The sequence below is a fragment of the Bacillus ndiopicus genome (genome assembly GCF_000612805.1).
GTDB lineage: Bacteria > Bacillota > Bacilli > Bacillales_A > Planococcaceae > Metasolibacillus > Metasolibacillus ndiopicus.
Genome location: NZ_HG964409.1, coordinates 57,672 through 115,342 on the forward strand (window position 1 = coordinate 57,672; position 57,671 = coordinate 115,342).

54 protein-coding genes and 1 pseudogene (1 of these 55 only partly in view) are annotated in these 57,671 nt (G+C 35.8%); 41 read left to right on the forward strand and 14 right to left on the reverse strand.

Annotated elements, in window-relative coordinates; translation table 11 throughout:
- The 5 genes and pseudogenes from TY13_RS16735 to TY13_RS21365 form a co-directional block, all read left to right on the forward strand.
- Positions 1–438 carry the 3' portion of an RNA polymerase sigma factor gene (locus TY13_RS16735; protein WP_042478444.1) on the forward strand. It extends 54 nt beyond the left edge of the window, so 438 of the gene's 492 nt are visible here — the last part of the coding sequence; the start codon falls outside the window, past its left edge; its stop codon occupies positions 436–438.
- Positions 425–1,081, forward strand: coding sequence for a zf-HC2 domain-containing protein (locus TY13_RS16740; protein ID WP_042478445.1), 657 nt, complete (start codon positions 425–427; stop codon positions 1,079–1,081). Before TY13_RS16735 ends, TY13_RS16740 begins: the two co-directional genes overlap by 14 nt.
- A gap of 220 nt (positions 1,082–1,301) precedes the next feature.
- The gene (locus tag TY13_RS16745) at positions 1,302–1,697 is read left to right on the forward strand and encodes a GNAT family N-acetyltransferase (RefSeq protein WP_042478447.1); all 396 of its coding nucleotides are present in this window, start codon (positions 1,302–1,304) and stop codon (positions 1,695–1,697) included.
- A 640-nt stretch (positions 1,698–2,337) separates the two neighbouring features.
- Positions 2,338–3,288: pseudogene (locus TY13_RS21360) on the forward strand (cache domain-containing protein); the annotation flags it as partial.
- A gap of 78 nt (positions 3,289–3,366) precedes the next feature.
- The gene (locus TY13_RS21365) at positions 3,367–4,230 is read left to right on the forward strand and encodes a methyl-accepting chemotaxis protein (protein WP_407637744.1); all 864 of its coding nucleotides are present in this window, start codon (positions 3,367–3,369) and stop codon (positions 4,228–4,230) included.
- A gap of 305 nt (positions 4,231–4,535) precedes the next feature.
- Here the strand turns inward: TY13_RS21365 and TY13_RS16755 are convergent, their stop codons facing one another.
- Positions 4,536–5,243 (reverse strand): class I SAM-dependent methyltransferase, encoded by a 708-nt coding sequence (locus TY13_RS16755; RefSeq protein ID WP_154661629.1) that lies wholly within the window; start codon positions 5,241–5,243, stop codon positions 4,536–4,538.
- Between the two features lie 290 nt (positions 5,244–5,533).
- Here TY13_RS16755 and TY13_RS16760 point away from each other — a divergent pair, with 290 nt between their 5' ends.
- The gene (locus tag TY13_RS16760) at positions 5,534–6,571 is read left to right on the forward strand and encodes a TcaA NTF2-like domain-containing protein (RefSeq protein ID WP_042478450.1); all 1,038 of its coding nucleotides are present in this window, start codon (positions 5,534–5,536) and stop codon (positions 6,569–6,571) included.
- 131 nt (positions 6,572–6,702) lie between these two features.
- On the opposite strand, the gene TY13_RS16765 is transcribed toward TY13_RS16760, so the two are convergent.
- The 3 genes from TY13_RS16765 to TY13_RS16775 are packed head-to-tail and all read right to left on the reverse strand — an operon-like array spanning position 6,703 to position 8,524.
- Positions 6,703–7,287: a TetR/AcrR family transcriptional regulator gene (locus TY13_RS16765; RefSeq protein ID WP_042478452.1), complete on the reverse strand. Its 585-nt coding sequence runs from the start codon at positions 7,285–7,287 to the stop codon at positions 6,703–6,705.
- 19 nt (positions 7,288–7,306) lie between these two features.
- Positions 7,307–8,083, reverse strand: a complete 777-nt coding sequence (locus TY13_RS16770; protein WP_042478454.1) for a DNA alkylation repair protein — start codon at positions 8,081–8,083, stop codon at positions 7,307–7,309.
- Entirely contained in the window at positions 8,084–8,524 is a 441-nt protein-coding gene (locus TY13_RS16775) for a VOC family protein (protein WP_042478456.1), read from the reverse strand. It lies immediately after the preceding gene.
- Between the two features lie 226 nt (positions 8,525–8,750).
- Between TY13_RS16775 and TY13_RS16780 the strand changes: the two genes are divergently transcribed.
- Both TY13_RS16780 and TY13_RS16785 read left to right on the forward strand, forming a co-directional pair.
- Entirely contained in the window at positions 8,751–9,437 is a 687-nt protein-coding gene (locus TY13_RS16780) for a response regulator transcription factor (RefSeq protein WP_042478458.1), read from the forward strand.
- Complete coding sequence (locus TY13_RS16785) at positions 9,424–11,475, forward strand: HAMP domain-containing sensor histidine kinase (protein ID WP_230199468.1); 2,052 nt, start codon at positions 9,424–9,426, stop codon at positions 11,473–11,475. Before TY13_RS16780 ends, TY13_RS16785 begins: the two co-directional genes overlap by 14 nt.
- A gap of 211 nt (positions 11,476–11,686) precedes the next feature.
- Here the strand turns inward: TY13_RS16785 and TY13_RS16790 are convergent, their stop codons facing one another.
- Positions 11,687–12,868 (reverse strand): NupC/NupG family nucleoside CNT transporter, encoded by a 1,182-nt coding sequence (locus tag TY13_RS16790; protein ID WP_042478462.1) that lies wholly within the window; start codon positions 12,866–12,868, stop codon positions 11,687–11,689.
- A gap of 761 nt (positions 12,869–13,629) precedes the next feature.
- Between TY13_RS16790 and TY13_RS16795 the strand changes: the two genes are divergently transcribed.
- The 3 genes from TY13_RS16795 (at position 13,630) to TY13_RS16805 (ending at position 17,290) form a co-directional block, all read left to right on the forward strand.
- The gene (locus TY13_RS16795; protein ID WP_081797038.1) at positions 13,630–14,586 is read left to right on the forward strand and encodes a phosphotransferase family protein; all 957 of its coding nucleotides are present in this window, start codon (positions 13,630–13,632) and stop codon (positions 14,584–14,586) included.
- A gap of 347 nt (positions 14,587–14,933) precedes the next feature.
- Positions 14,934–15,509: a hypothetical protein gene (locus tag TY13_RS16800; protein WP_042478463.1), complete on the forward strand. Its 576-nt coding sequence runs from the start codon at positions 14,934–14,936 to the stop codon at positions 15,507–15,509.
- A 539-nt stretch (positions 15,510–16,048) separates the two neighbouring features.
- A complete protein-coding gene (locus TY13_RS16805; protein ID WP_042478465.1) occupies positions 16,049–17,290 on the forward strand; it encodes a vWA domain-containing protein in 1,242 nt (413 codons plus the stop codon).
- 191 nt (positions 17,291–17,481) lie between these two features.
- Here the strand turns inward: TY13_RS16805 and TY13_RS16810 are convergent, their stop codons facing one another.
- Positions 17,482–17,961 carry a GyrI-like domain-containing protein gene (locus TY13_RS16810; protein WP_042478467.1) on the reverse strand — a complete coding sequence of 160 codons (480 nt, stop codon included), beginning with the start codon at positions 17,959–17,961 and terminating at the stop codon, positions 17,482–17,484.
- 109 nt (positions 17,962–18,070) lie between these two features.
- On the opposite strand from TY13_RS16810, the gene TY13_RS16815 reads away from it, so the two are divergent.
- The 7 genes from TY13_RS16815 to TY13_RS21370 all read left to right on the forward strand — a co-directional run bounded on the left by TY13_RS16815 (position 18,071) and on the right by TY13_RS21370 (position 22,804).
- Positions 18,071–19,024, forward strand: a complete 954-nt coding sequence (locus TY13_RS16815) for a helix-turn-helix transcriptional regulator (protein WP_042478469.1) — start codon at positions 18,071–18,073, stop codon at positions 19,022–19,024.
- 203 nt (positions 19,025–19,227) lie between these two features.
- Entirely contained in the window at positions 19,228–19,947 is a 720-nt protein-coding gene (locus TY13_RS16820; RefSeq protein WP_042478471.1) for a glycerophosphodiester phosphodiesterase, read from the forward strand.
- A gap of 184 nt (positions 19,948–20,131) precedes the next feature.
- On the forward strand, positions 20,132–20,704 hold the full coding sequence (locus TY13_RS16825; protein WP_042478474.1) for a bifunctional transcriptional activator/DNA repair enzyme AdaA: 573 nt from the start codon (positions 20,132–20,134) through the stop codon (positions 20,702–20,704).
- Positions 20,691–21,587, forward strand: coding sequence for a DNA-3-methyladenine glycosylase family protein (locus TY13_RS16830; protein ID WP_042478475.1), 897 nt, complete (start codon positions 20,691–20,693; stop codon positions 21,585–21,587). Before TY13_RS16825 ends, TY13_RS16830 begins: the two co-directional genes overlap by 14 nt.
- A complete protein-coding gene (locus tag TY13_RS16835) occupies positions 21,571–22,050 on the forward strand; it encodes a methylated-DNA--[protein]-cysteine S-methyltransferase (protein ID WP_042478477.1) in 480 nt (159 codons plus the stop codon). Before TY13_RS16830 ends, TY13_RS16835 begins: the two co-directional genes overlap by 17 nt.
- A gap of 85 nt (positions 22,051–22,135) precedes the next feature.
- Entirely contained in the window at positions 22,136–22,666 is a 531-nt protein-coding gene (locus TY13_RS16840; RefSeq protein WP_042478479.1) for an S-layer homology domain-containing protein, read from the forward strand.
- 12 nt (positions 22,667–22,678) lie between these two features.
- Positions 22,679–22,804 carry an S-layer homology domain-containing protein gene (locus TY13_RS21370; RefSeq protein ID WP_081797040.1) on the forward strand — a complete coding sequence of 42 codons (126 nt, stop codon included), beginning with the start codon at positions 22,679–22,681 and terminating at the stop codon, positions 22,802–22,804.
- A gap of 69 nt (positions 22,805–22,873) precedes the next feature.
- Here TY13_RS21370 and TY13_RS16845 read toward each other — a convergent pair whose 3' ends face one another.
- Together TY13_RS16845 and TY13_RS16850 are read right to left on the reverse strand one after the other, a co-directional pair.
- A complete protein-coding gene (locus tag TY13_RS16845) occupies positions 22,874–23,851 on the reverse strand; it encodes a tRNA dihydrouridine synthase (RefSeq protein WP_042478480.1) in 978 nt (325 codons plus the stop codon).
- Between the two features lie 168 nt (positions 23,852–24,019).
- Complete coding sequence (locus TY13_RS16850; protein WP_042478482.1) at positions 24,020–24,754, reverse strand: glucose 1-dehydrogenase; 735 nt, start codon at positions 24,752–24,754, stop codon at positions 24,020–24,022.
- Positions 24,755–24,928: 174 nt separating this feature from the next.
- On the opposite strand from TY13_RS16850, the gene TY13_RS16855 reads away from it, so the two are divergent.
- On the forward strand, positions 24,929–25,525 hold the full coding sequence (locus TY13_RS16855; RefSeq protein ID WP_230199469.1) for a TetR/AcrR family transcriptional regulator: 597 nt from the start codon (positions 24,929–24,931) through the stop codon (positions 25,523–25,525).
- Between the two features lie 64 nt (positions 25,526–25,589).
- On the opposite strand, the gene TY13_RS16860 is transcribed toward TY13_RS16855, so the two are convergent.
- The 3 genes from TY13_RS16860 to TY13_RS16870 form a co-directional block, all read right to left on the reverse strand.
- The gene (locus TY13_RS16860) at positions 25,590–25,790 is read right to left on the reverse strand and encodes a hypothetical protein (RefSeq protein ID WP_230199470.1); all 201 of its coding nucleotides are present in this window, start codon (positions 25,788–25,790) and stop codon (positions 25,590–25,592) included.
- A 101-nt stretch (positions 25,791–25,891) separates the two neighbouring features.
- Entirely contained in the window at positions 25,892–26,368 is a 477-nt protein-coding gene (locus tag TY13_RS16865) for a DUF4188 domain-containing protein (RefSeq protein WP_042478486.1), read from the reverse strand.
- 15 nt (positions 26,369–26,383) lie between these two features.
- Entirely contained in the window at positions 26,384–26,920 is a 537-nt protein-coding gene (locus tag TY13_RS16870; protein ID WP_042478488.1) for a PadR family transcriptional regulator, read from the reverse strand.
- Positions 26,921–27,130: 210 nt separating this feature from the next.
- Between TY13_RS16870 and TY13_RS16875 the strand changes: the two genes are divergently transcribed.
- The 6 genes from TY13_RS16875 (at position 27,131) to TY13_RS16900 (ending at position 35,121) form a co-directional block, all read left to right on the forward strand.
- Positions 27,131–29,002, forward strand: coding sequence for a leucine-rich repeat domain-containing protein (locus tag TY13_RS16875; RefSeq protein ID WP_042478491.1), 1,872 nt, complete (start codon positions 27,131–27,133; stop codon positions 29,000–29,002).
- Between the two features lie 190 nt (positions 29,003–29,192).
- The gene (locus TY13_RS16880) at positions 29,193–29,930 is read left to right on the forward strand and encodes a class I SAM-dependent methyltransferase (RefSeq protein WP_042478493.1); all 738 of its coding nucleotides are present in this window, start codon (positions 29,193–29,195) and stop codon (positions 29,928–29,930) included.
- Positions 29,931–30,223: 293 nt separating this feature from the next.
- Positions 30,224–32,548, forward strand: coding sequence for an RNA polymerase recycling motor HelD (gene helD, locus TY13_RS16885; protein ID WP_042478495.1), 2,325 nt, complete (start codon positions 30,224–30,226; stop codon positions 32,546–32,548).
- Between the two features lie 56 nt (positions 32,549–32,604).
- Entirely contained in the window at positions 32,605–33,261 is a 657-nt protein-coding gene (locus tag TY13_RS16890) for a peptidylprolyl isomerase (protein WP_042478497.1), read from the forward strand.
- Between the two features lie 211 nt (positions 33,262–33,472).
- Entirely contained in the window at positions 33,473–34,027 is a 555-nt protein-coding gene (locus tag TY13_RS16895) for a sigma-70 family RNA polymerase sigma factor (RefSeq protein WP_042478499.1), read from the forward strand.
- Complete coding sequence (locus tag TY13_RS16900) at positions 34,024–35,121, forward strand: DUF4179 domain-containing protein (protein ID WP_042478501.1); 1,098 nt, start codon at positions 34,024–34,026, stop codon at positions 35,119–35,121. The genes TY13_RS16895 and TY13_RS16900 overlap by 4 nt, the downstream gene beginning before the upstream one ends.
- Positions 35,122–35,615: 494 nt before the next feature.
- Here the strand turns inward: TY13_RS16900 and TY13_RS16905 are convergent, their stop codons facing one another.
- The gene (locus TY13_RS16905) at positions 35,616–35,987 is read right to left on the reverse strand and encodes a VOC family protein (RefSeq protein WP_042478502.1); all 372 of its coding nucleotides are present in this window, start codon (positions 35,985–35,987) and stop codon (positions 35,616–35,618) included.
- Positions 35,988–36,095: 108 nt separating this feature from the next.
- Between TY13_RS16905 and TY13_RS16910 the strand changes: the two genes are divergently transcribed.
- Positions 36,096–36,941 carry a hypothetical protein gene (locus TY13_RS16910; protein WP_042478504.1) on the forward strand — a complete coding sequence of 282 codons (846 nt, stop codon included), beginning with the start codon at positions 36,096–36,098 and terminating at the stop codon, positions 36,939–36,941.
- Between the two features lie 287 nt (positions 36,942–37,228).
- On the opposite strand, the gene TY13_RS16915 is transcribed toward TY13_RS16910, so the two are convergent.
- On the reverse strand, positions 37,229–37,531 hold the full coding sequence (locus TY13_RS16915; RefSeq protein ID WP_042478506.1) for a hypothetical protein: 303 nt from the start codon (positions 37,529–37,531) through the stop codon (positions 37,229–37,231).
- Positions 37,532–37,905: 374 nt separating this feature from the next.
- Between TY13_RS16915 and hutP the strand changes: the two genes are divergently transcribed.
- The 15 genes from hutP (at position 37,906) to TY13_RS20770 (ending at position 56,534) form a co-directional block, all read left to right on the forward strand.
- On the forward strand, positions 37,906–38,349 hold the full coding sequence (gene hutP, locus TY13_RS16920; RefSeq protein ID WP_042478507.1) for a hut operon transcriptional regulator HutP: 444 nt from the start codon (positions 37,906–37,908) through the stop codon (positions 38,347–38,349).
- 737 nt (positions 38,350–39,086) lie between these two features.
- Positions 39,087–40,421, forward strand: a complete 1,335-nt coding sequence (locus TY13_RS16925; RefSeq protein ID WP_042478509.1) for a Na+/H+ antiporter family protein — start codon at positions 39,087–39,089, stop codon at positions 40,419–40,421.
- 54 nt (positions 40,422–40,475) lie between these two features.
- Positions 40,476–41,267, forward strand: a complete 792-nt coding sequence (locus TY13_RS16930; protein WP_042478510.1) for a diaminopimelate epimerase — start codon at positions 40,476–40,478, stop codon at positions 41,265–41,267.
- Positions 41,268–41,722: 455 nt separating this feature from the next.
- A complete protein-coding gene (locus TY13_RS16935) occupies positions 41,723–42,199 on the forward strand; it encodes a hypothetical protein (RefSeq protein ID WP_042478512.1) in 477 nt (158 codons plus the stop codon).
- A 30-nt stretch (positions 42,200–42,229) separates the two neighbouring features.
- Positions 42,230–45,469, forward strand: coding sequence for an S-layer homology domain-containing protein (locus tag TY13_RS19940; protein WP_052344373.1), 3,240 nt, complete (start codon positions 42,230–42,232; stop codon positions 45,467–45,469).
- Between the two features lie 151 nt (positions 45,470–45,620).
- Positions 45,621–46,577, forward strand: a complete 957-nt coding sequence (locus TY13_RS16945) for a DUF4822 domain-containing protein (RefSeq protein WP_042478513.1) — start codon at positions 45,621–45,623, stop codon at positions 46,575–46,577.
- A 264-nt stretch (positions 46,578–46,841) separates the two neighbouring features.
- A complete protein-coding gene (locus TY13_RS16950; protein WP_042478514.1) occupies positions 46,842–48,302 on the forward strand; it encodes a sensor histidine kinase in 1,461 nt (486 codons plus the stop codon).
- A 12-nt stretch (positions 48,303–48,314) separates the two neighbouring features.
- Positions 48,315–49,010, forward strand: coding sequence for a response regulator transcription factor (locus tag TY13_RS16955; RefSeq protein ID WP_042478516.1), 696 nt, complete (start codon positions 48,315–48,317; stop codon positions 49,008–49,010).
- Positions 49,011–49,234: 224 nt separating this feature from the next.
- Positions 49,235–50,224, forward strand: a complete 990-nt coding sequence (locus TY13_RS16960; protein WP_052344374.1) for an MBL fold metallo-hydrolase — start codon at positions 49,235–49,237, stop codon at positions 50,222–50,224.
- Between the two features lie 18 nt (positions 50,225–50,242).
- On the forward strand, positions 50,243–51,022 hold the full coding sequence (locus TY13_RS16965) for an ABC transporter substrate-binding protein (protein ID WP_042478518.1): 780 nt from the start codon (positions 50,243–50,245) through the stop codon (positions 51,020–51,022).
- 48 nt (positions 51,023–51,070) lie between these two features.
- A complete protein-coding gene (locus TY13_RS16970; protein WP_042478520.1) occupies positions 51,071–52,633 on the forward strand; it encodes a histidine kinase N-terminal 7TM domain-containing diguanylate cyclase in 1,563 nt (520 codons plus the stop codon).
- A gap of 184 nt (positions 52,634–52,817) precedes the next feature.
- Positions 52,818–54,302 (forward strand): malate:quinone oxidoreductase, encoded by a 1,485-nt coding sequence (locus TY13_RS16975; protein WP_042478522.1) that lies wholly within the window; start codon positions 52,818–52,820, stop codon positions 54,300–54,302.
- A 354-nt stretch (positions 54,303–54,656) separates the two neighbouring features.
- Positions 54,657–55,976, forward strand: coding sequence for a Spo0B domain-containing protein (locus TY13_RS16980; RefSeq protein WP_042478524.1), 1,320 nt, complete (start codon positions 54,657–54,659; stop codon positions 55,974–55,976).
- Between the two features lie 166 nt (positions 55,977–56,142).
- A complete protein-coding gene (locus tag TY13_RS16985; RefSeq protein WP_042478526.1) occupies positions 56,143–56,364 on the forward strand; it encodes a DUF1540 domain-containing protein in 222 nt (73 codons plus the stop codon).
- A 56-nt stretch (positions 56,365–56,420) separates the two neighbouring features.
- Positions 56,421–56,534, forward strand: a complete 114-nt coding sequence (locus TY13_RS20770) for a DUF3977 family protein (RefSeq protein ID WP_154661632.1) — start codon at positions 56,421–56,423, stop codon at positions 56,532–56,534.
- A gap of 110 nt (positions 56,535–56,644) precedes the next feature.
- Here the strand turns inward: TY13_RS20770 and guaC are convergent, their stop codons facing one another.
- The gene (guaC, locus tag TY13_RS16990; RefSeq protein WP_042478711.1) at positions 56,645–57,628 is read right to left on the reverse strand and encodes a GMP reductase; all 984 of its coding nucleotides are present in this window, start codon (positions 57,626–57,628) and stop codon (positions 56,645–56,647) included.
- Positions 57,629–57,671 lie beyond the last annotated feature (43 nt).

The window sequence follows — 57,671 nt, forward strand, 5'->3', positions numbered from 1 at the left end:
AGATCACTGACGATAGATGAAAAAATAGCAGAAGAAATCACACAAGAAACATTTTTTAAGGCACTAAAATCCATTCACCAATTTGATGGCAAAAAAGATGTGCGAGCATGGCTTTTTACAATCGCTAAAAATACATACTTTACACATTACAAAAAGCAGCAGTACCAAGCCAATCAAGTGGAAGCCTCTGTATTAGATGATGTTCGAGTCGTAGAATATTTAATGAATGAAGAACAAGCTTTTGCTATTCATCATTATTTGCACAAAATGGAAGAGCCTTATAAAGAAGTATTCTCCCTTCGTATATTTGGTGAACTGTCATTTGGGAAAATTGGTCAACTGTTTGGAAAAAGTGATGGCTGGGCTAGAGTAACGTTTTACCGTGCAAAAAAGAAAATATTAGCGTATATGGAGGCGAAACAAGATGAAGGAAGTTAAATGTACAATTATTCAAGATTTGTTACCACTTTATGTGGATGACGTCGTAAGTGAAGATACAAAAGAGATGGTAGGGCGACATTTAAAAACTTGTCAAGCTTGCCAAAAGGATTATGAGCAAATGAAGGAAACATTGTATGTACCTATTGAAAATAATGTGACATTGTTCGAGAAGCTTAATAAAAAATGGAATCACAAAAAAATGAAACTTATTGGTGGATCAGTTGTAATGACTATTTTATTGTGTCTGGCTGTATTTTCATATGTGTTTCACTATCAAAATCCTATTCCTTATTCAAAGGATTTATTTGAGATTGAAGAGAAAGAAGATGGGTCACTTGTTTCTAATTATTTTGGGGAAAGCCATGCGGGCTCTTATATAACGCACCCAATGAAAGTTGAAATAGATGGGAAAATAAAATTTGTTAGCCTTGTCTATTATGTTGAAACAATAGCTAATTCTCCTACAAGTAATTTTTTCCGAGAGGATAAAAGGATAGGTCCTGAGCAATTTACGCTACCAGATAGCAATATTGTTGATGCTGTATACTATGGGGAATTTGATTTGGAAAAAGTAATTGCTACAAAAGAGCAAACATGGAACGAGCTTTTGCAAGATATGACGTTAATTTGGGAGAGATAGAGGGAGCTAAATATTTAGTTTTATTATTCAATAAATAAAACCCCATTTATATTAGTTGAGGAGAACCTTATTAATAAGTAAACGAGGTAAAAAAAGCTCAGAAATACTAAATTAGTAGTGTTTCTGAGTTTCTTTTAAGCTAAGGAATATCTCGCTTAAATCAAGAAGGAGTATGGCTTCACCATATAGAATTAGGATATGGTAAATAAGGAGGAAGAAAATGAACTATAAAGTGGAGATTAACATTCCAATATGTAATAATGAAGTACCCGAATTAAGAGAACTTGTCGGCTGGGGGAGACGAGACAAAGATTATCCGACATTATTTGAACGTTGTAATTTTTGGGCTGGTGTTAGAAATGAAGATAGTAAGCTAATTGCCTTTGGTTATGTTTGTGGAATGGGCTTAGAACATGGATATCTGGAAGATATTATCGTTCATCCAGAATATCAGGGAAATGGAATTGGCGTTAAATTGGTAAAAGAATTATTGCGAGAATCTGAACGTTTTGGATTAGGAATTGTAACGGTAACATACGAGGAAAAGAATACTAACTTCTATAAAACTTGCGGCTTTATACCGGGTACGGGAGGGGTCTGGCAATCAGATAAGTAATAAACCTAACACCCTAAAAATGCAAATTTGGGTTAAACTGTGTATTTTGGATTTTTACAATAGTTAATTCAACCCTTGAAGAATTGGGTGTTTATTGGATTTATTTAATTGTCGTAGTACAAACATATTAATTTTTGAGAAAGAGGGCGTCCGAAAAGCCATTTTGGACGCCCTCTTTGTGACTACTGGTAGGAGCATAGTTTAATAGATGCGATTGATATAGCGATTAGTAATTCAGAAAAGGCATATAAACTTAATTATCGAGAGATTTACCATAAATAAGGGCTACTATAACTGTTATATTATAAGATTTATTTTCATCCAAACTGCCAAAAAATAAATAATAAAAATTTTTTGGTGGAAATTGCCGTTTTGTGTAGTATTATGATTTTATAATATAAGTGCAGATACTATAAAAGCTTCCGATAATATATATAGGTAAGGGAATATTATCAGGTTTTGGGGAGCCGTTGGATAGAGCCTTTAACAATTAAAATACAAAATCTATGTTCAAAAAAGGATGACGAATATGAGTAAAAATCTTTTTTCAACCATTAATAAATCATTCAAGCTCAAATTAATGTTTATTTTGCTATGTATATCACTAATTCCACTTATTGCTGCTTCAACGATTTTACTCATGCAATCCAACGCTGCCATAAGTACTGCATCTAAAGGTTCCTTTGAAGAGGCAACAAATCTTAATACAAAATATATTAACGACTGGATTTCACAAAAAATTGAATCGATGCAAGCTGTAGTGAAGGCGCATCCAGAATTTTTGAATGATGACCCTGAACAAGTTATCCCAGTTCTGAAAATAATGGCACAAAGCGATTCTGACGTACAAGTATACTCTTATGTAGACACGAAGGGACATGTCTATGACACAAGCGACCAAAATTATGATGGAAGTGATTTTCAGAATGTTAAAAATGCGATGAGTACCAAAGAAATTGCTATTTCCGATATTCTGAAAGCTGTTAATGAAGATATTGACATCATTATTATCGATGTTCCCCTTGTAAATGATAAGGGGGAGTTTAGGGGGATTGTCCAATCGATGCTAGATGTGTCTAAAATCTCGAAAGTTGTTAAAGATATTAAAGTTGCAACAACGGGAAAAGGATACTTAGTATCAAGTAGCGGTGTAATTTTAGTTCATCCTGATGCCGCAAAAATTGGCACGAATATAAATGAAATAGAAAATAAAGATACCGTTGAACTGTTAAACAAGAATGTTCTGTCTAATACAAACGGCATCTTACAGTATCAAGAAGATGGTGGTCAAAGTATTTTGGCCTCTTATAAGGAAATCGAGAGGACAGGGTGGCGACTAGTTTTAGACGCGCCTTTGCAAGAAATGAATGAGCAAGTTACGAAATCTAGGAACATTGCAATTACTATTATTGTTATTTCTTTGATTAGTGTAGCTATCATTGCAATTTTGCTGTCAAGAGTAGTAGTTCGCCCGATTTTAAAGCTTATAGAAAACTCTAAGAACATGGCTAATGGTGATTTTACAACAAAAATTGATGTTAAAGGTAAGGATGAAATTGCTGAACTTTCTATTGCATATAATTCAATGATTGATAATTTAAGAAATCTAATACAGCAAGTAGTAGTTGCTACAAATACTGTAGATTCTAAAGCACATGAAATGAATAATATGGCTGTTCAATCAGGGAAAATATCATCTGAAATACTTGTAACAGTAGATAGTTTTGCAAATGGTGCAAATGACCAAGCTGAGTCAGTCCAAAATGGATCATCTATGGTAGCTGGTATAACAAAGGATATACAGGAAATCACGACTAATGTTGAAAACTCTGTAGATATGATCAAAGCTGTTAATGCGGCTGTTGATGAAGGATTTACAGCCATTGTAGGCCAGTTAAAACTTATGGAAGAAAGTAAGAAAACTACTGAAAATGTAGGAATGGCAATTGATATGCTGGCTGAAAAATCGGGCAAAATCAGTGATATAGTCGATGTTATTAGCGGTATAGCAAACCAAACAAACCTTCTTGCACTTAATGCAGCAATAGAAGCAGCACGTGCAGGAGAGCATGGGAAGGGCTTTGCTGTTGTTGCAGATGAGGTAAGGAAGCTGGCAGAGCAATCTGCGAATTCAAGCGATGAGATTATTGCACTGATTAAGGAAATACAGGCGAGGACATCTCAAAGTGTTGATGAGGTGAATCAAGTTAAAAATGTTGTATCTAAGCAAGAAATTGCAGTAAATGATACAAAGAAATATTTTGACGAAATAAGAGAGTCTGTAAAAAATATTGTGACACAAATAAACAATGCAGCATCTTCAGCAAATGAAGTAAATAAAAAGTCACATGAAATTTCTGAGGTTATGGAGAACATTGCATCTGTAGCTGAGGAAAATGCAGCAGCCACAGAAGAGTTTTTAGCAGTTACGCAAGAGCAGGCTCATGGGATACAACAAGTAAGAGCAGATTCTGATGATGTTGTAGAGGAAGCAAAAAATCTTCTTGAAGCGATTAAGTATTTTAAAATTTAATGGAAATAATTTATGCCGGAGTATACGAGCTCTGATTTTCCTTTGAATTATCTTTGAAGTACATCCATTCGATTTGTGGTTATAATTATTTTAGTCTGTACATGGGTTATTTTAATCGCTTTGTGTTTTGTTAGTACGATAATAAAGAATAGATGTTTTTAGAGGAGAATGGCTAATCGAGGCCATTCTCTTTTATGATATTAACTTTAAAAGTAGCTATTTCCTAATTTTTTGGACAAATACGGCGAATTATTTACAATGTTAAGTACAAAGCAAAAATGGTAAAACAACTAAAAAACCTCAATTTATTTTGTACATGAATAAATTCTGTAGCCTAATTTCCCTTTATACCTAAATATGATATCAAAATGTTTTTCCATAATTTCATAAAGTTCAGGTTCAATAGTATCTGAGTAAGGAATACCAGGTGCTGAATCGATGGATGTATTTTTTTGTATACGAATCTGTTCAAAACCTGCCTGTTCCAATAATGCCACCCAATCTTTTTTCATTGTAAGTGAATCAAATCCATAAAATTGTTTGATTTCATTTTCCTCTTTTTCCTTTAGTCGCTTGTTAATCGTTTGCTCAATTGCAATGAAACGACCGCCATTTTTTAATAACCGAAAGATTTCTTTAAGGGCTCTCGGTTTATTTACGAAAGAAAGAACAGATTCAGAAATAATAAAATCAAAATGATAATCAGGTAACGGAACTTTTTCTACTGAGCCTTGAATGATTTTTACTGGTAAGCTGTTTTTTTTCATTCTCCTCTCAGCCTTTGTAACCATTGTTGGATTAATATCTATGCCAGTGACTTTTGCGCCATATTTGTAAGCTAAATAGGCAGCAGTTTGGCCAGTACCACACCCTACATCTAGAATATGAGAATTTCTGTTAATGTTCTCCCTCTTAAGTATTTCCTTCGTTAAATTAATACCGCCAGGATGCGCCCCTTCAATACCGAGTTTCGATAAAAAATCTAGGTACTTGGAATTCTGAATTATAGCCACCTTCTTTATTTGTTTTTGAAAGGTAAGGAGTATAAAATTCCCTGCCTAAGAGCAGTTAAACGGGTATGGATATGCTTTTTTATATAATATGAATTTAAAAAAATATGGTTCTTGCAAGAGAGTTTGATGAAAATCAGTGAAGCAAAAGAATTAACAGGAAAGTTTGATTATTTCTATAGTTAGATTAGGGAAATAATAAAAAAGAAATTACTTTAAAGGAGGATGTTTATCGACAGACATTGAGTTAAAATGGTTGTTATGCAAGTTATAATGGTATGAGGAGGAACTATATGAAAATATTGAGAAACGGTATTGTGTTATTTTGTTTATTTCTATTAACGGGGTGTAGTGAAAAGCAATCTGAGTATAATTTGGATCAACTAGAGGGGCCAGCCGCTATACTAGTAGAAACATGGAGAGCAGAGGGTATTTCAGATGACGATATACTAAAGCAAATTGCTGATTTTATGAATGTGGATGGGACTGAGTTATATTATGATAAAGAATCAAAAAAACTAATCGAGCGAGTACAAAATTATAAACTAAATGGTACGGAACACACATTAAAGGAATTCATGGCTTTATTAAATAAAACAACAGTTTGGTCAGATATAGGTTTAGCAACAGATTTAGTTCACACACAAGCAGAATACCCAATTAATTACTCAGAAAATGCGCGTATTTTGGCTATATCTGAAAATAGTAAAAATCCTGAATTCAAATTATTAATGTATGTAGATGATGAAAATACTGCTGTTTATAAAGTAAAATCAGGTGAAAATGAGGCATTTAACCTTGATGCAGAAACAGCATTAAAATTGATATATGACAACAAAGTAAATCCGAAAGCAACAGTAACAAAAAAAGAGGAGTCAACGATAAATAAACAAGTATCTGAATCACAGGAGGAGAGTAGTCCATCAGAGGAGGTTCAAAGTGATATAGACAGTGTTCCTGTCCCAGAAGCGAATAATACCATGGAATCAGCACGAGAACAGATAGGGTATTTAATAACATACTATTTGCAAACATATGCAGACGGAGATACAGCATCCCTTGGGCATTATGTTTATCCGGAATCTCTTTTTTATTCAGAGCAAGAGCGCTATATGAAATCATTACATACGAAAGGCATCGTTCTTGATTTAATTGATTATAATGTAACGGTAATAGAGCAATTATCAGAAAAAATGTACGAAGTAGATGTAAATGAATATTACACAATTGATAACCCAGAGCAAGGTTTTAGCGACACAGAACAAACTAGCAAGTATACAGTTGAATTAATAGATGGAGAGTTTTATATTACAGGGTTGGAGATATTGTAATTAATGAACGCCTTCACTTAATCACAACATGGAAATCCGTAGTACAAGTAAATAAGGTATTTGAAAATTTTGGTAGACTTGTGATTTCAGAAAGCATGCGCTGGTAGCAATGCTCCAGCGCAGCAATCAAATTAAGATTTAAATCTATCCAACAATAAAGAAATGATTTTGAAAGTTTCTTCCACCGATTCCTCTACATTTGGCATTTGTGCAATCCATAAAGCAGATTCATTCAGCGCACCTGATAAAATATGTGTTAATGCTTCAATGGATACTGATTCAAAGTATCCTTGTTGCTGCATTAATTGAAGTTGTTCATGTAATAGTCGCATAGAGCCTTGTTCATCCATGCTTCGCCAAGTTTCCCATCCTAGTACAGCCGGTCCATCTATAAGCATGATACGTTTGTTTTTTTCTTCGACAGCTGCGTTAACAAAGGCAAGGCATCCTAGAATTAGCTGGTCCCATAAATTTTCGCTCTGGGCTGCCTCAGATTCTACCTTGTCAGCAACTTCCCTCTGAACAGATTCTAGTACAGCGAGAAAGAGCCCTTTCTTACTACCGAAATGGTGATAGACTGCCCCTCTCGTTAAGCTAGCCTCCTTAACTATTTCATCCAATACAGTAGCTGCGTAGCCATGCTCGGTAAAATGCTTTCTTGCAACTTCTTTGAGTTTAATAATAGTTTCGTAAGTTTCTTCCTTACTTCTTTTCATGAAAGATGATTCTCCTTACTTATAGTTTTGCCAATAGCTCTAGAGCCTCTGAATCCTCCGAACTGGCTAGAGAACGTAATCCACGACGAATAATCCATTTAATATCAGCGTCCTCTAAATTCAAACAGCGAAGCCAATCAAGTGTGACATCCCTATAATCCTTTGTTAAATCATTCAAATGGTTAGCTACTGACTTTCTTACATAATCAGAGGGGTCCTTCAATAATGGGGCTAATAAATTTAGATTATTAGCTGGATCCCCTTTAATTGCATGCATTCGCTTGGCCCACGGAAGACGGGGGCGCGTACCTTCACTAACTAGTCGCCGAACATGAGGGTTAGGGTCATACAACCAGTTATTTAAATAAATCAAACATTCATTAGGAGAGTTCGCCAAATAAGGGCGTACTGCGTATTCTGATGTATGTCGCTTCGTAATTTCATATAAAGCATTCATAGAAATTTCAAAATGCTGTAAACCATATTTTTCTACAAAATAAGCTACGGGCATTAGAAAATAACCATTCGTAAACATGCCTTGTTCTGTTTCATTTTCTCGTCCTAGAATTTTTAAGAGAATGCTTAGCGACTCTGAATAGTCGCTTGGAAGAGCGATTCTTAATTCATCAGATATGACAGTAACTCTCCCTTTTAATGCTAAAGGTTCAACTTGATTAGCAACGGATTCAATAAATGAATCTGAAGGGAAATTTGGAAAATGGGGTTCAATAAGACTAGAGAGACGACGAGCCAACTCTACACCAAAATAATGCTTTAGTGCTGTATTTTCGCTCATCTATTTTTCCTCTTCTGACCAGATATTTTCAACGTATTGAGCACTTTCTTCTTGTGAAGGAGGAATAACTTTTATAACGTCAATAAGGACTCCGTTTGGGTCACTTGTTATGAAATGGCGTTGTCCGAAGTCTTCATCGCGAATATCAAGCTCCAATGGCAGTTTGTCAGAAATTATGAGCTTCTGATACTCCTTATCCACATCCTCCACTTCAAAATTCAAAATCAAGCCTTGCACTGACCTTTGATAGGCGCTTGGGATAGTCGGATGTGACGCATCAAGAAGAGCCAATTCGAAAGGAAAGTCACTCTTAGCCTTTCTTAAACTAACGTACCAATCGGCCTTATATACGGTATCAAACCCAAAGAAATCAGTGTAAAATTTTGCACTTTCTTCAATTTTATCTGTCAAAATAACGGGATAAAAACTATTTGTTTTCATTTGAAAAATTACACCTCCTATTTTTATAAATTCAACTTAACATACATACAGTATGTTTGTAAAGTTATTGAGCGTTTTAGCTGAATCATTTATGTATACAATAAAACACTAAGAAAATATTAAGAATTGATGTGTGAGTTTGTTAAGATTTAATTAGTATTATATCCTTATACGAATCCTATAGGGGTAATCACGTGAACCTAAAGAGATGGAGGAGTGAATGTAGTTGAACATTTTGATTTGTGATGATGATAAAGAAATTGTAAGGGCTATTAGCATTTATTTAGAAAATGAGGGATATCAAGTATTCAAGGCTTACAATGGTATAGAGGCAATCGATCTAATTCGAGATCAAGTAATCCACCTAATTATTATGGATATTATGATGCCAAAAATGGATGGCATTACAGCGACGATGAAGATTCGGCAAGATAATATGATTCCGTTAATTATGCTTTCTGCTAAGTCGGAGGATTATGATAAAATACTCGGATTAAATATTGGAGCAGATGATTATATGGCTAAGCCGTTTAATCCTTTAGAGCTTGTAGCTAGAGTGAAATCACAGCTAAGAAGGTATACGACATTTGGGAGTCTTGAGGTGAGTAGTTATATATTTCAAACGGGTGGGCTTACGATTGATGATGAACGAAAAATTATTACAGTTGATAATAAAGAGGTTCATTTGACACCAGTGCAGTATAAAATTTTAAAGCTTCTTACAGCAAATGCGGGGAAAGTATTCACAATTGAAGATATTTATGAAAAGGTATGGAATGAGAATGCCATTAATCCAGAAAATACGATTGCAGTTCATATTCGAAAGATTCGAGAAAAAATTGAAATTAATCCGAAAGAGCCGAAGTATCTAAAAGTAGTATGGGGAGTTGGATATAAAGTTGAGAAATATTAGTCATGCACTTATTACAAAAGTGGTTGTGTTTCTGATTGCCATTGCATGTTTAACTGGTATAACGAAGGCAATTATCAACATGGAACTTAAAGAGGTTCATCTTAGTAGTATAAATCAAGATAATTATTTTGAAAGCCGATCATTCGTTGATGAAAGTTCTAGGCTTATATTCTCTTTAACGCAATTAATCGTGAAATACAAAAGTGAGGAACATATTTTAAGTGGTCAGACACTAACAGAACACGATATTAGAGAAATCGAAGAAAATTCATATAATAATTTCCGTTATTCATACAGATATAATGCAAATTTGAGTGAAGCAGAAAATAATCGCGTATATCAAGAGCAATATGCGGATGACATAATTAGTAAAAAAGACGAAAGCATGAAAGAGCAGGTAAGGGAATTTTATCGGTTGCTCAGTTCGCTAGAAACATATGAAGGAATTGTGTTTTATGCGAGCGACGGTGAACATGTATTTTCCAATAGTGAGCTAAATAAGAAAGAGCAATTTGAATCATTTGGTGCATATATGCTATTTGAGGATTATCAGCAAAAACTTTATCCAAACGAAGTGAAGAAAAGTGAATATTTAGATTATTTTACACCTGAAGTTGAGCAATTAAATCCACAAACAGATGTTATTTATGTAGCATTTAAAGAATCTTTCTTACAACAAAAAGTGGCGGACTGGGAACAAGATAAAGGAGTTGCTAAAAGACTTTTTAATGAATTCATTGTATTTTTAGCAGGATTTATTTTATCTTTTGTTTATTTAATCATCGTTATTGGACGAACGTCATTTAAAGATAAAGAAATTCGTTTTCATGTCATTGATAAGCTATATAATGATGTCAATATTGTGGTAGTCGTTTGTTTAATATCGTTGTGGGTAGCAATGATTGTTGAGGTATTGCATGATATGTACTTACTTCTCACAGTACCTATTGTAATTATTACCTTATTGATGATTTTATCGCTCATAAAGCATATTAAAAATAGATCATTGCTTCAGCATACACTTATATATCAAATTCTTAAGAAGGTTTTCCTCTGGGTAAAGCATGTATTTGATAGTGGCAGTGTAGGTGTGAAAATCGTGTTACTTGTCATCGGGTATCCAATAGTAGTTGCAGCAACGTTTTTCATGTTCCCCATTACTATAGGTCTAGCTGCCTGGTTCGCGATGAAGAAGGTAAAGTCGTTTAACCGCATAAAAGAGGGTATAGAGCAAATTAAAAATGGAAATCTCCATCATCGAATTGAAGTAGACGGAAAAGGGGAGTTTAGCGCACTTGCAGCGAATATTAATAGTATTACTGATGGGTTAAAAAAGTCGGTGGATAATGAAATCAAGAGCGAGCGTTTAAAAACAGAGCTTATTACGAATGTTTCACATGATATCAGAACGCCTTTAACATCAATTATTACGTATGTCGATTTATTAAAAATAGAAAGCGACCCTGAGAGAATTGCTGAATATGTAGATGTGTTAGATCAAAAATCGAAAAGGCTCAAACATTTAACAGATGATTTGTTTGAGGCAGCTAAAGCTTCAAGTGGAAGTATGCCTGTTCAGTTAGAACGAATTGACGTCGTATCCTTACTAACGCAAGGAATAGGTGAAATGAGCGAAAAAATTGAAGCAATGTCATTAGATTTTAAGTTAGCCCACCCAACAGAAAAAGTGTATGTGAAGGCTGATGGTAAGCTTCTATGGCGCTCTATCGAAAACTTATTCTCGAATATTTTTAAATACGCACAGCCTACATCTAGGGTATATGTTGATGTAGAAGATTTAGGGAATGAAATACGCGTAACATTTAAAAATATTTCTGCGTATGAATTAAATATTTCGGCAGACGAGCTCATGGAACGCTTTACAAGAGGGGATGAATCTAGATCAAGCCAAGGTAGCGGATTAGGGTTATCGATTGCTGAAAGCCTTATTCACATCCAACGTGGGAGGTTCTTAATTCAAGTCGATGGCGATTTATTTAAGGCGATGATATATCTACCGAAATTTCCAAATGAATAATGTAGAAAAAGAATAGGATATATGAGTTTCCTATTCTTTTTCTTTGTATGGGTGCAGAGGATAAAATGCTATTAAAAAATTCCATTTTTCTTCAGATTTTATATAGGGTTATTAAAACAAAAGGCAGTAGTTTCTACCACTGCCTTTTTTAAATTATTATAAAAACTCCATGTCAATCACCAAATACATCATGATTAAATAGTACGTTTATTTATAAAATGAGACTAACAATAATACTTGAAAGTATACTTACAAGTGTGGCACCATATAACAGCCTTAATCCGAAACGCGCAACGGCATTCCCCTTTTGTTCATTCAAACTTTTGACCGCCCCAACAATAATACCAATGGAAGAAAAGTTGGCAAAGGAAACAAGGAATACAGAAAGAATGCCCGTTGTTCGTTCACTGAAATGATAATTTCCTCCAGACAAATCCAACATCGCAACAAATTCATTGGTCACCAGCTTAGTTGCCATAATCGCTCCAGCGCTAACCGCTTCTGAGAAGGGAATTCCCATAATGAAGGCAATTGGAGCGAAGAGAAAGCCCAATATCGTTTGGAAGGAAACATGAAACAATAACTCAAATACATTATTGAATCCCGCCATTAATGCAATAAACCCAATCAGCATAGCCCCGACGATAATGGCGACCTTAAAACCATCAAGGATATACTCACCGAGCATTTCAAAAAAGGATTGCTTGTCATGCTCTTCTATTTCTAATATATCCTCGTTTGGGTCAACCTCATATGGATTAATAATAGTAGCTATAATAAAACCACCAAATAAATTTAAAACCAAAGCCGTGACGATGTATTTGGGTTCTAGCATTGTCATATAAGCCCCGACTATGGACATTGATACAGTTGACATCGCTGATGCACATAGAGTATATAAACGCTGATTGGAAAGCAAATCAAGTTGTTTTTTTAATGTGATGAAAACCTCCGATTGACCAACCATTAATGAAGCAACGGCGTTATAGGATTCAAGTTTCCCCATTCCGTTCACCTTGCTTAATAAAAGTCCAATTCCTTTCATAAGGAATGGAAGGATTTTTAAATACTGAAGAATCCCAATTAATGCCGAAATAAATACAATTGGCAATAATACAGTTAGAAAGAATGGAGTTTCACCTTCGTTTGCTATGCCACCAAATACGAAGGACACCCCTTCGTTTGCATATTTGAGTAGGTTGTTAAAAACGGTAGCTATGCCCTTGATAATAGTTAATCCAAATTCTGTGTTTAACAGTAATAAAGATAAAAGAATTTGAATGATAATCATTATGACAATTGGCTTGAATCTTATCTCTTTCTTATTGGAGCTTGCCAACCAAGCCAAAAATAATACAAACAAAATACCCAAAATAGAAATAACATATTGCATATGTAACCTCCCGGTGAATTAAATATAATATGTGAACTTCCAATGTAGTTCTCTTTCATATAGTAGCCACCTTTATTTGTGACTATCCATATTTAATAAAAAAGAATCATCCATAGTTTTTAATAAACTGTGCTGAGTAGTAGTGTCAAAGAGGTTTTAATGGAAATTTTTTAAAAAACGATGAGGTGCCTTTAGAGTGAGTCTGGTGGTGGTAAGGAAGCTGCATCTACATTGTTTAAGCAATAATTTGTGACTCTATGCAAAATTTTGGAATTAAATAAAATGCCTCTCCGTATTACGACTATTGGATTGAAGAATACAAGGAAAAACCTCTCAACTAAATTTTGTTTATAACCAATTCTTCTAAATTGGGAAATTAAACTTGTTATTAAGGTCAAGTAGAGTGCTAGTTAATGGCACTCTTTTTTTGTATGTAACTTTTAAAAAGTTGCCCCATCTAACTTACTTGGAAATCTTACCTGTCTTTAGTATCTATATAGAAATATAGATATTTTAGAGGGTTGCAGTTGATGGTTCATAGTTGTTTATTAACATATTTCAATATAGACTGTATATAAAAGGATATTATAGTGATTTGTGAAAAAATTGTGAGACTATAAATATATAGGAATATAGATGTATTACAGAAAATCATATAAAAGTAAGTACGGTTTAAAGTGGAACGACCTAAAATATTTTTGTGATAGCATTTTAGGTCGTTTATTAGGTATTTAAATAATATAAGGGAGGTAGTTGTTATTATGTCGCATCAAAATCGAACATTTTCTTCTAAGTTTAAATCGGAATTAGTTAATCTTTATAAAAGCGATAAATCAACAAGTAATAAGCAAAATTTAATAGAATACATAAAATTTCTCTATCCCCAACTTCAGATAGAATCTTATACACCAAATGATATAGGACAGAATAATGATGTATTCATTATAAATGATTCATTAGTATTTAGATTTCCTAAATATAAAAAAGGAATTGAACAATTAATAAAAGAAACAGAAATACTAAAATACATTAGGGATTTTATTTCAGTTCAAATTCCTAACCCGATATATAGCTCTTTAGAAAATTTAGAAATAGGAAAAGTCTTTACTGGATATGAGTTAATAAAAGGTGTTCCTTTTTGGAAAGAGCATATTACAGGAATTGAAAGTAAAGAATTATTAAAATCATTATCAACACAGCTAGTTCAATTTCTTATAGAGCTTCATACAATTCCAAAAGATCGAATAAGCGATTCTTTGAAATTGGCGTATAAACATCCTTTTGAAGAAATGTCCAAATTATATCAAGAAATCGAGGGTAATCTGTTTCCATTCATTAGAAAAGAAGCTCAAATGGAAATAACGCAATCCTTTAAAGCTTTTTTAGAGTCGGATTCAGTTAGAAATTTAGATGTGACACTTATACACGGTGATTTTGGTGCTGCAAACATCATCTGGCTACCTGAATCAAGAGAGATTTCAGGAGTAATTGACTTTGGAAACGCTCGTTTAGGGGATCCAGCATATGATTTTGCAGGAATACTTTCTAGTTATGGTGAGGATTTTTTTAACATGTGCATTCAGCTTTATCCGAATGGTGAGGCAATAGCTGAACGTGTTAGATTTTATAAAAGTACATTCGCCTTGCAGGAAGCTCTTCATGGTTTTTTACACAATGATAAGCAAGCTTTTGATGAGGGGATTAAAGAATATAAGTAATTCATAATTGCTTCAAATTTATGCAGATTGAAATATGTGGAGGTATTATGGGGGTTGGAAAAACGTTAAAGAAAATTAGATTAAGCCGTAATATGACACAAGGAGAAATTGCTGCAGAAATCACAAATCAAGGAACTTATTCAAGAATTTAACGAGATCAGCTGCAATTGGATGTTGAGTTATTTACAAAGTTACTTGAACGCTTGAATATATCTAGTAATGAATTTTTCTATATTCACAATTACTATCAATTGTCAGAATATGAATCCATCATGAAAGATTTTAGATAGTTAGAAATCATATTACCTGAAATTATAAAAGATCATATGAATAGATTGAGAATTTACTTGAAAGAATTTCCGGAATCTAATTTAAATAAAGTTTTTATGGCTTATCAAGTTTTATATTTACATGTTGGAGAAGGTAATCTTGAACTAGCAAAACAAAAGGCAAGTTTAGTTTGGGATGATTTACAAATGTTAGATTGTTGGTATATTGATGATTTAATTTTGTTGAATAGCCTATTAGTTTTATTTCCACTAGAAACAGCCTTAGAAATTACAACAATGGTTTTAAAACGGATTGATTCTTATGGGAATTTTGAGAGAGATTTAACTTATCTAAAAATTTACTTCCAAATGGATTTATGTTTAATGTTATTACAACATCAAATATATGAATTAGCACTCGATAAACTTAATGTTATCTATGAAAATTACAAACAGAAAATGTCTTATCAAATGTTAGCAGGGCTATTTACAAATAAGGCGATTTGTTTGCTCTATTTAAATCGTTCTGTAGAGGAAGAACTGACAAATTTGAATTTATTATTAAATCTATATGGAGATTTTAAATTATTAGACTCTCTACTTAAAGTTTATGAAAATCAAAAATCTCATTTCCGAGAACTATATCAAAAGTGATGGTAAAGAGGAAGTTTGAATAAAAATAATAAAAGTCGCCCTTTATACTCCTTGGGTGGCTGTATTTTCTATTATTCTCGACTTCTTCTAAACGGCTAATGAGGAATAGGATTTTATGTTTTGATATCAAAAATAAACGCTCTAAGTAGTCTGGAGAGAATTATTATTTTAATAGGCCGTATGAGTGAATGCAGTTTTAAAGTATTATAACTTTTTTAATGTTCGTATAATCTCTTGTAAAATTCATATATTTTGAAGGGGTAAGAATACATCAGTTGCAGTAGGCAAATAACTATAAGAGAGTTCAATTTGGATTGTATTTGCTATTCTAACTAAGAATTGCAAAAATGGGTAACCCGTTTATATAATATGATAAATAGTTTTAATATTTCCAATGCGTAGATTGTTAGTTTATCTTGATATAGCCTAGAGGAATGTCACAGGCCATGATGGTTTTAGGTTAGCTGCTACTAGTCAATTAGAAAAAATCTGAACTAAAGTTAACCGAGTTATAATTAATAGTACAAAGGGGTTTTGATATGTCTAACATAGTTTCTTTACAAAAAGGTGGCAATACAGTTCTTGCAGAGAGTGGCACAATTATAGTGGAAGTACGATGGAACTCTACTTCGGTTTTAGATGTTAGCTCTTTTTTAGTAGCCGCTAATGGCAAAGTACCGTCAGATGATTACATGGTATTTTATAATCAAGAAACAGAGCCAGAACAAAGCGTTAACTTGACAACGAATGACAAGAATAGAGTGGTTTTCACTATTCAATTAGAGAAGCTTTCATCAATTATCCAACAGTGTTTTTTTACAGCAACATTAGAAGGGAATTCAACTTTTGCTGCGGTTCAAGGGTTAAGTATCACAGTAAAGAGTACACAAGGGGAAGTTTGCTATCAAATTGATGATGCGACTGAAGAAAGAGCATTGGTTCTTGCTGAAGTGTATCGACATCAATCAAAGTTTAAATTCCGAGCGATTGGTAGAGGATTTAATGGTGGATTAAAGCCATTGGCAGAATCCTATGGTGTGGAGGTTGAAGAACCAGAAGTGCCTTCTATTCCTAAGATCGAACCAATTCAAGAGATTAATTTAACGAAAATTGATTTACTGAAAAAGAAAGTTGCAATTTCATTGGAAAAGAAGAAAATTGCATCTGAAAAGGCACGTGTAGCTGTTGTTTTTGATGCTTCTGGCTCAATGACAAATCTCTATCATCGTGGCACAATTCAGCGTGCATTCGAAAGAGTGCTAGCTGTTGCTGCATGTATGGATGATAATGGTGAATTAGATGTATGGTTCTTTGGCTCTAAATTTATGAAGGCAAAAAGTGTAACAGAGCATGATTTTGAGGGCTATATTCAACGAACATATCCTGCACCAAAAATGTTTGGTGGTTTAGGGGCGGGTAATAATGAGCCACCTGTAATGAAGGATATTATTCAGCATTATGTCAAAAAGGAGCCTAGAAAGGATATGCCTTCCTACGTTATATTTTTCAGTGATGGCGGAATTTATCAGGATAAAGAGATTGCCAAAATTTTAGTTGATGCCGCTAAGCAAAATATTTTCTGGCAATTTATTGGTCTAGGGAATGCAAATTATGGCGTGCTTCGAAAATTAGATGATTTACCTGGACGATTGATTGATAACGCTGATTTTTTTGCTTTAGATGATTTGGATAAAGTATCAGATGAAGAGCTATATAATCGACTTTTTGATGAGTTCCCAAAATGGCTGAAGGAGGCAAGGGAAAAAGGGATTTTACATTGAGAGCTGAGTTTTTAAATATTTCCTCATCCGATGGAAAGTTATCACCGAAAGCTTTATTAAGTCCATTTATTTCAATAACTAAACCAGTGTACTATAATTCATCTTCTTAACCAATTTCCTTGGATTATAAAATTGAATATAAGCTATAAAAAATGTGAGGTAGGCAATTAATCTGCCTTCCTCACACTTTTTTACTTTCTAACAACGGGAATCCACATTTCACCAAATACTAAGCCGTCCTTTTCTCCCATTTCAACCGTTGTATTTGGTCCACCAACATAAGCAACATCTGTTGCTGCTGGTAAAGCTTGACCAAAGGCAATGCCAGTAAGCTGATTGCTTAGCTCTTCAGCTGTAGCTGCTTCCCCTTTAACAACTAAGTATTCCCCTTTAGGGAATTGGATGATTCTTGTTGCTTCAGGTAAGGTTTCTTTCGTCATAACACCAGCATAGTGCATCATTTTGTTATTTACCGCTTCGTTTACAGCGAAAATATAATCATTTGCTGCAAGGTTTTTTAAAGTATCCAGTCTGCCATCTTCTTTGATAGCTTGCCAAAAGTCTGATTTTTCTTTAGTAATGCCAGCATAATCTGTGTAATCGCTTTTAAGTTCTACTCCTAAGCCTAAAACTGTGAAGCCTTCTTTTTCTTCAAGAATGAAATTTTCCATGTTTATTACCTTCCTTTTTGGATTTTTTTCAAATGACTTGTGTTTTCATTTGATATGTTTATAATAGCGTTTAATCATATCAAAAAGTGATACTGTTTAGGGGGCTGCCATGAAAAAATTTGAACGAATTAATACTATTATGCGCTATATCAATAATCGCTCCCATTTTACAATTTCTGAAATTATGCGGGAATTTAATATTTCTCGTGCGACAGCTATACGAGATATTCGGGAAATCGAGGCAATGGGGATGCCACTGGTCGCTGAAGTTGGGAGAGCTGGTGGTTATTTTGTTATGAATAATTCTATTTTACCCAATGTTCGCTTTACTGATAACGAAATTAAAGCACTTTTTATTGCTTTTATGGCGACGAGAAATCAACAGCTTCCCTATTTAAAAAGCCGACAATCTTTAGCTGAAAAATTATTAGGCCTTATATCAGAAACACAGCAGGATGACCTTGTGCTTTTGAATCGAATCCTGCTTTTCGAAGGAACGAACCCAAATAACCCTGACCTACTTGAATTATCTGATCTTCCACATCCAATGTTAGAAAAGCTTATTCAAACGATTCTTTTAGATAGCTATTTACTACTTACTATAAAAGAGCAGCAATATTCAATTTATCTTTTGCGTCTTTATCATGAAAAAGGCTTATGGTTTATTGAAGGCTTTGATTTAAAGGAAGAAAGAAGACGGATTTTTGCTGTCGATAATCTTATCGATATAGAGCCTTCTTCTTCAAAGAAACGAATAAGTAAGAAAAAGATTTTGGAAAAACTAAATAAGCAGGAGGAAGCAATCAATTTTATCCTCGAGCTAGGTCCAAGAGCAATTGCTCAGTTTAAGAAATATCATCCTTTAAAGTTTTCCCTTTCCTATACAAATCCCTTCCAGACGACGGCCGTTCTCAAGACCTTTATTGATACAAATAATGTAGAAGAATTAGCTGAAATAACAAATTGGCTACTTTTCCTAGGGAAAGATATTAAGGTAAAAGAAATGCCAAGCAAAGTTTTAGAAAACTTGCAGGAGGTACTTTGTTTATACAAAGAATCCTAATTGACCTTTATTAATAAAATTCTTGTAATCTCTTTACATGACCTTTATATACGTCCTCTATGATAGAGCAGGAGTGTAATAAAGGAGGATTTGAATGAATGCCCTAGAAGTACAGAGTTTGAAGAAGCGCTTAATCGAGCAGTTCAAGAAACAAATCAAGTACTTGATATGGCGAACCGAAAAAAGTAAAAGGAGTGTTCAATATGAGCAAACCAGCAATTTTTGCCCATCGAGGCGCTAGTGGTCAATATCCAGAAAATACGATGATAGCTTTTGAAGAGGCACTTCGCACAGATGTTGCGGGTATTGAGCTTGATGTACAAATGACAAAGGATGGGCAGCTCGTTATTATACACGACGAGCGAATCGATCGTACGACGAATGGTCAAGGCTTTGTAAAAGATTTTACTTTAGCGGAGCTAGAAGCGTTAGATGCGGGCGGCTGGTTTTCTTCAAGTTTTGCAGGGGAGCGCTTGCCGACGCTTGATGCAGTACTTGCTTGGATGAAAGAGGAAGGCAACAATCTGCGCTTAAATATCGAGCTGAAGAATGACCAAATTCAGTATGCTAGACTTGAGGAAAAAGCATTGTCCCTTATTAAAGCGTACGATTTGCAGGAGCGTATTATCATTTCTTCTTTCAATCCATTTAGCCTACAGCGTGTGCGTATGCAAAATCCAGACATCGAGATTGGTTACTTAGTTTTGGGTGTGCCAGATAATGCCTTATGGATTGCGCGGGAAATTGGAGCGAATGCCATCCATTGTCAAGCGACATACGCATTATCAGAGTTTGGCGAGAAGGCAAAAAAAGCAGGCTTCCCGTTGCGTATTTATACGGTAAATGATGAAGAGGAATACCAGCAATTAGTAGAGGTAGGCGTAGAAGTCATCATGACAGACTTCCCAAGTCGCTTCAAATAGGTAGATAAACCGCAGGAAATCAAATTGCAAAACTTTGATTTTCTGCGGTTTTGTTTTGATGATTATCAATGTAAGGAAGTTTCCTTCGGTCAGACCATAACAGCAAGAATAAGGATGAAATGCAGAACAACTTCTTGATAAAATAAATGTAATAAATTTTGATGCAGAAGGGGCGGTAGATTATATGGTGTCCAAGGTTAACCTTACATTTGAAGAAATGTGGGAGAAAATTATGGCTTGTGACCGGAAATATGATGGTCTATTTTTTACTGCAGTAAAAACGACGAAAATATACTGCCGTCCTTCCTGCAGATCAAGAAAGCCTAAGAAGATTAATGTGGAGTTTTACGATGAGATGAAGGCTGTGGAAGAGGCAGGCTATCGCCCATGCAAACGATGCCAGCCTGAAGTTGAGCATTCGCCGCATATTGAGATTGTAAGAAAAATTACTACATTTTTAGTGAATCATTATAAGCAAAATCTAAGTTTGCGGGATATAGCGGAGCAAATAGGCTTAAGCCCTTATTATTTAGAGCGTTTATTTAAGCAGGAAACCACTGAGACGCCACGCACTTATTTGGAGAAAATACGTATTGATAAAGCTACACATCTTCTGAAAAGCACAAAATTAACGAATCTTGAAATTTGTTATGAGGTGGGCTTTCAAAGCCCCTCCAATTTTTACAAAGTGTTCCGCAGCTTAAAAAAATGTTCACCTAGCGAATATAGAAGGGGGTTTCAAAATGAAGTGGACTGATTTTGAGTCTTATATAGAAATTTCCCCGCCTAAGGAATTTGATTTTGATGAGTGCTTAATTTACTTAGATAGGTCTAATTTAGAGGTGCTGCATCAAATAAAAGATGGCGCAATATACAAGGTGATAAATAAGATTTTGTGCAAAATAGAGTGGATGAATGATTGCATAAAGGTAGAGTTTCCTTTAGAAATTCCATCTGCTGCTGAGCGTAAAAAAGCAGCAGAGTATATTTGGGAATGGTTTGACTTGGAGCAGAATTTAGAGGATTTTTATCAAATGGCTATCCAAGATGAGATACTAAAAACACTTGTCGATAAATACTATGGCTTAAGAATTATAGGTGTTCCAGATTTATTTGAAGCGCTTGTTTGGGCAATTGTAGGACAGCAAATTAATTTAACATTTGCTTATACATTAAAGAAACGGTATATTGAGCAATTTGGTGAGTGTGTAATTTTTGAGGGAGGGCAGTTTTGGCTATTTCCCTCACCTGAAAAAATAGCAGCTCTAAATGTAGTAGATTTAAAGCAGCTTCAATTCACTACTCGAAAGGCGGAATATGTGATTGGCATTGCCCAGGAAATGGTGAGTGGGAGGCTCTCGAAAAAACTATTGCTTGAAGAGCGAGATGTACAAAAATCTTTAATGTCAATTAGAGGTATCGGTGCATGGACGGCAAATTATGTGATGATGCGATGCTTACACCAAAGCTCGGCCTTTCCAATTGCAGATGTGGGTCTCCATAATGCTTTAAAAGCCTTATTAAATCTTGATGAAAAGCCAACAATCAAAGAAATAGAAGTATATGCAGCCAATTGGCAGGGCTGGCAGGCATACGCAACCTTTTACCTTTGGAGGTCATTATATGGAGAAAAAATATAAATTAGAATATGAATCACCAGTTGGTGTAATTGAAATTACTGGGACAGATAAAGCAATTACTTCTATATTTTTTTCTGAAAAAGAGCAGGCATTACAGGCTGAAGTACCGCCGATTTTGATAGAGTGTCGCAACCAGCTTGATGAATATTTTAAGGGGCTCCGCCAAGAGTTCACATTCCAATACCAACTTGAAGGAACAGACTTTCAAAAAACTGTGTGGAACGCTTTAACAGAAATATCTTATGCCCAAACGGTATCTTATAAGGATATAGCGATTGCCATTGAAAATGAAAAGGCCATCAGAGCAGTAGGGAGTGCAAATGGAAAAAACAAACTAAGTATTGTTGTTCCATGTCACCGAATTATTGGATCAAATGGAAAGTTAACTGGTTATGCAGGTGGTCTATGGCGAAAAGAATGGTTGCTTCAGCATGAACAATCAATGAAAAGGAACGAGTCTTAACTGGCTTGTTTTTTTTTTTTTGAAAAATAAATATATTTTTCAAATTTTAACCTTGGTGTATTACATTTAGATTAGAGAAGTTCCTGTGGAAACATTAAGTTCTGGTACTTATCGCATAGTGTTCAAATTTAATGCTGGGGATGATGCGGTATTTGAGCTAACGATTACTCATAACATCGAGGAACCATCACTATCTACGCCAGATATGGAGAAACCACAAGAAAAGACAATCGATTTTGGTGATGTCGACGCCGAATTTTGGGCGAATGGGGTTATTCAATCGCTCGTTTTGAAAGGCATTATATTAGGCTATTCAAACAATGAATTCAGACCAAACGAGTTGATTCGTCGCGAGCATATGGTTGTGATGTTTTCAAGATTAGGTTTATTAACAGAGCAAAGAAAGGCAGCCAAATTTACTGATGTACCAGTAGAATATGTATACTATAATGAAATCCGTTTGGCACAACTAGCTGGGATTATAGATGGTAGTGATGGTAAGTTTTATCCGAAGCAGCCTTTAACAAGAGCACAGGCAGCTAAAATTATCGTACTGCTTTTTGGTTTTGAAACAGAGGGTGCTAAATCCTTTAAGGATGTGCCTGAAAATGCATGATATGCACCGTATATTAGCACATTAGCAAGCCAAGGCATTGTTTTAGGGGATGATGATCATTTCAATCCAAACGACAATGTGACAAGAGCGCAGTTTGCGGCAATGCTATATAGAGCTTTGCAAAAAAAAGTAGAATAGCAGATTCATACAGTAAACAGAGGGCTTTTCAGAAAGTAGTATGTTCACTTTCTGAAAAGCCCTCTTTGTTTATTCTCCTACTTCCTTAATTGAAAATGCCTTCAATAACTCACGTGCTTCGGCAGTTGAATTTACATTCATTAGCTCATTTCTTAGATGACCTGCCCCTTTAAAGCCACGCACATAGATTTTAAAGAATCGCTGCAGTGCTCTAAATGAACGCGTTTCGAATTCCTTTGAATAGTGATCATACAAATCAAGATGTAAGCTGAGTAAATTAAGGTATTCTGTGGCGCTATGTTCTTGCGGCTCCTTCTCAAAGGCATATGGGTTTGTAAAGACGCCTCGACCAATCATAACACCATCAATGCCGTATTGTTCGACTAGCGTTAGCCCTGTTGCACGATCAGGGATGTCGCCATTAATTGTCAATAATGTTTCGGGAGCTATTTCATCGCGTAATTTTTTGATGTCCGCAATAAGCTCCCAATGCGCAGGGACCTTGCTCATTTCTTTGCGTGTGCGAAGATGAATAGAAAGGTTAGCAATACCTTGCTTCAAGATATGTGTTAGCCATTCGCGCCATTCTTCTACATGTGTAAAGCCAAGCCTTGTTTTGACACTCACAGGTAAGCCACCAGCTTTTGCAGCTTGAATAATTTCAGCAGCTCGTTCAGGGTGAAGGATTAAGCCTGCTCCTTTGCCTCTTTCCGCCACATTGTCGACAGGACAGCCCATATTGATATCGACACCTTTAAAGCCTAGCTCCTTCATGCCAATACTCATTTGTCGGAAATGCTCAGGATTGTCTCCCCAAATATGTGCAACAATAGGATGCTCGTCTTCTGTAAAAGCTAGACGACCACGTAAGCTATCTACGCCTTCTGGATGACAGTAGCTTGCTGTATTGGTAAATTCCGTGAAGAATACATCAGGACGCCCCGCTTCTTTAATCACATGGCGAAATACAACATCTGTTACTTCTTCCATTGGTGCTAATATAAAAAATGGCCGTGGTAAATCAAGCCAAAAATTACTTTGATTCATTGATAAATATCCTCTCTTTCAAAACTGTATCTTGAAAAAAGATACCATATTTATTTTCCCTTTACATAGTTAATTGACTTATTGGTTTTCCAAAAGGGCAGATTTATGAGGAATAGTTGCAATAATTAAAGGGCTGTTGGATTATCCAACAGCCCTAATTTGTAGAACTTATTGTGCAGAAATACCGCCATCAATGACGAACTCAGAGCCTGTAGAGTAGCTTGATTCATCAGAGGCTAAAAATAGTACCATTTTTGAAACTTCTTCAGGTTGGGCAATACGTTTTAATGGAATATGCTTTGCAAATTCTTCAACGGCTGCCTTCGTATCTTCTTGGACTACCATCGGTGTAGCGATGACACCTGGATGTACAGAATTTACGCGAATATTATAGTGAGCGCCTTCAACTGCGGCTGCTTTTGTCATGCCACGTACAGCAAACTTCGTATCTGTGTAGCCGATTGCACCAGCAACTAAGCCATTTAGTGAGGAAATATTAACGATTGAGCCTCCACCTGCCTTCTGCATTGAAGGAATAACAGCCTTCATACCTAAAAATACAGATACTTGATTAATTTCTACAAGGCGACGATATTCTTCAAGTGTTGTTTGGAGTATTGATTTAGCCATTGTGATACCAGCATTATTTACTAAAACGTTTACTGGACCGAAAGCTTCCTCTGCTTTTGCAATGACTGTAGCCCAATCCTCCTCACTAGTTACGTTTTGTTTAACAAAAATAGCGTTTTCCCCTAATTCATTAGCTAACGCCAGTCCTTTTTCCTCACTTAAATCAGTAATAACAACTTTAGCGCCTTCTTCAACGAATAATTTTGCGTGTGCAGCTCCCATACCTTGAGCAGCACCTGTAATAATTGCAATTTTACCTTCTAAACGAGCCATCATAAATTCCTCCTAGCATTAATAATTTCATTAAAATAAACTACAAATGTAAATTAACAGAATTATGTAGGTGATGTCAATTCACAGTTCCTATAATTTAGCCTTAAAAAGCTGCTTTTGCGACGTCGTGTTATAATTTGTACAAAAGATTGTATGAAATTAGGTGATTTAGTAGTGGTAACGGAAGATCGACGCATTGTCAGAACACGTACAAAGCTAAAAGGGGCAATGCTCACTTTATTAAAGGAAAAGCAATTTAAAGATATTTCGATAACAGAAATTGCTAAGGTGGCAGGTTGTAATCGTGTGACGTTTTATTCGCATTATGAAGATAGCACACAGTTATTAGCAAATATTTTTAAGGACTATTTAGAGGAGCTTGCGCAATACTATCGAGAGAGTTATAAAGGAAAGGAGTCCTTTTCATTATCTGACCCTACGCCGAACATCCCCATCTTTGAATTCGTTTATAAGAATCAATTTGTGTTTTCACTCATGTTAATGGGGGAGGTAATTCCAGGCTCTCAAAACACATTTTGTGAAACAATGGGCGGCATTAGTCGTAAAGATTTAAGCTTGAAAGAGGAAGTGTGGGTCGATATAGAGGCAATAAACTCCTATGAAACATATGCATTTTTAGGCTTATTTATATATTGGATTAAACAGGGTTTTCAAAGTACGCCTAAGGAAATGGCGGAAAGACTGGCATTTTTACATACGACTTCGCTTGGGGAAGTGAAGGTTGTTACTGAAAGTGATAGGGATTCATAATGAAAATTATTATGCCACAGTAAAGTAAAAGGCGGTTTAGGAAAGATAGATAAAATCTACCTTCCTAAACCTTGGGATTGTCCTCTAATGCAATTACAGGAAACCCCGCACGGCTCCACAGCCATAACGGTGTATGAACATCAATTGGAGCGAGCCCGCTACCATGTAATGCTTGCTCCCACGCCTCTGCAACTACTTTTCTATCTTCTGATGTACCATTCAGTACATCTGCTGAGCATAATCCTAATTGGACAGTCGCTTTCAAAATATGGGTATCTGGAGCAATGGTTATCAGCTCCCGTGATTTCCATTTTACGTTTGTATAGTTTTCTAAAACATAGAGCCAGTAATTAAAAATTTTTGGCCCTATTGTTTTTTAAGTCGTTGTCGAGCAGAGTTTTGTTCAGTAGTGACAGGGTCATGTTGTAATGCTTTTCCTAAACCATATTGAGGCATATTGACATAAATAGCTTCATATTCCTTCTTACTTATTTGATAGGTTTCATGATAAATGCCAACCGCTTCATTATTGCCTATCTTTTGATTGAAATGTTTCCAGGCAGTCAAATGGTTTTCATTTTTAGCATAGGCAAGTAGGTCATCAAGAGATCGCCAATATTGAATCATCGTAGTCGTCCTAAACCCAAAATAACTTTCCGTCGATAAAAAACCTAGATCTTCTTTGTTTGTATAAAGCTCTTTAATCATACCAGGCATAGCTTTAAAGACAGGCAACCATTTATGGACAGCGAGGTATTTATTTACTCTCATGCCAATGATAAAAACGACAATATCCTCTGAATTATCAATCGTATAGCGTCCAGTATAGATTTGCTTTGCCATCGTGCATTCCTCCTGTTATTTAAGTTTTTCAAGCGTAGCATTACACCAATCTATTGCAGCTTGTGCCGTTCTTTTTCCGTAGTCCAATGTGAACAGCCAATACATTGCATCTTCGTTCTTATCTTGCTGAATTGCTAGTTCAATCGCGATGTATGTTTGATAGCGTTTCTCAAGGTTTTCCTTGTAATTTTGTAGTAATAATATTTGTTTCTCTTGAGATTGATAGTGACCAAAAAATAATTTTAGTAGAACTTCATTTCGTTCTGCTGGGAAATTTACGATTGGCTGCTCTAACCAACTTTTTAATACTTCTAGGCCTTTGGCAGTTAAATAATATTCATTTTTATCGGGTCTCCCACTATTTGATGATGTTCGAATTTCTGCTAATCCCTCCTGTGAAATTAATTTAAGCGTCGGGTAGATTTGCCCATAACTGATTTTCCAAAAATGATTTAAGCTTCGATCAATAAGCTGTTTAATAGCATAGCCTGATTTACATTCAGTTGTTAGTATTCCTAATATTGCATATGTTGTGTCGCTGTAGTTTTTCATAGCATCTCACCTATCTAAAAGATATATATCATTTAGATATATAGTAATGGATAACATTTAAAAACACAAGTTGAAATGAAACTTCACTTCGTTTCCCAACGTAAATAATGCAAAAGGGTATCTTATCCTATTTTTATATGTGTAAAAATTTGCTTTAATAAAGTAAAACTTCAAACATTTGATAGAGATAAATGAAAGCGAGGGAAGTTGATGGGATTTATTAAATTAAATTGCCCGAATTGTAATGGCAAGCTGAAATATAAAGAGGGACAAACGATTAAATGCCCTTACTGTGAAACGGAATTAATGTTGAAAGAAAATAAGGTTTATTACGTTAACCAAACAATAAACAATTATTATGGAGATGCTACTCCTAAAAAGACTCAACAGGCTAATCCAAATTTCAAAATCGCGCTATTAATACCTATTGCGATATTGCTGGCATTTATGACGTACTTTTTCTTGATTGATACGAAAACAATTAGTACTGAAAAAACGACGGTTGCAGTTCGTACAATGCCAGAAAGTGAAGCACTTCTATTCTTCTTGAAGGATATTTTCAATAAAGGGGACACGCTGCCTACTGAGGAGGAAATTGCGACAATTCGTTATTTCTTTGCTCACAAAGTTGATAATCAGTGGCAATTTGAATATAGCTTTGATGATCCATTTTCTAATGGGCAAGCTGAAATATTTAGTTATACGTTAATGGATAAGTTATTGAATAAAGAGAGAATCGACCAGAAGGACTTTGAAGCTTTTACGGGATTAACTAAGCTGAAGCTAGATGATGAATATGATATTCAGCAAAGCGACCAATTAAGCTTGAAGCATTTAAAAGACTTAAAAAGCTATTCAGGTGCTTTCAATGAATCGTTTGATAGAATTGGTGAGTTTATAGGGGATAAATCGAAAATTGTGGAGCTCTCTGTACAAATTCGCAATAACAATGAGCTTGCATTATTACTAGATTTTCCGAATTTACAGTCACTTTATATTACTTATGTCGATGAATCGGTGACAGATTTTCATATACTGAATCAGCTAAAATTAAAATCATTCGGAATAAATTATATTGATGATTTTAATTGGTTATCTTCACTAACTGATTTACAATCCTTAAAAATTACTTTTACGGATGCGACAGACTTTAGTGCATTATATGCATTAAGCCAATTACGTGAGCTAACAGTAGAAAGTGCTAAGAATTTAAAAACGTTAGACTTCATACAAAGCATGCCGAATTTACAGTCTCTTCAATTGAGTTCTACGTACGTTACAAATTTGGAGCCTGTTAGAAATAAGCAGTCTTTGACGAAGCTAATTTTACAAAGTAACTCTGAATTAGATTCACTTGAAGCTGTAGGTAGCCTGCCTTCTTTAACGGAGTTGGAGGTAAGAGGTTATTATCCGGGTGATTTGCCGGTAATTGTTGCACCAAACCTAAAGAAAGCGCAATTAAGAGATGATTTTATAGCAAAACTAAAGGCACCTGCTTTAAAAGATTTAACGGTTTATCTTGATTCAGATTTCGATGCAGCTCAGTTATTGAAATTCTCACAGTTGGAACAGCTTTCGACATTTGAGAATGAGGAATTTATAAATGTTCGCTCATTAAATAAAATCCCTAGCCTACAAACATTAAACTTAAATGAACCGTACCTTCTTTCGGGTGAGACGAACGAACTATTTAATTTGCAGTATGTGAAAACATTAACTTGTACTGGCTGCTCCTTTGGTATCTTAGGTGAAAAGCCGTTTGTGAATAATACGTTAGAGCATTTAACATTGAGTAAACCTTCCTTTCAAATTAACCGAGGTGAGTGGGTCAATGATCTCAATAAACTGATGCCATATTTTAAGGATATGACTACATTGCGTTCATTTACATTGCAGGAAAGCGCGTTGCAATCCTTAAGCTTTATAGAAAAATGGCAGGAGGTTGAGACGTTGCATTTAGAAAACGGCGCTATTACGAATATTGAGCCATTAGTCAAGCTCCCTAATTTGCAAAAGCTGTATATTACGGGGAATCCAGTGCAAAATAAATCAGTTTTGGATAAAGATATATTAGTTTATTAAAAAATTCTGATTCAAAAATTAAGGCAGAAATCACTGGTGATTTCTGCCTGTTCATGTTTACCTAAAGAAGACATGCCTCTATCTACATCCTATCAAAAACTAAATTATAAGTCTATTAATAAGTGGACTGCCATGTGATAATAAGCTTGCGCAAATACTTCATAACGTTATGATGAATTGAGAGGCAAGGATGAAGCAAAATATATATGATAACAATGAATTTTTCCAGCAATATAAAGCATTAAGGGCGCGTGAAAATAATTATAATAATTTGCTAGAGCAACCCAATTTCCTCACACTTGTGCCTGCTTTAAAAGACAAAGTGGTGCTTGATATCGGCTGTGGCATGGGAGGCTTTGCGGCAGCCTGTGTAAATCAAGGGGCAAGGCATGTCACAGGCATTGATATTTCAGCAAATATGATTGCTACAGCTAAAAGTCTGCACACTTATGAAAACTTAACCTTTGAGCAAGCCGCCTTTGAGGACTTAATAGTACCAACAGCATCTATTGATTTTATTAGTAGCTCATTAGCTTTTCACTATATAGCAGATTTTTCACAGCTTATAAAAAAAATTAGTGTAGCATTGCGGAGTGACGGAATTTTGCTATTCTCTATAGAACACCCAATTGCGACCTCAAATAAGGCTAACGAGTATTCGATTACAGATGAAACAGGGAACATATTGCATTTTGCGTTAGATAATTATCAGAATGAGGGCCTACGCACACAGCATTGGCTAGTCGATAATGTCATGACTTACCATCGTACAATGTCTACGGTCTTAAATACATTAATTGATAATGGTTTAAAAATTGAAAAAATAATAGAGCCTATGCCAACTGATGAAGCAATTGCTAAATTACCTAGCATTCAAAAGGAGCTACGCCGACCATCATTTTTAATTGTAAGGGCGAGAAAGGTATAGTTGTTTAAATTGAGGATGATTTTAAAAATGTGGGGATATGCCAGCTATTTATAACATGCCTTAGACATGTGTTTGATGTACATCAGACGCAAGTTTTTTTACATAAAAATAGTACAAACCATAAGAAAGGTTTGTACTAAAAGTATATAAAATGCATTGCAAAAAACGCCAGTCTATGATAAGTTTATATAGATATACGCTATTTTCAAATTAACATAAAATATCCCTATCATAATTATAGCGTATAATTTATTGCTAGTCAACCCCTATATTGATTTGAAGGAGTGAGCGCTTTGAATTTACAGTTTCAACAAGAGCAAAAACGCGTGAATGATGTAATGGACACAATTGTATCGCAAATAAATCGATTGGAAGAGGAGACTTCACAGCGCAAAAATGATGTGATGAATATTCGCAAGCATTTTTGGGAAGAGGTAAAGGTGAATACGGACACTTTCGATGATTTTCTTGAAACAATTATTAGCTTAAGGCAGGAAGCGCAGGCATTGTCAGTAAGTCAAAGCACTCATCAGCATGCTGCTAAAAGATTATCTGTGTTGCAGCGTATGAAGAGAACCCCTTATTTTGGACGGATTGATTTTAAGGAACAAGAGATTCCAGCTACGGAGCAATTGTATATTGGCATTTCTTCATTAATGGATGAAAGTGGAGAGGATTTTCTTATTTACGATTGGAGAGCGCCAATTTCCAGTGTCTACTACGATTATCAGCCAGGTCCTGCACACTATGTAACGCCAGAGGGTATTATCCATGGCGATTTGGAGAAGAAATGGCAATACCTTATTCGAGAAGGTGTTCTTCAATCAATGTTCGATACGAGCCTTACAATAGGTGATGAAATTTTACAGCAGGCTTTAGGTAAAGGCACAGATAAATATATGCATAGCATTGTCGCCACTATCCAACAGGAGCAAAATCGCATTATTCGCTATGATCAAGGTAGATTGCTTGTTGTCCATGGTGCTGCTGGTAGTGGTAAAACATCTGCGGCCTTGCAGCGCGTGGCATATTTACTGTATAAATATCGTGATAGCTTGGATGCAGAGCAGATTATTTTATTTTCACCAAATGCCATGTTTAATAGTTATATTTCAAATGTTTTGCCAGAGCTTGGAGAGGAAAATATGCAACAGGTAACATTCCAAGAATATTTGAATCACCGACTTGGCCAAGATTTTGAAATTGAAAACCCTTATAATCAATTAGAATTTATCCTTACTGCAATGGATATGCCTACGTATAAGGCAAGGGTTGCGGGTATAAAATTCAAATCGTCTATCCACTTTTTCGAAATCATTAAATCCTATAGACAATCGCTAGAGCAGTCTGGCATGTTGTTTAAAGATATAGTTTTTAAACAAAAGCCGATTGTGACTGCAGAGCAGATTACGGCACAATTTTATAATAGCGATACTTCGCTAAAATTCCATAATCGCCTTGAAAAAATAAAGGATTGGATTTTGGATCAAGTAAAGGAAATGGAAAAACGCGAATGGTCAAAATCATGGGTAGAGGATGAAATCGAGCTACTTAGCAATGAAGAATACTATAAAGCACACGCTTATTTGGCGAAAAAGCATGGCTTTAGTAGAGATTCGATTTCTGATTATAATATGGAGCCAAAAGAGCTTGCCAAACTTATTGTTTATCAGAAACTAAAGCCATTACGAAAGCGAATTCGAGCATTGCACTTTATTGATATGAAGGGTATCTATCAACAGCTATTTACTGATGATTTAAGAATACAGAAATGTCTAGGTGGACAGCTACCTACAGAATGGGCAGTTATCTGCCAAATGACTGCTGTTATGTTAGATGAGAACAAGTTGTTTTATGAAGATGCTACGCCATTTTTATTGATGCGAGAGTTGATTCAAGGCTTCCAAACTAATCTTTCAATAAAGCATATTTTTATTGATGAGGCACAGGATTATTCACCATTTCAATTTGAGTTTATTAAGCGTTTATTCCCTGTAGCTCGCATGACCGTGTTAGGAGATTTTAATCAAGCTATCTTTACACACGCTAACGAAATGGTTGATTTTAATATTTTGAATAACTTATATGGACAAGACGAAGTGGAAGTTATTAATTTGGCACGTAGCTACCGCTCGACTAAGCCTATTATCGAATTTACACGCAGGCTGATTCCAAATGGTGAACATATTATCCCTTTTGAGCGTGATGGTGAGCTACCTGTAGTAACAGAAGTATTTGACGATGAGGAATTGCATCGTTGCATTGTATCAAAAGTAGAAGAATTAAAGAGATTAGGCTATCAAAGCATAGCGATTATATGTAAGTCAGCAGAGGAAAGTAAACGTGCGCACGCGGCTTTATCTAGTGTTGATAGTATTAAATTGCTAAAGAATGGTTCACCTAAATACGAGCAAGGTGTTGTTATTATCCCAGCCTATTTAGCTAAAGGTATTGAGTTTGAAGCGGTTATTATCTATAATGCTTCAACACAAATATATGGTGATGAGAGTGTACGCAGGCTTTTCTATACGGCCTGTACACGGGCCATGCATTATTTGCAGCTTTATAGTGTAGGTGAACCTAGCTTTCTTTTGGCGAGTTCACGTAGTTCACAATAGGAGGATTATGAGGTAAAGTTGAAGAGGCAAAATATTGATCAATAGGAGTTGGAAAAATGTTTGCACGTTATAAAAGATTTTATTTTATTTTTACATTGCTAACACTTACTTTAATTTTAGCAGGTTGTGGCGCAAAGAAAGTGGAGGAAAATCCAGCGACTGAGGATGCACAAAATTATCCAGCGGATGTTAAAGAGAACCCGATTGTAACGATTACAATGAACAACGATGAAAAAATCGTCATCGAATTGGAGCCTTCTGTAGCACCAAATACAGTTGCAAACTTTATTTCTTTAGTGGAGCAAGGCTTTTATGATGGGTTGATTTTCCATCGAGTTATTCCAGGCTTTATGATTCAAGGTGGCGACCCATTAGGTAATGGTACAGGTGGCCCTGACTATGGAATCGAAGGCGAATTTTTAGCAAATGATTTTGAAAATGATTTAGAGCATGAGCGCGGTGTTATTTCAATGGCACGTGCGGGAGATCCGAATTCCGCAGGTTCACAATTTTTCATTATGGTAGAGGATGCATCATATCTTGATGGTCAGTATGCTGCCTTTGGAAAAGTAATCGAAGGTATGGAAGTAGCTGATGCAATCGTTAATGTTGAGCGCGACGCTGCAGATAAGCCATTAGAAGATCAGCAAATGAAAAAGGTGGAAGTGGATACAAAAGGCTTTAAGTATCCAGAACCAAAAGTCATTAAATAAATATAAGATGCTAATGTATAAATCTTAAAATAAAACCATAAGAGATCAAATTTTGATTTCTTATGGTTTTTTTGTTTTTACCGTTTTATGAAGAGCTAGTTGGGACATAGTTAATATTTTTTCTCCAAAAATGGTAGCCATAGTGAGAATAAATTCGATTTTAAGCGATGTATTAAATAAAGGCCTTTATAGTTTGAGAAAGGATGTTTGTATGAAGATTACAAGTGAGAATTTTATCAAGCATTTAAAAAAAGGGAAAGAAGAAGCATTGCAATATGTAATTGATGAATATATTGGGATTGTCAAAGCGGTTATCTATAATGCTTTAAAATCTTATAATGATCCTCAAATAATAGAAGAATGCATAAGTGATACATTTTTGGGCGTTTATGAAAATGCCAAGCAATTTGAAGGAGCTCAAGAGGATTTCAGAAAGTGGATTTGTACAATTGCCAAATTTAAAGCGATTAGTAAGCAAAGAAAATTAGTTAAGACAGTAACATTTTATGAAATCGAGGAAAATAGCAATGCAACAATATCGGCAGAAGAGGAATACATTTTAAAAGTCTCTACAGAAGAATTATTAAAAATGATGAGTAAGTTAGCCCCAGTGGATTGCGATATTTTTACGATGAAATACTTTTTAAATATGAAGAATGAAGAGATTGCAGAGCATTGTGGTTTGACAAAGGCAGCTATTGATAATCGCTTATATCGAGGGAAAAAGCGATTACAACAAATTTGTTTAGGAGGTAGTACGACATGAAGAAGCTATATAAGCAATTTAATCGCTTAAATATTGATATGAAAATGGAGCCAATGGAAGTCAACACGCTTGAAAAAGAGAGAATTCAAAGGGCAATCTTCAAAGCCAAAAAGAAAAAGTATCTCACAAAATATATGGTAGTCGTTGCTACATTTTTACTTGCTACAAGCATTACAGTTGGCTATGCATTTCCTGCTTTCGCAACCAATATTCCACTTATAGGGAATATATATGCGTTATTTATTAATAACGAAAAGTATGTATTTGAAAGCTATGGAGAATATTCGACGAGTATGGGCGAGAGTCAAAAAAGTAATGGTGTTGAAGTAACTATTACAAATGCAGTCTATGATACGGAGAACATTACGATTGCTTATACAATTAAAAGCGAAAAGGATTTAGGAGAAAGACCTGCTTTATCAGAGCAAATAATCGTAGATGAATTTACTGAGAGATATAAGCACAACCCGGGCTACGATGGAAGTTATCTAGTGCAAAAGATAAGTGATTATGAATATGCTGTTGTTTATGTTTTACAGCTTCTTAGAGGTACCAAGCCAGAACAGGTACATGTGAAATTCAAAGGAAATGAAATACGGGATTTAAATAATGTAAATAATGCAGTAGCAGGCAACTGGTCTTTTGAATTTACTTTAGATGCACTTGAAAGTAAATCACAATTATTTGAAAAATATAGTCTAAAAGCAGAAGCTGAAGGTGTTAAGATTGCTGTACTGAAAAAAACAGTAACACCTATTGCAACAACATTCTATATATCAGAATTAGTGGATGAAGCATTATTGGCGCAAGAGTATGATGAAATACGTCATGCCGTTGTTGAATATACGGTGACTGATGATGTAGGAAATCATTATAATATTATTTATCATAAAGGGACGGGCCATAGTACAGAGTTTGGTAAATTTCATGAGAATTATCCACGCATTATGCTATCAAACTATGATAAACGAGCAACATCTATTTTTATAACGCCTAAAATCACTATTGGTAAAACAGAGAATCCTGGCGGTGGCTTCTTTGTACCTGTAAAGGAGCCATTTGAAATTGCTCCTATTCAAGTGCCGATAAAGTAAGGCTTCAATCGGTATGTTACGCGGAAAAAACAAGTTGGCTCTATTACTAGGGCTAACTTGTTTTTTTATCTTGATTCAGCAAATGTATTTCTGCGACGAGTAACCGCAGGAGCAAATGTCTTTTTGTATCGAAAGCGTAGCGACATATACAGAAAGCTCCCACTTCCACAGGTTGCTTATTTAGGCCTTCATTCAGTGGGTGTTCAAACACTCACTGAGAAAGAGGAACTCAGTCTAAGAACGCCACGTCCTGTGGCAACGACTGAGTGACCAGCATCGTGTTGCCCCAAAGCCTCCGGCGGATGTCACAGATTTTGAATATGTACATTATTATTTCTAGAAAAAGTATTATTTGACTATTATAACGGTAAATCCAGCTATTCGATTTTTGCTGTAGTTCCGTTTTTTGTGTTGATTCTTATAATTACTTATGTATACTGCATGTAGAAAGAGGCTATCGAGAAAATTCAAATTTCCGATACCCTCTGAATTATTTAAACCGTTAACTCACTCATCAATGCGTGTGTATTACCTTCTGTATCCTTGAAAAATACCATCCAAGTTTCTACACTGCCCATTTTCGCAACGACATGTGGTTTATCGATAAACGTTACATTTTCATTCATAAGATGCTCATAGGTAGCTTGGATACTGTCTACTTGAAAGTAAATAACAGAGCTTGGATGAGCGAATTCTTCTTTTTCTGGCAATGTTAGCATGAGGCGTAATCCATCACATTCGAAAAAGGCCATTGAATCCGTATTGTACAGAAGTGGTAAACCTAATAAACCTTTGTAAAAGTTTACTGCTCTCGTAATATTTTGTACAGGTACCCCGATTTGCCCTACACTTTTAATTGATGTCATTTTTAATATAAGCCCCTCTCATAGGTCCATTTATTACTATTACTACCATTGTAAAATAAAAAGCGTTAATTTACACTTGAAATAGAAATGTGTGGACGGAGAGAGGAAATGAAAAAATTAATTACTACTTTAATTGTTTTGATAGGAGTGATGTTTGTATTGAGTAATGCAGAAGCGCAGTCTGGCAAGACAAAGGCAACCTGGCTTTGGAACACCTATACAATTACCGATGAACAAACAATCACATTTATTGTAGAAAAAGAAGTGACATCAGTATATTTGCAAATTGATCCATCGCTACCAAATGAAATGTATGCTGACTTTATTGGCAAAATGAATACAGCAGGTATTGAAGTACAGGCACTTGATGGTGCTCCAGATTGGGATACAACTTACTTTGATACTTTGTGGGAATGGTTAAGCCAGTACCAAGAGTCTTATCCAGATGCACCATTTACAGCAGTGCACTTAGATGTAGAGCCTTATTTGTCGGAATTTTGGGAGAGTAATGAGCCGATGGCAATATATCAATATCAAGAACTGTTACAGCACGCTATGGAGCAAGCGCATACCGCAGAATTAAAATTAGAGGTAGATATTCCATTTTGGTATGATGAGGTGCTTTATAAAAATACATTTGGCAAAGGCAATTTAGCTGAATGGATTATTAAAAATGTAGATGGGATATCGATTATGGCTTACCGCAATACAGTCCCTGCTTTAAAGCGCGTTACAGAAAATGAAATGAAGTATGCTAAAAAATACGAAACACCTGTTGTTATTGGTGTTGAAACGATACCTTTCCCTAAGGAGCCTGAAGTATCATTTTCTGCTAAAGGTGAAAAACGGATGAATGGGATGTTAAGTCAAATTAATAAACATTATGCAAACCATCGTTATTTCGATGGAGTAGCAGTGCATCATGTCGATAGTTGGATGGGGATGAAAAAATAGTGGTGGAAAGAAGGACTGTCAGGGGAATTCAGCGCTAGTCATTCTTATTTGGCTAATTTTTCTTTAGTATTTAACCAAATTTTAACCTTTAAATATTATAATCGAGGAAAAAATGTGAGGTAATACAAAAAAGGTTTAGCGTTTTAAGAGGGCTTTGATAAACTATAAAAAATCAATTTTCCATAATATAAATCCTACTTTTTATTGGATTTATCAATTTAAAGGTCGATTTGTCACGCAATTTTTGTGACAAATCGACTTTTTTAGTGTGCTTCATTTGGCAGAATCTATTTTTGATCCAATTCCACAACTACTCGCCCTGTACCATCCAAATATTGCTCAAAGCGAAAGATGACAAGCTGAACAGGGTATACAGGTTCCTTTCCTTGATAATTTTTATCAAAGAATTGCCCCACTCGATACTTCTCTTGTCGGTCAAGCAAGCTGGAATAGGAATAGTAAATATCGCCTTCCGCATCGATGAAATAATCAAAGACATTTTTATATTTATCCTTTTGATACGCAGTGATTGTATATTCAATTTCATAGTTGTCTTTAACTGTTAGCTCGATAGGTAGTTGACTTGGCACACTTAAAATTTGCTTTTTCTCAAATTCCGCAGTAATAACCGCATCCTTTTTATCGATTGACTCTATTTCTTTAACTTTATAGGTAGTACTTCTGCGTCTAAAAGTTCCTCCACTTTAAAGCGAACACCATAGAATTTGAATAAAATCTGGACAAAATAGCAAAAAATCTTTTTGTATTTAGTCTGGGGTGGATAAAAGCTCAAAATAAATGAAGTAAGCTGTTAAAGGAGCCAGCATTTCGAGAAAGGAGGTTGTATATATCAGAATTGTAACACTATTCAAAATTTTGTTGACACCTTTTTGGAAAGGGGTTACACTAAACCTAGTTAATAGTCATTAGAATTTATAAGCTAGGAAATAGAGAGTGTGTTTATATGTCATTGAGTAAAAAACGCTATATAGGTCGACTATCTATTCTTCTTTTATTCTCAGATGATTCACCCCAACAATTGGCAAAACTAGAACAGGATAATTGGAAGGGATGTACAGGAAAAGTCGGTTCTATGGACTCTCAAAAAATAGTTGCTGCTATTGAGACAGCAGCTAAGAAAAATGGGATTATCAAGTCTGACATTTACCGTGAATCTCATGCATTATACCATGCGATTATTGAAGCTTTACATGGTGTGACGAGGGGGCAGGTACAACTAGGCTCTGTACTTAGAACTGTTGGTTTATCTTTTGCTGTTTTACGAGGGAATCCATATGATAATGAACGAGAGGGAGATTGGATTGCCGTTTCTTTATATGGAACAATTGGTGCACCAGTTAAAGGCTTGGAGCATGAAACGATTGGTTTAGGTATTAATCATATATAATTTGCCCATAGTTTTTTAGTTAATAGGGGGCTGTATCGTGAAATCACTTTTTTGTGATTTTATTGATATAGCCCTTTTTTCTATGGCATTTTACTTAACTAAAGGAATTTGAGGGGTGATTTAGCCTAGCTTTCACACTTGGGCTTATCAATGATAGACAAACGATTACTGCAATGGGGGTGTTGGAAATTTAGAAGCAAAAAAATTAGCCTATCAAACTGAATTAATTGCATCAACTATTGTTGAAGGATTACGTGAAATTATAGATGCCTCTGCTGAAGGAATTAGCTTGGCTCATGGCAGAACGAATTCGTGTATATCTTACTAATGGCTTATTAACAACAAAACAAGGGAAAATAAATTTAATCACTAAAACTACAGCAAAAATATGAGAGCTATAAACTTGAGATGGAATTCAATGAGGTGTTGTTATTAAAAACACTAGTAAAGCTTTCTTTATATAGTATCAAGTGTGTTGGTTATGCTAATATTGGATATTTGTAAGTAGGATTCATAAGGGAAAAACCCCTTTTTATAAAAATTTCACTTGTTGGTTGACGTGGTGTTGGCGATTCTGGAGGGAATAGCATGAGTTGAAATCACTTAGCAAAAGCTGTTTCTGTATCATACAACGGGAATCAATAGATTAATAGAGGTCATCTGTAAAAAAGGCGAATCAACACACCTAATATAGTATTAAAAAATACAAATTGCTTTAGAAGGAAAGGGTGAGGGGTATGTTCAATGCAGTGGTAATTTCAGTAATTGTAATGGTTGTATTAAGCCTTCTTCGCGTCAATGTAATGTTGACAATTTTGATTGCAGCTGGTGTTGCAGGTTTGATGGAAGGGTTGTCATTAGTTGACACGACAAATATGTTAATATCCGGAATGGGTGGGCAAGCAAATACCGCATTAAGCTATATTTTGCTCGGTATATTTGCCGTTAGGATTGGTTACTCGGGGATTACAGGGTTTCTAGTGAAAAGACTTATAAAGATTTTAAAAGGTAAGCGTGCAATTCTATTGTTAACAATTGCTGGGGTTGCTTGTTTTTCTCAAAATGTGGTTCCTGTACACATAGCGTTTATTCCAATTTTAATCCCACCTTTACTGCACTTGTTCGATAAAATGAAGGTGGATCGTAGAGGAGTAGCAACAGCCTTAACCTTTGGATTGAAGGCACCGTATATTATGATTCCCGCAGGCTTTGGTTTGATTTTCCATGGGATTATTGCTGATGAAATGAAAGCGAGTGGTATGGAAATCCCTATTTCATCTGTTACTTATTCTATGTTAATACCTGGAATTGGTATGATTGTTGGTTTATTGTTTGCTGTTTTTATTTCTTATCGCAAAGACCGTGTAGTGTCTTCTAGTGAAGAAGCTGGGCTATCTTTTAACAAACAAGAAGCGATAAATGAGATGGCGGCATCGGAAGAGATGAAATTATCTTTCACATCAAAACACTTGTTTACAATTATTGCGATTATTTGCGCCCTTATTGTGCAGCTTGCGAGTAGTTCATTAGTTTTAGGCGCGCTTACAGGTATTATTCTTATGTTCTTATTAACAGTGGTACCATTTAAAGAAGGGGAAAAAGTTGTTGGTGAAGGCATTAATATGATGGCAATGATTGCATTTGTAATGTTAATTGCCTCAGGATATGCAACGATTTTGAAAGAAACAGGCGCTGTTGAAAGCCTTGTAAAGTCCACAACGGAGATGTTAGGTGATAATAAATTGCTTATTGCGACGATGTTGCTTCTAGTTGGATTATTAATCACGATGGGTATTGGCTCATCCTTCGGTACGATTCCAGTTCTTGCAGCTTTGTTTGTGCCACTTTGTCTAGCTGTAGGCTTCTCTCCATTGGCAACTGCTTCATTAATTGGTACTGCAGGCGCACTTGGAGATGCAGGTTCACCCGCATCAGACAGTACACTTGGTCCGACTTCGGGACTAAACGCAGATGGAAAACACAATCATATTTGGGACACATGTGTGCCAACCTTCTTGCATTTTAACATTCCGTTATTCATTTTTGGCTTAATTGCTGCAATGGTTCTTTAAAGTTAATTGAAATAGTACGCAAGAAACAGATTGCTTAAAAAAGGGGATGATAGAATGAAACTCAATTTTGTCAAAATTAGCCCATCAAAAAATATGACTATTTTAATTACTAACTATATTGATCCAGCGCAGTATTCATACATCGCCAAAACACTTATGGATTATGAATATATCAATGCGGAACAGTTAGGGTTTTTGGTCACACCAAAAAGTAAGGATTCTTTAATTAGATTAGAGATGTCAGGGGGGGAATTTTGCGGAAATGCACTTTTAGCGGCGGCTTCCTACTGTCATTACAATGGACTAACAGAACAACGTAATTTTTTATTAGAAACTTCTGGCGCAGAATCACCTCTCGCTTGTTTAGTTGAAGCGACATCTTCTAATTACTTTAAAGCGAAAGCTGAGATGCCAGAACCTCTTTCCATTAGAGAACTTACTTTTGACCTTAATGGAAGAAACATTTCTGGAAGTTGTGTGCAACTAGATGGAATTACCCACTTCTTAACAGACTATTGGCCAAGCCAAGATGATTTTAACCTAATCATTGAAGAAGTTTCTAAAAGAATTGAAAATAAAGCAATTGGTATTATTCCTTATAGAAGATTAAGGGAAAATGACTATGAGATATGGCCTTTCGTTTATGTTAAAGAAACGGGATCTCAATTTTTCGAACAAGCATGTGGATCTGGCAGTCTCGCATTGGGGATTTACTTGGCAAAAGGTATAGAGGACAAGTTTAATATACATCAACCAGGCGGGGTAATTAATGTTGAAACAGGTGCTAAAAATTATATTTCAACAGATGTCCGTTTTACTTGTGAAGGCTTTGCTGAAATTGATTGATAGTGAAGAAGTTTCCAAAATAGTCTCTTAAAATTTAAACACTTTTGAGCGCTGAAAAGCGAAACTTCTTGTATTGTCCTCATTTGTTATTGTTGGAAATAGAGATGACACAACTAAAGATTTTCAAACAATGCCTTTCTAACCTACATGGGGTAGAAGGGCATTTTTTGTGCTTCAGCTAAATATTAGGTTTGTAGATTATAAAAATACTGGCTATTGAATGGATTAATTTTGAGGTGGGGGGTCTGAAAGTAGCCTAATGCACCTCTTTTTAGTAAAATATTTGCCCCTTAGAGAAGATTTCTTTTAGATATTTTTGATTTTTTTAGCAGCCTCAAACTCATATCTAAGCGACCTCTTTCATTTATTTTCAAACATTTTTGATTTTTTTAACTAAATTTTAACCTTCGTAGTTTATAGTGTAACAAACTAAAATTTTAGAGGAGGAAATTGAAATGAAAAAAACTATGATTGGAAGTGCATTGGCATTAGGCTTAATAATGAGCGGGGCTGGGGTAACATCTGCTAATTCGAATATTGGTGGGGCTCAACCAATTAATATTCAAGGTATGGATATTGAAACGGCTTTAATGGCAGTACAATCACAACGAGCCAAGCTACTAGAGGAGCAACTAAGAAATCAAATTGAAGACGTTCAGCAAAAAAATCAAGGAATAGCCACGTTGAATAATCAGTTAATAGAGTTAAATAAAGAAAAGGCAGCCACATCAGATCAAGCGAAACAGGCAGAATTAGAAAAACAAATTAATGATTTAAAAGGTCAAATTGATAGTTTAGGTAATTCGCAGCAAATGGATATGTTACGTTTGCAAAGTATGTCTAATAAGCGCAACGAGGCTTTCGATGTCATGACAAACTTTGTTAAAAAAATGCAGGATAGCCGCTCATCTATTCTTGGAAATATGCGCTAGCACTTTCTATCAAATTAAGGAGGGGAAACAATGAGGAAAAATAAATTATTTATTGTAGCAACAGCGGGAGTAGTTGCTACAAGCTCTGTTGCTGGGATACAGGCTCAGGCTGCAGCAACTTCTTTTTCAGATGTAAAAGAGAAAAGCAGTCATTATCCAGCGATTATGGACTTAGTGCAACGTGGTATTATTCAAGGCTATCCAGATGGCACATTTAAACCAAATGAAGTAGTGACATATGCACAGGCAGCAAAAATCATTGCTGGGGTGGTTGGAATAGAGGGGACAAGTGAGGAGCTTCTACAGTTGATAGGAATTGTGGAAAGCCCAAATCAGCCTGTGTCACGCTATAGCATGGCAACAATTATTGCTCAAGTATTGCAATTACCTGCTTCTGAGGGTACGATTCCGTTCACGGATGTAACATCAGAATATAAAGCAGCAGTAGCAGCGTTATTTACAAATGGTATTACAGCAGGGACATCTGCTACTACCTTTAGTGGTGAAAGGTATGTAACACGTGGACAGCTTGCGACATTTATTGTTAGAGCGGAACGAGCAAAGCAGACAGCACCTAAGATAACAGGGACTACTTTGATGATACAGGATATTCAAAATGGTGAACTACTAACAGACGATAAAAAATGGCCGATTGGCGGAAATGCCAAGGAAATTTTAAATGCTAAAAATGCCACAGCTTTAACTGGGGCAAAGCTTGATGTTATTGTAGTGAATGGTGAAATTGCAGAAGTGCTAGCGATTGACCTAAATACCTCTGGAGAGTCCGAGAAGCATGTAATACTAGATGGAGGCAATGCATCTGTAGATAATGTGGTTGTAAATGCTGATTTTGTAGAGCTGAAAAACATAACAATTGCTGCGGACCTTCGTGTTGCTGGCAAAACATCTAATATCGTATTGGATAAAGTTACTGTACAGGGACAGGTGTTTTTAGAGGAAATTGAAGCACCTAAAACAGCGTCACTTACAAAGGTAGCTACCCAGTTTTATACTGATGGTGTAAACCTTCATATAACTAATGGTTATGTTCCTGCGATTATAAGTAACGCAGCAAATGCGACTATTCGTTCAAATACACATATCCCATATATTTACCCTGGTCAATCATTAGTGGTAGATGCGCCAGGGGTTGGATTTATGGATATGCAACCTTGGATGTACCCAGAGCAGATAGTAGGAGGCACAGCGCCAATTGATCTTTTATCTTTAAATGCTGATATTGTGCAGAGTTTACTAGATAATGTAAGAAAAATACAGGAAGAGAATGAGAAGTTCATTCAAGGGTTGAAGGACGCTAATAACCTAGACTCAGACCCAACAGCTCAAGCAATACGTAGCCAATTAGAAAAAATAATAGCTTCAATTATGCAAAATGAGGAGCAAAATAATCGTTTATCGCAAGAGCAACTAAGAGCTCTTCTTGAAAAGGAAATGAGGAATTTACCTAATTTACCACAGCAATCACCAGAAGAGTTAAATAAAATATACGACTCACAAATAAATAATATGCTACAAGAACGGGTAATGCGAGAAAGACAACAGCAGCAACAACGTTTACAGGAGCTAGAAAGACAAAAACAAGAGCAATTACTAAATATGCAAGAAAAATTGGCACAACGGCAATCACGAGCTAGATTACAAGGCTCACTGGAGATAAATAATGTTTTACTACCATCTGAGGCCAATGCTAGCTTGACGCTTGGCGAAGATGTAACGATAGGCAATATAACAACAAACATGACACATGAGCAATTGCGTGAACGTGTAAATGCTCACCCAGGACAAATTGGTACGCTAACAATGGCGAATGGTCAACAAAGTCCATTCAATTCTACGCTTCCATCAAATAACAATTCAGATAGTGGCAGTGGGAATACAGGTGGTACTACACCAAGACTACCAAAGCTTGAGACAGCTAGCCTTGAAGCGATGATAAAAAAGGCCAACGAGCGTCGAGCGAGTATTGAAGAAGCCGCAGCAACGGAGCCGATAGCTGTAAATGGCGATGTTATCCCTTATACACAAAAATGGATGCCACAAAGTGTAGTTGATGCACTAGATACAGCTATTATAGAGGCAGAAAAAATGGTGAAGGATGCAAAAGGTGCGACGACTGCCAATCAACGTGTAGCTTCTTTAACAAATATACAATCACGATTGGCATTGACCCAACCTGAGATTACACAAATGGTTGAGAAGTTGGAAAAGTTAATAAGTATGCAATCAATTGAAGGATTGAAAGAAAAGAAATGGCTTTATGATACGTTGAATGGAAAAGAGATTGATGCAGAGGCCATTCCTCCAAGCATACCAGATGACATAGAATTACCACCAGAGTTTAATGATATTTCAGAAGAAGAACTCAGATCTATTGGCGTAATATACCAAATTCTTAACCAAAGAGCAATCTTAGAGAATATGCCACATGTAGAATTTGACTCTATTTTTGAAGTGATGCTAGAGGAAATGCGTAACAAAGAGGTAATCCAAATAACGGACACACAAATAATCATTTCGTTGTTTGAAGGGCTTAACTTTACAGATCCTACGACACAGCAATCAGTATCTCTTGTAGATGAGCTGATAGCGAAGATAGCGATTACACAGGGAGTAAGGAATGCAGCGATTACGGGGGCAACTTATACAATCACAGATTCTATAATAACAGGTATGACCCTCAATTATATAGGGGGGATAGATGCTTTAAGTGGTGAAGAGGAATTGGAGTTGCAATTTGGGAATGACCGCGCTCCTATATCTGCATCTATAATTGGAGTAAGCGATACCGAAATTCATCTTGGAGGTTTTGAAATGCATCCTGATGACCGCCCTTCTATGTTACAGGGTATTGCATTACCGGGCTATGAATTTTATGGGTTCCCAATGTCGATTCAATTGCCAGCAGTAAAGCAAATTAATGTTCTAAGTGCTATGTTTTCACCAGTAGAACCAGGTAAATTACCAAATAAATTAATCCTTTTCACATATTCAAACAATTTAGTCGATTTAATAGGTAAGGAGTTAAATCTAGATTTTGGAGTGGGAACATCAACTATAGGTAATGTTCTGCTAGACGATGCGCAGGGGCAAATACGTGTTCAAGTGGAGTTGGATAATGATAGTCCAATACCAACAGAACTACATGCTATTACAGTAGAGGGGTATCAATTTAATTATCAATTTAATTTACCATCACCAATGCCAATACTGCCACCGCCACTATTACCACCCGAAATACCACAGACTTAAAACTAAATTTATAAAAGCCATGCTCAAATCAATCGAGCATGGCTTTTTGCCTCCAACAAACAATTTATAATTTGTTTATTTTTCCGATATAGGCAGTTTAGAAATGGGGTGTATGCTTAAAGTAAGTTAAAAAGAAATGGAGATGGGGACAATGAACACAAAATTTAAAATGATGACAGTAGCAGTAGCAAGCTCAATCGCATTATTAACAGCAGGTTATGGTGCTACAGATGCCCAAGCTGCAAATAATCCAGTAGCTCTTCAGCAACTTGTTAAACAAAAACACCGCGCATCACTAGGCCAAATTGAAGCGAAAATTTTAGGCGGTACGCACTGGCAAGGAACACGCGTATACGATGCAAAAGGCAATGATTTAACAAAAGAAAATGCGAACTTTATTGGTCTTGCGAAATATGATGAAAAAACAGGTCATTATGAATTTTTCGATGCTAAAACGGGAGAAACTCGTGGTGACCGTGGTACCTTCTTTATTACAAATGATGGCGCAAAACGTATTTTAATTTCTGAAACGATGAATTATCAAGCTGTAGTTGACTTAACTGAGCTATCAAAAAATATTTTCACATATAAACGTATGGGGAAAGATAAACAAGGTAACGATGTTGAAGTTTATGTAGAGCACAAGCCATATAAGAAAAACTTGAAATTCACAACGGATGCAGCTAAATTAAATGCAACTACTGGAACAATTGTACGTTCAATTGATGGCGACGCAATTTTAGGCTCGACATTGTGGAATGGCACAAAAGTTTTTGATGATCAAGGTAATGATGTGACAGAGTTCAATAGCAACTTCCTTAGCATCGCGAAGTTTGATGAGAAAACAAGTAAGTATGAATTCTTTAATATTGCAACAGGTGAAAGCCGTGGGGATTATGGTTACTTTGATGTACTAAATAAAAATAAAATTCGTGCACATGTTTCAATTGGGACAAATAAATATGGTGCAGCGCTAGAATTAACAGAAGTAAACACAAATAGATTCACATATAAGCGTATGGGGAAAAATGCGGCTGGTGAAGATGTTGTAATTTTTGTAGAGCATGAGCCATATACAGGCGACTACAAGCCAAACTTTAGCTTCTAATTATAGCTTATTTGAAAACCTCCTCTATAAATAAAGTGAAATAATGAAGCTGTAGGGAAAGTTAGGTGTAGACCTGCTTTCCCTACAGCTATTTATGGCGCAAAAACGAGAAATTCTTTTAGTTTAAAGGATTTCGCTGGATTTTAAAGAAAAAGTATTATAAAGAATTTAACGGATAATTGGGTATTTGTGTAAATTTAATCGTGTGTCCAGTATTTTTGGTAAAGTAAGCTGGTGCATAATTGATGAGAAAGGAGATGGCATATGACAATTAAACGTAGGTTTTTAATTTCATATATCGGAGGTATTTTTATTGCAAGTGCGTCGCTATTGGCAATTATTTGTATTTTGTTTTATGTGACAACAGGTGTAGTTCCGACGCCAAATACGCTGTATCAAGCGATGACAAAACAGCGTTCCTTAAGCGCAGATGAGGAACTTTCCTATGTGGAGTTGCGTAGGGTCGCAAAAACAGCCCCTGATAAAATCATTAATATGGACCGAGACTTGGCACACAATATACTACAAGTTGAGACAAAATCACTAGGGGTTGTTATTCGTAAGGACACTGAAATTGTCTATTATTCTGAAGGATTAGTAGAGAAATCTCTTATTGCCCACTTTCCACAATTTGATGCCAATAATATTGAAACGAGGGGTACAATCCAAAATGCTGGTCGCCTTTATCGCTATATTAAATTTGATTTTTATTTTAGTGACCAGACGAAGGGCAGTATTCTCATTTTAAAAAAGGAAAATAATTTGTTGGAGTTTATGACGAGATGGGGCATTGTCATTATTTTAGCCATCGCATGTATTTCGGTAGCGGGCGTTGTGTTTATGAATTATTTGCTAAGAAAAGCTATTATTTCGCCGCTTGAAAGCTTAGGGAAAGTAATGGCAGAGATGAAAGAGGGAGAGCTTGTTGCAACGCCTATTGAAAAAGCTGAACATACAGCAAAAGAGGTACAGCAGCTAACGCTGAATTTTGAAAATATGCGCGATACTTTAATCGAATCGATTAAGGAGCAACGGAATTTAGAAAACAATCGTAAGGAGCTTATTGCAAATATCTCACATGATTTAAAAACCCCAATTACATCTATTATTGGCTATGTAGAGGGCTTACAGGAAGGGGTAGCAGATACACCAGAGAAGCAAGAAAAGTATTTGCAAACGATTCATGCGAAATCAATCGCTTTAAACTATTTGATTGAAGAACTCTTTTTGTATTCGAAGCTTGATGCGGAGGCAATTTCCTTCCATTATGAGCGCATTGATCTTGTTCAATTTTTAAAGCATGTTGTAGAGGAGCTTCAAATAATTGATAGACAAGTGTCGATTCGTCTACAAACAAATGAAGAGTCTTTATATGTTTTGGTTGATCGTATGCAAATGAATCGTGCTATTATGAACTTAATCGAAAATAGCATTAAATTTAAAAAAGATGATGAACCATTAACGATTTTATTGGAAGTATTCAAAAATGATTCTAGTGTTGTGCTACGTGTAGTCGATAATGGGCAAGGTATTCCAAAGGAGCAGCTTCCATATGTATTTAATCGCTTTTACCGTGGGGAAGAGGCACGAACATCAGATACAGGTGGTAGCGGTCTAGGTTTAGCGATTGTGCAGCAAATTATAGAGAAGCATGGTGGCAATGTACAAATTGAAAGCGAACAAATGGTGGGTACCATTGTTAGTATTACGCTAGAGCAGGCATAGGGAGGCATTTGAATGAGTAAATCACGTGTATTATTAATTGAAGATGATCGTAGTATTGCAGAGCTGCAAAAAGATTATTTAGAAATCAATCAAATTGATGCAGATATTGCACGGGATGGCTTGGAGGGTGTTAGCCGCGCACTGAATGAGCCTTTTGATTTAATCGTTGTTGACATTATGCTGCCTTCATTAGATGGCTTTGAGGTTTGTCGACGAATTCGAGAGAAGAAAAACATTCCGATAATGATTGTATCCGCGAAAAAGGAAGATATTGATAAAATACGTGGTCTTGGTTTAGGGGCAGATGACTATATGACAAAGCCATTTAGCCCAAGTGAGCTCGTTGCAAGGGTGCAAGCGCATATTAAGCGTTACCATATGCTAACAGGCGCAGGTCAAAAACAGAATATACTTGAGATTAATGGTGTTGTGGTTGATAAGGTAGCGCGTAAAGCTTTTGTGCTAGGGCAAGAAATTATTTTCCCAACAAAGGAGTTAGATTTGCTCATTTTTTTTATGGAGCATCCGAACCGTGTATGGACAAAGGAGCAATTGTTCAGACAAGTATGGGACATGGATGATTTAGATGGTGATGTGTTTACAGTTGTTGTCCATGTAGGGCGAATTCGAGAAAAATTAAAAAAAGGGAAGCTATCTGAACTTCCAATCGAAACGATTTGGGGTAGCGGCTATCGCTTTAACACTTAAAATAAAACTGCAATTAGGTTTTTGTGACTTCATCATTTAATAAGAGATAAAACCAGCTCAGGCATGTTAGAATCAGTCTAACATGTCTTTTTATCTTGATTCACCCACTGAATCAAGATAGAAGCCCTAGCGGCTATCACAGATTTTGAAGAGTTTCCCTTGCTAGTTCGAAAAATCTGGACTAAAGTTAGCCAAGGCGTAATTGATCATTAAGGAGCATCCATATGGAACCGATTATTCAAGCAAGTAACAAAAAAGTGTATCCAATTATATACAAGCCATCGCCCAATTCACGTGATAGCATCAACTGCTTTTTAGTAGAGGATGCCTACAGTTTGACCTTAATTGATGCGGGTATTGAGCACCCTACGTATAAGCAATTTTTCAAAGAACAGCTTGCAACATATGGTTTTCAACTACAGGATATTTCACAAATTTTATTAACACACCACCATAATGACCATACAGGAATGGTCAATGATATTGTTGCGTCTAAAAATATACCTGTTTATGCAAGCGACAAGGCGGTTCCACGCCTGCGTTTTGAACCAGATTATTTGTATTATAAAATCGCATTTTTTGAGCATTTATATAAAGTGTATGATGTATTACATACGGAAGCGGCTATTAATCGTATGATGAAGCTAAGAACGACTTATGAGCAACACGAGCAATTGAAAATACAGGCAAACATACTTCCTTTGCATCAGTCGCAAAAGTTAGGTGATTTCCACATTCAGTATTTCCCAGGACATTCACCAGATTCAATTGCTTTTTATGATGAAAGTACAAAATGGCTATTTGCGGGTGATATTATTTTTTCCAATAGTATACCAAATGCGCTAGTGGATTTTGATGAGGAAGGAGAAATGCTGCAAACAGTGCAGCAGCAACAGCAATCTTTCCATGCTTTGCAAAACCTTGAGCTTTCGCATGTTTTTGCAGGTCATCAACCAAGCTTTACTAATACGGCAGAAGTGATAGAGCGCAGCTTGCGACATATGGATACAAAATGGCAACGTATTTACCAGGCTTTGCAGCAGGGCGAGTTAACAGGCCAGCAATTAGCGCAGGCAGCGTACGGCTTAAAGCTAGACAGTGCATTTATATTTGTGATGTCAGATATTATTGGCTATACGTATTATGGAGAAGCGCAAAAAAAGATTACGATAAATAAGGAAACTGGAGTTTGGAAGTTTTCCATTAATGCTTAATCCAAAAGGAGCGATATTATGCGAACAATAACTGATCATATTGGGCGACAAGTGCTATGTCCAAATCAACCGCAGCGCATCATTTCAATTTGCCCTGCCATTACAGAAACATTATTTGCTTTAGGTGCAGAAGAACTATTAGTCGGGTGTACGAAATATTGCATTTTTCCAAAAGGACAAGTGGAGAAGTTTACGAAAGTCGGTGGCACGAAGCAAGTCGATGTAGATTTGATAGAGCTGCTACAGCCTGATTTAATACTTGCTGAAAAAGAGGAGAATACAGAGGAAATTGTTACACAGCTAGAGAAAATTGCCTCCGTTTTTGTGGCAGAGGTGCAATCAATTGAAGATGGCTATCGTCTAATAGAAACACTAGGTATGTTAACGAATAAGGGGAATAAAGCGACTGAGCTTGTACAAGCTAGTAAGGCTGGTTTTGATTCCTTACCTCAGCAAAGCCTTGGGCGGGCAGCCTATGCTATTTGGCGCAAGCCATATATGGTTGTGGGAGATACAACGTATATTAACGATGTTTTAGCGCGGCTTGGCTTTGAAAATCCGTTTGCTAAAATGGATGGTCGTTATCCGAGTGTATCGCAAGAGCAATTTCAAGCGGCGCAGCTAGATGTATTGTTTCTTGCATCAGAGCCGTTTCCTTATAGTGAGAAGCATATCTCTGAATTTCAAGCGTTTTTACCTAATACGAAAATTATGCTAGTAGATGGTGAAATGTTTTGGTATGGAGCAAAAATGATAGAGGCTATGACATATTTAAAAGAGCTTGTAGAGCAGTTATAGATTCCTGTAAAAATAGGGAAATCAACCAACAAAACGGGGTAGATTAACATGCATTCACAAATAACAACAATTGTCACGATTTTTATTACAACTGGTGTACTTAATCTTTATTTGAGCTTGCATGTATTAATTAAGCGCCATCATTATACAAAAATTATTTATTTGTTCATGGTTTATACAGCATTAATTGCTGTTTATTGCTTTTCGGCAGGTTTTGGCTTACTTGCTACTTCTTTAGTCGGAGTTAAGGTTTGGACTTTTTTTCAGTACCTGGGTATAGCAGTAACGCCACCTTTAGGGCTGCTTCTTGTTTTACAGTATTTAGGATATTCTGTTACAAAAAAAGTTTTTGTAGCACTCTTAACTATCCCCAGCGTTACGTTGTTTATGGTGGCAACAAATGACTTACACCATCTTCATTATAAAATATTTGAGTTCGATGCTGTTTTAGGCAAGCCTTATATTTATCAAGAAATCGGATTATGGTACTCCGTTCATGGAGCCTTTATTTTTGCTAGTATGCTAGTTGCTTTCTTCCTGTTACTTTTTCGTTGGAGGGAAACGGATAAAGTATATCGTCCACAACTATTTGCACTAATGGGGAGTCAGCTGCTTCCGATGACTATGGCCTTTATTTACTCGCTTGGTCTAACTCCTAGAGGCTTTGACCCAGTGCCTGCTGTACTAGTCATTTCCTCTTCGTTATTTTTATGGGCAATTCGTTCATCAAGCCTGTTTCGTAATATGCCAGTTGCGAAAGATCGAATTTTTAATAGTATTAATGATGGTGTGGTTGTGTTAGATAATCAACATCGACTTATTGAATATAACCAAGCGTGTATTCAGATGTTCCCAGAGTTGAAAAAGTCAATGCTAGGGATGCGTTATCAAGATATTTGGGATATATTAATAAGTATTCCTATGCCCTATACATTAGATGCTGTAGGGACAAGTCAAGAGGTTTGGTTACCAGAAACAGGGCGTACTTATCAAGTTCGTTTATCAGCACTACAGCAGCCAAATTACCAAAACGGTCTAGTTATCATTTTTAATGATATTACAGAGTTAAAAGATTTACAGCTGAAGCTGGAGCATTTGGCTTATTTTGATGAACTGACACAAATATATAATCGTAGAGCCTTTTTTGATAAATGTATGCAATTGTATGCAGAAGCAAAGGAACAAAATACCCCCTTTACAGTGATGCTGATGGATATTGACTTTTTTAAAAAGGTAAATGACACATATGGTCATGCGGTAGGGGATCAAGTACTAGCCCATGTTGCGCAAGTTTGTAAGTCTCAGCTAACAGACAAGGAATTATTTGCACGTTATGGTGGAGAGGAGTTTATACTTGCATTGCCAAATTATTCGGTAGTAGAGGCAGAGAAGTTAGCTAATCAAATCCGCCAAGCTGTGGAGAATACCCCATTAACAGTTGAAAATACAGTAGTTGTTACGACAATTAGTGGAGGTTTAGCTGAAGCGACTACTGACTTAGAGGTAACTTTGTCTCAACTATTAAATGCGGCAGATAAGGCGTTGTATAAGGCGAAGAGCAAGGGACGAAATTGTGTATATAGAGAGCAAGGAATCGAAAATGAACAATAAGAGGTTTCACTATTTGCTTTATTAATGAAGAACTAGGCTCGAAAAGTAATGATAACTCTCGTATTTCTAGTATATATTTTAATAATGGCGAAATTGTGATACACTGCTATAAGGTAATAATTGATACGGGGAGATAGGGTGTCTATCTTTCTGCAAATCTTAATATATAATGAGGAAGGTAAAAATGAGTAACAGACATACACAATCAGATGTTATCTTAATTGGTGCCGGAATAATGAGTGCTACTTTAGGGTCAATCCTTAAGGAATTAGCACCGGATTGGAAAATTACAGTGTTTGAGCAGCTTGAAAAAGCGGGTGAAGAAAGCTCTCACGAATTAAATAATGCAGGGACAGGACATGCTGCATTATGTGAGCTGAACTACACTTCTGAAAAATCAGATGGCTCAATAGATATCAGCAAAGCTATTAATGTAAACGAGCAATTCCAAGTTTCAATGCAGTTTTGGTCATACTTAGTCCAAAATAAGCTAATCGAAAATCCACAAGATTTCATTATGCCACTACCTCATATGAGTATGGTGCAAGGCGCAGATAACGTAAAGTTTTTGAAAAAACGCTTTGAAACAATGAGCAAAAATCCATTATTTAAAGGTATGGAGTTTTCTGATGATCCAGAAACGTTAAAAGAGTGGATTCCATTAATTATGAACGACCGTAAGTCTCCAGAGCCAATTGCAGCTACTAAAATTGACACTGGTACGGATGTAAACTTCGGTGCTTTAACACGTATGATTGTAAAAAACTTAGAAGAACAAGGCGTAGAAGTAAACTACAAGCATAGTGTTCACAGTATGAATCGTATGAAAGACGGTTCTTGGGAAGTAAAAGTACATGATAAAGATGGCTGCAGAATGGAATATCATAAAGCGAAATTCGTATTCCTTGGTGCAGGTGGCGGTAGTTTAGAGCTGTTACAAAAATCAGGTATACCTGAAGGGAAACATATCGGTGGATTCCCTATTAGCGGATTATTTTTACAATGTAAAAATGAAGAGATTATTAACCAACATCATGCGAAAGTATATGGTAAGGCGGCAGTTGGTGCACCACCAATGTCTGTACCTCACTTAGATACACGCTATATTGATGGTCAAAAATCATTATTATTTGGACCATTTGCAGGCTTCTCACCGAAGTTCTTAAAAACGGGCTCAAATATGGATTTATTTGCATCTATTAAGCCACATAACATTTTAACGTTACTTGCTTGTGGTGCAAAAGAAATGTCTTTAACGAAATATTTAATTCAACAGTTATTATTATCAAAAGAACAACGTATGGAAGAGCTGCGTGATTTTGTTCCTAATGCAAAATCTGAGGATTGGGAAGTAATTGTCGCTGGTCAACGTGTACAAGTAATTAAAGACACAGAAGCAGGCGGAAAAGGTACATTACAATTCGGTACGGAAGTTGTTAGCGCTGCTGATGGCTCGATTGCAGCATTATTAGGTGCTTCTCCAGGTGCTTCAACAGCTGTTCCAGTTATGCTTGAGGTAATTAAACGCTGCTTCCCACAAGAACTGAAAAAATGGGAGCCAAAAATTAAAAAAATGATTCCGTCATACGGTCAAAAATTAATGGACAACCCTGCCCTGTTAGAAGAAATCCACGCTTCAACAGCAGAAGTATTACAATTTAATAAATAATATAGAACTGCTTAGGAAATTAACTTTCCTAAGTAGTTTTTCTTTATAGGTTAGATAAAAAATACTTGATTTATGGGAATTTATGCAAGGAATTTTTCTTGTAATTGTAGTAGTATGTATGAATAGGACTTTCATAGTGAATTAAGTACACCCCAGCAAACTTTAGTCAAAATTCTTTCGGACGTGTCTGAAACCATCTTCAAAAAATATTATATTAAATCAACAAGATGTTAGTTACTCAGCCATTATATATGCGTGGTGCTTTTAGACTGAGTCCCTCTATAATAGAGGGGCATTTTCAACTAAATCAAAATAACATTTAAGAAAATAATTATAGAGGATTTATGATTTTGTATGAAAAATAAAAATATAAAAATTATAATGGCTATCTCAATACTACTACTACTTCTTTTCACAACTGCAAACGTTGCTATTTCTTATATGAAGGTGAAGAAAACTGTAGAAGAATCCATTATTAATCAAAGCCTTTCAATCGGTGAATCTATTGCTAGATCTATTGATATGAAAACATATAAAAGATTTTTAAGAAGCCCAGAAAAAAATAGCGACTATTGGGAAATAAGAAATTACTTAAGTGATGCTAAAGAGAAAACGGGTGTGTTATATATTTATACATTTGAAGTTGACAATCCTAATGTTGCTAGAGCAATGGTTGTTGGTCAACCTGGTATAGAAGGGCAGCATGATGATTTTCCGATAGGTGAGATTTGTTTACTACCTAGAAAATATGTAAGTGAGGCATACAATAATAGCACACCCTTTGTGACAGAGATTATAGAGGATTCAAAGTATGGTACTTATGTAACTGTAGGTGTACCGATTAAAGATGATGTTAATGAAACAATTGGTTATTTAGGTATTGATTTAAGTACAAGCTCCTTAGATAACATTAAGAAGGATATTATAGAAAATAATATTTTACTATTCATCTTTAATGGTGCATTAATTATTATTACGATTACTTCATTTTTCTTAATTCAAAGATGGTACCAAAAGGAACTGGCGAAGGAAGTAGTTGATACAGAAGATACGTATCAAACAGAGATTAAAGCATTGATTACATCTGTTTCTTCCTTAAGACATGATTTTACTAATCATATTCAGGTACTGCATGGTTTTTTACAACTAGGAGAGGTAGAGCAAGCGATGCAGTATGTCGAGGCGTTAAGCAAAGAAGTGCAAACATTGGAGTCGATTAAATTAAATATCGATCATCCTGGTCTTGCCATCTTGCTACAAACAAAGAAGCTTGCTGCACAAAATAATCAAATTGACATGAATTTTACGGTCACACAAAATTCCTTTGAACATATAAAAACGACAGATTTAATTAAAATATTATCGAATCTTATTGATAATGCCATTGATGCAACTGTTGCTTTACCTGAAGGGCAGAGGAAGATTGTTGTTGATTGTACGGCGGATTTAAAGAAGTATATTTTCCAAATAACGAATACAGGCCGCGCACTTTCATTAGATGCACCGTTTTTTGAGCAAGGTTACTCTACGAAACAAGAGGAAAAAGGAAAAGTGCATGGTCAAGGATTATTTATCGTCAAAAACATTGTTGAAAAATATGGTGGGCAAATTTCACTTTATTCTAAAAATGAACTAGAAACAGTAGTGTATGTAGAAATTCCATTAAAATTTTAATGTAGGTGAGGTTGTTGGGGAAAGTAAATATGCTTTTCTCAACAACCTATTTGTATTGTTTAAAAGTTTTTTGATTATGAAAGTGGCCTCCAATGGGCATAATACTTGATAAGAAATAGAGAAGATTTTCTCTATTTTCTATTAAATATGGCTAAGGAGGAGAACGATGCCACAAGTTGAAGTAAACTGTACAGTAGTGAATTGTATTTTTCATGCGAAAGGTGACCTGTGTGGGGCAGAGCGAATTCAAGTAGATATGGACGATCGGAGAAGTAGAGGAAGCAACGCGGAGTTTGCTGGAGATTTTGATTTACGCAATAGTCAAGATCAAGCACGCTATTCCTTTGAAACATGCTGCAATACCTTTAGACCTAAAAATGTAGAATAGCATTGAACTAAGCGCCTCAGTGCGCTTAGTTTCTGCTGGCAAAGAGGGAGAGTTTATTGAAATACAGAGAACTTGGAATTGGAAATAGGTGGCTTGTACATACTGAATTTGAAGAGAATAATGGAAAAGGGTATGAGAAAAGGGGAATTATTGGTGTTGTTAGTACATAATAGAGGGATATGGAATAAACTTTCGAAAACGTGGAATAAACGTCCTGAAACATGGAATAAAATCGCAAGGAGCTACTGGAATTTGTATTTCCAATAGCTCCTTTGCTTATTTAGTATACTTTATCCCCGTTAAAGATAGAGTTTTTCACAATAACATAGTCAACTGTACGAATAGCATCAAGCTTTGTGCCACCAGCATAAGAAATAGATGATTGTAAATCTTGCTCCATTTCAATTAATGTATCTTTTAATGGACCTTTATGGTCAACATACATTTTTTTACCTTCGACGTTTTTCTTTTCACCTTTTTGGAATTCAGATGCTGAACCAAAATATTCTTTTACTAATTTCCCATCCACTTCGATTGTTTCACCTGGAGATTCCTCATGGCCAGCGAATAATGAACCAATCATGACCATGGATGCACCAAAGCGTACAGATTTTGCGATATCACCATGCGTACGGATACCACCGTCTGCAATAATTGGCTTTGTTGCAGCCTTTGAGCACCAGCGTAAAGCAGCTAATTGCCAGCCACCTGTGCCGAAGCCTGTTTTAATTTTTGTAATACAAACTTTACCAGGACCAATTCCTACTTTCGTTGCATCAGCACCAGCATTTTCAAGCTCACGTACAGCTTCTGGTGTACCAACATTACCTGCGATAACGAAGCTATTTGGCAAATGCTTTTTAAGATGTTGAATCATGCGGATAACAGCATTTGAATGACCGTGTGCAATGTCGATTGTAACGAATTCAGGTACTAGATTTTCAGCAGCTAACTGCTCTACAAAAGCATATTCCTCTTCTTTTACACCAACGCTAATTGAAGCAATTAAGCCACGAGATTGCATATTTTTAATAAAATCGATACGCGTCTCAGGATTGAAGCGGTGCATAATGTAGAAATAGCCACCTTCAGCTAACATTAAAGCGATTTTTTCATCAATGATTGTTTGCATATTAGCAGGTACAACAGGTAATTTAAATTTATGTCCGCCTAGTGTAACAGACGTATCACATTGTGAACGGCTGTCTACAATACATTTATTAGGAATTAATTGAATATCTTCATAGTCAAATACATTATCCATCATTTGAACACCTCTAAAAACGAATATTTTTTTTATTGAAAGC

Coding starts and splice junctions, on each gene's coding strand:
- TY13_RS16850 (WP_042478482.1), bottom strand. CDS start 24,754: ATGGCTCGTTTAGAAGGTAAAATTGCAATTATTACAGGTGCTGCTCAA.
- TY13_RS16965 (WP_042478518.1), top strand. CDS start 50,243: ATGCGAACAATAACTGATCATATTGGGCGACAAGTGCTATGTCCAAAT.
- TY13_RS16875 (WP_042478491.1), top strand. CDS start 27,131: ATGGGATTTATTAAATTAAATTGCCCGAATTGTAATGGCAAGCTGAAA.
- TY13_RS16865 (WP_042478486.1), bottom strand. CDS start 26,368: ATGGCAAAGCAAATCTATACTGGACGCTATACGATTGATAATTCAGAG.
- TY13_RS16985 (WP_042478526.1), top strand. CDS start 56,143: ATGCCACAAGTTGAAGTAAACTGTACAGTAGTGAATTGTATTTTTCAT.
- TY13_RS16795 (WP_081797038.1), top strand. CDS start 13,630: ATGTCGCATCAAAATCGAACATTTTCTTCTAAGTTTAAATCGGAATTA.
- TY13_RS16970 (WP_042478520.1), top strand. CDS start 51,071: ATGCATTCACAAATAACAACAATTGTCACGATTTTTATTACAACTGGT.
- TY13_RS16960 (WP_052344374.1), top strand. CDS start 49,235: ATGGAACCGATTATTCAAGCAAGTAACAAAAAAGTGTATCCAATTATA.
- TY13_RS16925 (WP_042478509.1), top strand. CDS start 39,087: ATGTTCAATGCAGTGGTAATTTCAGTAATTGTAATGGTTGTATTAAGC.
- TY13_RS16760 (WP_042478450.1), top strand. CDS start 5,534: ATGAAAATATTGAGAAACGGTATTGTGTTATTTTGTTTATTTCTATTA.
- TY13_RS16810 (WP_042478467.1), bottom strand. CDS start 17,961: ATGGAAAATTTCATTCTTGAAGAAAAAGAAGGCTTCACAGTTTTAGGC.
- TY13_RS16895 (WP_042478499.1), top strand. CDS start 33,473: ATGAAGATTACAAGTGAGAATTTTATCAAGCATTTAAAAAAAGGGAAA.
- TY13_RS16790 (WP_042478462.1), bottom strand. CDS start 12,868: ATGCAATATGTTATTTCTATTTTGGGTATTTTGTTTGTATTATTTTTG.
- TY13_RS16880 (WP_042478493.1), top strand. CDS start 29,193: ATGAAGCAAAATATATATGATAACAATGAATTTTTCCAGCAATATAAA.
- TY13_RS16910 (WP_042478504.1), top strand. CDS start 36,096: ATGAAAAAATTAATTACTACTTTAATTGTTTTGATAGGAGTGATGTTT.
- guaC (WP_042478711.1), bottom strand. CDS start 57,628: ATGGATAATGTATTTGACTATGAAGATATTCAATTAATTCCTAATAAA.
- TY13_RS16845 (WP_042478480.1), bottom strand. CDS start 23,851: ATGAATCAAAGTAATTTTTGGCTTGATTTACCACGGCCATTTTTTATA.
- TY13_RS21365 (WP_407637744.1), top strand. CDS start 3,367: ATGGCTGTTCAATCAGGGAAAATATCATCTGAAATACTTGTAACAGTA.
- TY13_RS16815 (WP_042478469.1), top strand. CDS start 18,071: ATGAAAAAATTTGAACGAATTAATACTATTATGCGCTATATCAATAAT.
- TY13_RS16955 (WP_042478516.1), top strand. CDS start 48,315: ATGAGTAAATCACGTGTATTATTAATTGAAGATGATCGTAGTATTGCA.
- hutP (WP_042478507.1), top strand. CDS start 37,906: ATGTCATTGAGTAAAAAACGCTATATAGGTCGACTATCTATTCTTCTT.
- TY13_RS16930 (WP_042478510.1), top strand. CDS start 40,476: ATGAAACTCAATTTTGTCAAAATTAGCCCATCAAAAAATATGACTATT.
- TY13_RS16830 (WP_042478475.1), top strand. CDS start 20,691: ATGAAGTGGACTGATTTTGAGTCTTATATAGAAATTTCCCCGCCTAAG.
- TY13_RS19940 (WP_052344373.1), top strand. CDS start 42,230: ATGAGGAAAAATAAATTATTTATTGTAGCAACAGCGGGAGTAGTTGCT.
- TY13_RS16905 (WP_042478502.1), bottom strand. CDS start 35,987: ATGACATCAATTAAAAGTGTAGGGCAAATCGGGGTACCTGTACAAAAT.
- TY13_RS16975 (WP_042478522.1), top strand. CDS start 52,818: ATGAGTAACAGACATACACAATCAGATGTTATCTTAATTGGTGCCGGA.
- TY13_RS16835 (WP_042478477.1), top strand. CDS start 21,571: ATGGAGAAAAAATATAAATTAGAATATGAATCACCAGTTGGTGTAATT.
- TY13_RS16805 (WP_042478465.1), top strand. CDS start 16,049: ATGTCTAACATAGTTTCTTTACAAAAAGGTGGCAATACAGTTCTTGCA.
- TY13_RS16745 (WP_042478447.1), top strand. CDS start 1,302: ATGAACTATAAAGTGGAGATTAACATTCCAATATGTAATAATGAAGTA.
- TY13_RS16935 (WP_042478512.1), top strand. CDS start 41,723: ATGAAAAAAACTATGATTGGAAGTGCATTGGCATTAGGCTTAATAATG.
- TY13_RS16820 (WP_042478471.1), top strand. CDS start 19,228: ATGAGCAAACCAGCAATTTTTGCCCATCGAGGCGCTAGTGGTCAATAT.
- TY13_RS16765 (WP_042478452.1), bottom strand. CDS start 7,287: ATGAAAAGAAGTAAGGAAGAAACTTACGAAACTATTATTAAACTCAAA.
- TY13_RS16950 (WP_042478514.1), top strand. CDS start 46,842: ATGACAATTAAACGTAGGTTTTTAATTTCATATATCGGAGGTATTTTT.
- TY13_RS16900 (WP_042478501.1), top strand. CDS start 34,024: ATGAAGAAGCTATATAAGCAATTTAATCGCTTAAATATTGATATGAAA.
- TY13_RS16770 (WP_042478454.1), bottom strand. CDS start 8,083: ATGAGCGAAAATACAGCACTAAAGCATTATTTTGGTGTAGAGTTGGCT.
- TY13_RS16740 (WP_042478445.1), top strand. CDS start 425: ATGAAGGAAGTTAAATGTACAATTATTCAAGATTTGTTACCACTTTAT.
- TY13_RS16825 (WP_042478474.1), top strand. CDS start 20,132: ATGGTGTCCAAGGTTAACCTTACATTTGAAGAAATGTGGGAGAAAATT.
- TY13_RS16870 (WP_042478488.1), bottom strand. CDS start 26,920: ATGAAAAACTACAGCGACACAACATATGCAATATTAGGAATACTAACA.
- TY13_RS16775 (WP_042478456.1), bottom strand. CDS start 8,524: ATGAAAACAAATAGTTTTTATCCCGTTATTTTGACAGATAAAATTGAA.
- TY13_RS16980 (WP_042478524.1), top strand. CDS start 54,657: ATGAAAAATAAAAATATAAAAATTATAATGGCTATCTCAATACTACTA.
- TY13_RS16890 (WP_042478497.1), top strand. CDS start 32,605: ATGTTTGCACGTTATAAAAGATTTTATTTTATTTTTACATTGCTAACA.
- TY13_RS16945 (WP_042478513.1), top strand. CDS start 45,621: ATGAACACAAAATTTAAAATGATGACAGTAGCAGTAGCAAGCTCAATC.